Annotated in this window: 57 protein-coding genes and 1 tRNA gene (2 of these 58 only partly in view); 28 read left to right on the forward strand and 30 right to left on the reverse strand. The window is 65.3% G+C overall.

The window, feature by feature from the left end; translation table 11 throughout:
* The 3 genes from ABIB42_RS18850 to ABIB42_RS18860 all read right to left on the reverse strand — a co-directional run.
* A protein-coding gene (locus ABIB42_RS18850) for a response regulator (RefSeq protein ID WP_429248813.1) crosses the window boundary here: on the reverse strand, positions 1–2,219 show its 5' portion. The gene continues 658 nt to the left of window position 1, outside the view; 2,219 of the gene's 2,877 nt are visible here — the first part of the coding sequence; its start codon is at positions 2,217–2,219; the stop codon falls past the left edge of the window.
* A gap of 232 nt (positions 2,220–2,451) precedes the next feature.
* A complete protein-coding gene (locus ABIB42_RS18855; RefSeq protein ID WP_005671296.1) occupies positions 2,452–2,646 on the reverse strand; it encodes a YbdD/YjiX family protein in 195 nt (64 codons plus the stop codon).
* A complete protein-coding gene (locus tag ABIB42_RS18860; RefSeq protein WP_071363412.1) occupies positions 2,646–4,712 on the reverse strand; it encodes a carbon starvation CstA family protein in 2,067 nt (688 codons plus the stop codon). The genes ABIB42_RS18855 and ABIB42_RS18860 overlap by 1 nt, the downstream gene beginning before the upstream one ends.
* Before the next feature lie 204 nt (positions 4,713–4,916).
* Between ABIB42_RS18860 and ABIB42_RS18865 the strand changes: the two genes are divergently transcribed.
* The 5 genes from ABIB42_RS18865 to ABIB42_RS18885 all read left to right on the forward strand — a co-directional run bounded on the left by ABIB42_RS18865 (position 4,917) and on the right by ABIB42_RS18885 (position 10,404).
* A complete protein-coding gene (locus tag ABIB42_RS18865; RefSeq protein WP_005671301.1) occupies positions 4,917–6,290 on the forward strand; it encodes a cache domain-containing protein in 1,374 nt (457 codons plus the stop codon).
* Between the two features lie 22 nt (positions 6,291–6,312).
* The gene (locus tag ABIB42_RS18870; RefSeq protein WP_229409937.1) at positions 6,313–6,924 is read left to right on the forward strand and encodes a response regulator; all 612 of its coding nucleotides are present in this window, start codon (positions 6,313–6,315) and stop codon (positions 6,922–6,924) included.
* 104 nt (positions 6,925–7,028) lie between these two features.
* Entirely contained in the window at positions 7,029–8,204 is a 1,176-nt protein-coding gene (locus ABIB42_RS18875) for an HDOD domain-containing protein (protein WP_005671305.1), read from the forward strand.
* Positions 8,197–10,257, forward strand: a complete 2,061-nt coding sequence (locus ABIB42_RS18880) for a putative bifunctional diguanylate cyclase/phosphodiesterase (RefSeq protein ID WP_005671307.1) — start codon at positions 8,197–8,199, stop codon at positions 10,255–10,257. The genes ABIB42_RS18875 and ABIB42_RS18880 overlap by 8 nt, the downstream gene beginning before the upstream one ends.
* A gap of 57 nt (positions 10,258–10,314) precedes the next feature.
* A tRNA-Ser gene (locus ABIB42_RS18885) sits at positions 10,315–10,404 on the forward strand.
* 630 nt (positions 10,405–11,034) lie between these two features.
* Here ABIB42_RS18885 and ABIB42_RS18890 read toward each other — a convergent pair.
* Positions 11,035–11,244 carry a hypothetical protein gene (locus ABIB42_RS18890; protein WP_005671309.1) on the reverse strand — a complete coding sequence of 70 codons (210 nt, stop codon included), beginning with the start codon at positions 11,242–11,244 and terminating at the stop codon, positions 11,035–11,037.
* A 702-nt stretch (positions 11,245–11,946) separates the two neighbouring features.
* Between ABIB42_RS18890 and ABIB42_RS18895 the strand changes: the two genes are divergently transcribed.
* Entirely contained in the window at positions 11,947–12,882 is a 936-nt protein-coding gene (locus ABIB42_RS18895) for a M48 family metalloprotease (protein ID WP_005671417.1), read from the forward strand.
* Here the strand turns inward: ABIB42_RS18895 and ABIB42_RS18900 are convergent.
* The 3 genes from ABIB42_RS18900 to ABIB42_RS18910 form a co-directional block, all read right to left on the reverse strand.
* Positions 12,865–13,473, reverse strand: coding sequence for a TonB-dependent receptor plug domain-containing protein (locus ABIB42_RS18900; RefSeq protein ID WP_005671416.1), 609 nt, complete (start codon positions 13,471–13,473; stop codon positions 12,865–12,867). The two genes, ABIB42_RS18895 and ABIB42_RS18900, sit on opposite strands and share 18 nt — an antisense overlap.
* Before the next feature lie 147 nt (positions 13,474–13,620).
* Positions 13,621–14,847, reverse strand: a complete 1,227-nt coding sequence (locus ABIB42_RS18905; protein WP_005671414.1) for a glycosyltransferase — start codon at positions 14,845–14,847, stop codon at positions 13,621–13,623.
* Positions 14,844–16,088: a glycosyltransferase gene (locus tag ABIB42_RS18910; protein WP_081590022.1), complete on the reverse strand. Its 1,245-nt coding sequence runs from the start codon at positions 16,086–16,088 to the stop codon at positions 14,844–14,846. The genes ABIB42_RS18905 and ABIB42_RS18910 overlap by 4 nt, the downstream gene beginning before the upstream one ends.
* Before the next feature lie 443 nt (positions 16,089–16,531).
* Between ABIB42_RS18910 and tssA the strand changes: the two genes are divergently transcribed.
* Entirely contained in the window at positions 16,532–17,740 is a 1,209-nt protein-coding gene (gene tssA / locus ABIB42_RS18915) for a type VI secretion system protein TssA (RefSeq protein ID WP_429248814.1), read from the forward strand.
* A 39-nt stretch (positions 17,741–17,779) separates the two neighbouring features.
* Here the strand turns inward: tssA and ABIB42_RS18920 are convergent, their stop codons facing one another.
* Complete coding sequence (locus tag ABIB42_RS18920) at positions 17,780–18,271, reverse strand: META domain-containing protein (RefSeq protein WP_429248815.1); 492 nt, start codon at positions 18,269–18,271, stop codon at positions 17,780–17,782.
* Positions 18,272–18,378: 107 nt separating this feature from the next.
* Here ABIB42_RS18920 and ABIB42_RS18925 point away from each other — a divergent pair, with 107 nt between their 5' ends.
* The gene (locus ABIB42_RS18925) at positions 18,379–18,543 is read left to right on the forward strand and encodes a hypothetical protein (protein WP_429248816.1); all 165 of its coding nucleotides are present in this window, start codon (positions 18,379–18,381) and stop codon (positions 18,541–18,543) included.
* 33 nt (positions 18,544–18,576) lie between these two features.
* On the opposite strand, the gene ABIB42_RS18930 is transcribed toward ABIB42_RS18925, so the two are convergent.
* Positions 18,577–19,659 carry a sensor histidine kinase gene (locus ABIB42_RS18930; RefSeq protein WP_429248817.1) on the reverse strand — a complete coding sequence of 361 codons (1,083 nt, stop codon included), beginning with the start codon at positions 19,657–19,659 and terminating at the stop codon, positions 18,577–18,579.
* 409 nt (positions 19,660–20,068) lie between these two features.
* On the opposite strand from ABIB42_RS18930, the gene ABIB42_RS18935 reads away from it, so the two are divergent.
* Positions 20,069–20,317 carry a hypothetical protein gene (locus ABIB42_RS18935; protein ID WP_429248818.1) on the forward strand — a complete coding sequence of 83 codons (249 nt, stop codon included), beginning with the start codon at positions 20,069–20,071 and terminating at the stop codon, positions 20,315–20,317.
* Positions 20,318–20,345: 28 nt separating this feature from the next.
* On the opposite strand, the gene ABIB42_RS18940 is transcribed toward ABIB42_RS18935, so the two are convergent.
* The 5 genes from ABIB42_RS18940 to ABIB42_RS18960 form a co-directional block, all read right to left on the reverse strand.
* A complete protein-coding gene (locus ABIB42_RS18940) occupies positions 20,346–21,050 on the reverse strand; it encodes a potassium channel family protein (protein WP_005671401.1) in 705 nt (234 codons plus the stop codon).
* A complete protein-coding gene (locus ABIB42_RS18945; RefSeq protein WP_071363401.1) occupies positions 21,043–22,371 on the reverse strand; it encodes a TrkH family potassium uptake protein in 1,329 nt (442 codons plus the stop codon). Before ABIB42_RS18945 ends, ABIB42_RS18940 begins: the two co-directional genes overlap by 8 nt.
* A gap of 12 nt (positions 22,372–22,383) precedes the next feature.
* Positions 22,384–23,604, reverse strand: a complete 1,221-nt coding sequence (gene nhaA, locus ABIB42_RS18950; RefSeq protein ID WP_071363400.1) for a Na+/H+ antiporter NhaA — start codon at positions 23,602–23,604, stop codon at positions 22,384–22,386.
* Positions 23,605–23,901: 297 nt separating this feature from the next.
* A complete protein-coding gene (locus tag ABIB42_RS18955; protein WP_429248819.1) occupies positions 23,902–25,335 on the reverse strand; it encodes a carboxylesterase/lipase family protein in 1,434 nt (477 codons plus the stop codon).
* Positions 25,336–25,397: 62 nt separating this feature from the next.
* Entirely contained in the window at positions 25,398–26,288 is an 891-nt protein-coding gene (locus tag ABIB42_RS18960; RefSeq protein ID WP_429248825.1) for a LysR family transcriptional regulator, read from the reverse strand.
* A 296-nt stretch (positions 26,289–26,584) separates the two neighbouring features.
* Here ABIB42_RS18960 and ABIB42_RS18965 point away from each other — a divergent pair, with 296 nt between their 5' ends.
* The 4 genes from ABIB42_RS18965 to ABIB42_RS18980 all read left to right on the forward strand — a co-directional run bounded on the left by ABIB42_RS18965 (position 26,585) and on the right by ABIB42_RS18980 (position 30,852).
* Positions 26,585–28,366: a diguanylate cyclase domain-containing protein gene (locus ABIB42_RS18965; RefSeq protein ID WP_429248820.1), complete on the forward strand. Its 1,782-nt coding sequence runs from the start codon at positions 26,585–26,587 to the stop codon at positions 28,364–28,366.
* 20 nt (positions 28,367–28,386) lie between these two features.
* Complete coding sequence (locus tag ABIB42_RS18970; RefSeq protein WP_005671391.1) at positions 28,387–29,118, forward strand: helix-turn-helix domain-containing protein; 732 nt, start codon at positions 28,387–28,389, stop codon at positions 29,116–29,118.
* A gap of 234 nt (positions 29,119–29,352) precedes the next feature.
* A complete protein-coding gene (locus tag ABIB42_RS18975; RefSeq protein ID WP_005671389.1) occupies positions 29,353–30,330 on the forward strand; it encodes a porin in 978 nt (325 codons plus the stop codon).
* A gap of 87 nt (positions 30,331–30,417) precedes the next feature.
* Positions 30,418–30,852, forward strand: a complete 435-nt coding sequence (locus ABIB42_RS18980) for a hypothetical protein (RefSeq protein WP_005671387.1) — start codon at positions 30,418–30,420, stop codon at positions 30,850–30,852.
* Here ABIB42_RS18980 and ABIB42_RS18985 read toward each other — a convergent pair.
* From ABIB42_RS18985 to ABIB42_RS18995, 3 genes are all read right to left on the reverse strand, one after another.
* Entirely contained in the window at positions 30,814–31,833 is a 1,020-nt protein-coding gene (locus ABIB42_RS18985; protein ID WP_005671385.1) for an SDR family oxidoreductase, read from the reverse strand. The genes ABIB42_RS18980 and ABIB42_RS18985 overlap by 39 nt on opposite strands.
* Before the next feature lie 228 nt (positions 31,834–32,061).
* Positions 32,062–33,063 (reverse strand): sulfate ABC transporter substrate-binding protein, encoded by a 1,002-nt coding sequence (locus ABIB42_RS18990; protein ID WP_005671382.1) that lies wholly within the window; start codon positions 33,061–33,063, stop codon positions 32,062–32,064.
* A 112-nt stretch (positions 33,064–33,175) separates the two neighbouring features.
* Positions 33,176–33,388, reverse strand: coding sequence for a hypothetical protein (locus ABIB42_RS18995; protein WP_005671379.1), 213 nt, complete (start codon positions 33,386–33,388; stop codon positions 33,176–33,178).
* 139 nt (positions 33,389–33,527) lie between these two features.
* Between ABIB42_RS18995 and ABIB42_RS19000 the strand changes: the two genes are divergently transcribed.
* Both ABIB42_RS19000 and ABIB42_RS19005 read left to right on the forward strand, forming a co-directional pair.
* On the forward strand, positions 33,528–34,277 hold the full coding sequence (locus ABIB42_RS19000; protein ID WP_005671376.1) for a phosphatase PAP2 family protein: 750 nt from the start codon (positions 33,528–33,530) through the stop codon (positions 34,275–34,277).
* A gap of 25 nt (positions 34,278–34,302) precedes the next feature.
* Entirely contained in the window at positions 34,303–35,139 is an 837-nt protein-coding gene (locus tag ABIB42_RS19005) for a metallophosphoesterase family protein (RefSeq protein WP_005671374.1), read from the forward strand.
* 29 nt (positions 35,140–35,168) lie between these two features.
* Here ABIB42_RS19005 and cls read toward each other — a convergent pair whose 3' ends face one another.
* A complete protein-coding gene (gene cls / locus ABIB42_RS19010) occupies positions 35,169–36,557 on the reverse strand; it encodes a cardiolipin synthase (protein ID WP_071363390.1) in 1,389 nt (462 codons plus the stop codon).
* The gene (locus tag ABIB42_RS19015; RefSeq protein WP_005671370.1) at positions 36,554–38,716 is read right to left on the reverse strand and encodes a site-specific recombinase; all 2,163 of its coding nucleotides are present in this window, start codon (positions 38,714–38,716) and stop codon (positions 36,554–36,556) included. The genes cls and ABIB42_RS19015 overlap by 4 nt, the downstream gene beginning before the upstream one ends.
* 242 nt (positions 38,717–38,958) lie before the next feature.
* Between ABIB42_RS19015 and ABIB42_RS19020 the strand changes: the two genes are divergently transcribed.
* Together ABIB42_RS19020 and ABIB42_RS19025 are read left to right on the forward strand one after the other, a co-directional pair.
* On the forward strand, positions 38,959–40,032 hold the full coding sequence (locus tag ABIB42_RS19020; RefSeq protein ID WP_229409939.1) for a glycoside hydrolase family 19 protein: 1,074 nt from the start codon (positions 38,959–38,961) through the stop codon (positions 40,030–40,032).
* A gap of 97 nt (positions 40,033–40,129) precedes the next feature.
* Complete coding sequence (locus ABIB42_RS19025) at positions 40,130–40,966, forward strand: branched-chain amino acid aminotransferase (RefSeq protein WP_005671366.1); 837 nt, start codon at positions 40,130–40,132, stop codon at positions 40,964–40,966.
* Between the two features lie 64 nt (positions 40,967–41,030).
* On the opposite strand, the gene ABIB42_RS19030 is transcribed toward ABIB42_RS19025, so the two are convergent.
* From ABIB42_RS19030 to ABIB42_RS19045, 4 genes are all read right to left on the reverse strand, one after another.
* On the reverse strand, positions 41,031–41,699 hold the full coding sequence (locus tag ABIB42_RS19030; protein WP_005671364.1) for an OmpA family protein: 669 nt from the start codon (positions 41,697–41,699) through the stop codon (positions 41,031–41,033).
* Between the two features lie 105 nt (positions 41,700–41,804).
* Positions 41,805–41,951, reverse strand: coding sequence for a lmo0937 family membrane protein (locus tag ABIB42_RS19035; protein ID WP_005671362.1), 147 nt, complete (start codon positions 41,949–41,951; stop codon positions 41,805–41,807).
* A gap of 87 nt (positions 41,952–42,038) precedes the next feature.
* Complete coding sequence (locus ABIB42_RS19040) at positions 42,039–42,263, reverse strand: hypothetical protein (protein ID WP_005671360.1); 225 nt, start codon at positions 42,261–42,263, stop codon at positions 42,039–42,041.
* Positions 42,264–42,446: 183 nt separating this feature from the next.
* On the reverse strand, positions 42,447–43,187 hold the full coding sequence (locus tag ABIB42_RS19045; RefSeq protein ID WP_005671358.1) for a glycine zipper 2TM domain-containing protein: 741 nt from the start codon (positions 43,185–43,187) through the stop codon (positions 42,447–42,449).
* A gap of 199 nt (positions 43,188–43,386) precedes the next feature.
* Between ABIB42_RS19045 and ABIB42_RS19050 the strand changes: the two genes are divergently transcribed.
* Complete coding sequence (locus tag ABIB42_RS19050; RefSeq protein WP_005671357.1) at positions 43,387–44,151, forward strand: Crp/Fnr family transcriptional regulator; 765 nt, start codon at positions 43,387–43,389, stop codon at positions 44,149–44,151.
* A gap of 113 nt (positions 44,152–44,264) precedes the next feature.
* Here the strand turns inward: ABIB42_RS19050 and ABIB42_RS19055 are convergent, their stop codons facing one another.
* The 3 genes from ABIB42_RS19055 to ABIB42_RS19065 all read right to left on the reverse strand — a co-directional run bounded on the left by ABIB42_RS19055 (position 44,265) and on the right by ABIB42_RS19065 (position 45,285).
* Positions 44,265–44,486, reverse strand: coding sequence for a glycine zipper 2TM domain-containing protein (locus tag ABIB42_RS19055; protein ID WP_005671353.1), 222 nt, complete (start codon positions 44,484–44,486; stop codon positions 44,265–44,267).
* Positions 44,487–44,506: 20 nt separating this feature from the next.
* Entirely contained in the window at positions 44,507–44,833 is a 327-nt protein-coding gene (locus ABIB42_RS19060) for a BON domain-containing protein (protein WP_005671351.1), read from the reverse strand.
* 104 nt (positions 44,834–44,937) lie between these two features.
* Positions 44,938–45,285, reverse strand: a complete 348-nt coding sequence (locus ABIB42_RS19065; protein WP_429248821.1) for a hypothetical protein — start codon at positions 45,283–45,285, stop codon at positions 44,938–44,940.
* Here ABIB42_RS19065 and ABIB42_RS19070 point away from each other — a divergent pair.
* From ABIB42_RS19070 to ABIB42_RS19100, 7 genes are all read left to right on the forward strand, one after another.
* The gene (locus ABIB42_RS19070) at positions 45,274–45,660 is read left to right on the forward strand and encodes a DUF4398 domain-containing protein (protein ID WP_005671349.1); all 387 of its coding nucleotides are present in this window, start codon (positions 45,274–45,276) and stop codon (positions 45,658–45,660) included. The two genes, ABIB42_RS19065 and ABIB42_RS19070, sit on opposite strands and share 12 nt — an antisense overlap.
* Positions 45,661–45,738: 78 nt before the next feature.
* Positions 45,739–46,641, forward strand: coding sequence for an OmpA family protein (locus ABIB42_RS19075; protein WP_005671347.1), 903 nt, complete (start codon positions 45,739–45,741; stop codon positions 46,639–46,641).
* A 30-nt stretch (positions 46,642–46,671) separates the two neighbouring features.
* Positions 46,672–47,205, forward strand: a complete 534-nt coding sequence (locus tag ABIB42_RS19080) for a ferritin-like domain-containing protein (protein ID WP_005671345.1) — start codon at positions 46,672–46,674, stop codon at positions 47,203–47,205.
* A 107-nt stretch (positions 47,206–47,312) separates the two neighbouring features.
* Entirely contained in the window at positions 47,313–47,657 is a 345-nt protein-coding gene (locus ABIB42_RS19085; protein ID WP_005671343.1) for a DUF883 family protein, read from the forward strand.
* A 15-nt stretch (positions 47,658–47,672) separates the two neighbouring features.
* The gene (locus ABIB42_RS19090; protein WP_429248822.1) at positions 47,673–48,059 is read left to right on the forward strand and encodes a phage holin family protein; all 387 of its coding nucleotides are present in this window, start codon (positions 47,673–47,675) and stop codon (positions 48,057–48,059) included.
* Positions 48,060–48,134: 75 nt separating this feature from the next.
* Entirely contained in the window at positions 48,135–48,518 is a 384-nt protein-coding gene (locus ABIB42_RS19095) for a hypothetical protein (RefSeq protein WP_429248823.1), read from the forward strand.
* A gap of 403 nt (positions 48,519–48,921) precedes the next feature.
* Positions 48,922–50,064: a DUF3616 domain-containing protein gene (locus ABIB42_RS19100; protein ID WP_005671337.1), complete on the forward strand. Its 1,143-nt coding sequence runs from the start codon at positions 48,922–48,924 to the stop codon at positions 50,062–50,064.
* Between the two features lie 52 nt (positions 50,065–50,116).
* Here ABIB42_RS19100 and ABIB42_RS19105 read toward each other — a convergent pair whose 3' ends face one another.
* A complete protein-coding gene (locus tag ABIB42_RS19105; RefSeq protein ID WP_005671335.1) occupies positions 50,117–50,464 on the reverse strand; it encodes a hypothetical protein in 348 nt (115 codons plus the stop codon).
* A 91-nt stretch (positions 50,465–50,555) separates the two neighbouring features.
* Positions 50,556–51,020, reverse strand: a complete 465-nt coding sequence (locus ABIB42_RS19110) for a glycine zipper 2TM domain-containing protein (protein ID WP_005671333.1) — start codon at positions 51,018–51,020, stop codon at positions 50,556–50,558.
* Positions 51,021–51,304: 284 nt separating this feature from the next.
* Between ABIB42_RS19110 and ABIB42_RS19115 the strand changes: the two genes are divergently transcribed.
* The 3 genes from ABIB42_RS19115 to ABIB42_RS19125 all read left to right on the forward strand — a co-directional run bounded on the left by ABIB42_RS19115 (position 51,305) and on the right by ABIB42_RS19125 (position 53,535).
* Positions 51,305–51,850 carry a hypothetical protein gene (locus ABIB42_RS19115; protein WP_005671331.1) on the forward strand — a complete coding sequence of 182 codons (546 nt, stop codon included), beginning with the start codon at positions 51,305–51,307 and terminating at the stop codon, positions 51,848–51,850.
* Positions 51,851–51,934: 84 nt separating this feature from the next.
* Positions 51,935–52,249 carry a BON domain-containing protein gene (locus ABIB42_RS19120; protein ID WP_005671329.1) on the forward strand — a complete coding sequence of 105 codons (315 nt, stop codon included), beginning with the start codon at positions 51,935–51,937 and terminating at the stop codon, positions 52,247–52,249.
* 44 nt (positions 52,250–52,293) lie between these two features.
* Entirely contained in the window at positions 52,294–53,535 is a 1,242-nt protein-coding gene (locus ABIB42_RS19125) for an AI-2E family transporter (RefSeq protein WP_005671328.1), read from the forward strand.
* A gap of 52 nt (positions 53,536–53,587) precedes the next feature.
* Here the strand turns inward: ABIB42_RS19125 and ABIB42_RS19130 are convergent, their stop codons facing one another.
* Positions 53,588–54,502: a YihY/virulence factor BrkB family protein gene (locus ABIB42_RS19130; protein ID WP_005671326.1), complete on the reverse strand. Its 915-nt coding sequence runs from the start codon at positions 54,500–54,502 to the stop codon at positions 53,588–53,590.
* Between the two features lie 131 nt (positions 54,503–54,633).
* Positions 54,634–55,037, reverse strand: partial view of an OmpA family protein gene (locus ABIB42_RS19135; RefSeq protein WP_005671323.1) — the 3' portion only. 625 nt of this gene lie beyond the right edge of the window; 404 of the gene's 1,029 nt are visible here — the last part of the coding sequence; its start codon lies beyond the right edge, outside the window; it ends in the stop codon at positions 54,634–54,636.

Here is a 55,037-nt window from a genome sequence, read left to right on the forward strand (position 1 = left end):
TCCATCACCGGCATCTGGCAATCCATCAGCACCGCGTCCCAGCCGCCTTCGTGCACCGCATGCAGCGCTTCCTGGCCATTGGTGGCGCAGTGGGTTTCCAGGCCCAGGCTTTCCAGCATGGCCCTGGCCACTTCGACGTTGACCGGATTGTCCTCGGCCAGCAGCACGCGCCGCGCGCGCCGCGCCGGCTGCGCGCGCGCCATCGGCGCCGGCCGGGGAGCGTCGAACGGCGCCGCTGCCGCGGCTGCAGCGGCAGTGGCGGCCGGATGATGCAGCCGCGCCGCGCGCGCCGTCAGGCAGGCATACAGGTCGGCCGCGCGCGCCGGCTTGACCAGCTGGTAGGCCACGCCGGCCTCGCGCCGCTGGACCGGATCGGCGGCCAGCTTTTCGGGGCTGAGCAGAACGATGTGGGTCGAACGGGCCACCGGCTCGGCGCGCACCGAGGCCGCCAGCGCCAGGCCGCTGGTCTGGGTCAGCTCCATGTCGAGCACCGCCGCGTCATAGGGCCGGCCGGCGCGCGCCGCGCTCAACAGGTGCTCGAAGGCGGCTGCGGCGCTGCCCACGCCCTCGCAGGTCGCGCGCCAGGCTTCCAGCTGCTGCACCAGTTCATTGCGGCTGGCCTCCTGTTCGTCCACCACCAGCACCCGCAGGCTGTCCAGCGTGTGCTGGCGGTGGCCGGGCGCGTCGGGATCGACGCGGCGCTTGTCGAAGCCGAGCGTGAACCAGAAGATCGAGCCCTGCCGCGGCGCGTTCTCGACGCCGATCGTGCCCTTCATGAGTTCGACCAGCTGCTTCGAGATGGCCAGCCCCAGGCCGGTGCCGCCGTACTTGCGGGTGGTGGAATCGTCGGCCTGCGAGAAGGCGTTGAAGATGCGTGCGCGCGCCTCGCGCGAGATGCCGATGCCGGTGTCGTGCACCTCGAAGCGCAGCGCCACCCGCTGCGCGTCCTCGCCGGCCACCCGCACCCGCGCCATGATGCGGCCCTCGGTGGTGAACTTGATCGCATTGCCGATCAGGTTGGCCATGATCTGGCGCAGCCGGTTCGGGTCGCCGCAGATCGCCACCGGGATGTCGTTGGCGATGTCGAAGTCGCAGCCCAGGCCCTTGGCCGCCGCCTGCGGGGTGTAGACGTTGTGGATGTCGTCCAGCAGATCCCACAGGTTGAAGTTGATGTATTCGATGGTCAGCTTGCCGGCCTCGATCTTCGAGAAATCGAGGATGTCGTTGATGATCACCAGGAGGTGCTCGCCCGAGCGCTTGACCAGCTGCGTGTAGCTGCGCTGCGCCTCGGTCAGCTCGGTGGCCAGCAGCATCTCGGTCATGCCCAGCACCCCGTTCATCGGGGTGCGGATCTCGTGGCTCATGGTGGCCAGGAAACCGCTCTTGGCGCGGCTGGCCGCTTCGGCCGCGTTCTTGGCCTTTTCCAGCTGCTCGGTGCGCACGCCGACCTGGCGTTCCAGTTCGTCGCGGTGGTGCAGCAGGGCGGCGCCGCGGTCCTCGATCTGGGCCAGCATGGTGTTGAAGCTGTCGATCAGCACGCCCAGTTCGTCGTTGCGCTTGTGCTGCACGCGCAGTCCGTAGTTCTGGCTGGCCGAGACCTTTTGCGCGGCCTGGATCAGCTTGGCGATCGGCTCGGCGATGCTGCGCTTGAGCGGTCGCGCCAGTCCCAGCGAGACCAGCAGCGCGGCGCCCATCGCCAGCCCGATCACGACCAGGCTGGCCAGGATGTCGAGCCACATCGGCAGCAGGTCGGCCTCGATCATGATCGCGCCGACCGCCAGCTCGCCATGGCGCACCTCCTGCACCACGCGCATGTGGCGCGACAGCAGGAAGCGGCCGGCGCGGTTGGCGTCGTTCAGCGTGTCGAGCTCGAGGTCGTCGAGCGAGGGCAGTTCGGCGCCCAGGCGCGACGGCGCGCGGTACTCGGCCAGCGGGCGGCCGACACGGTCGTACAGCACCGCCGCCGAGATGTCCTGCTGCGCTTCCAGCGCCGCCAGGGTGGCGCCGGCCTGGCGCCGGTCGACCAGCATCAGGTCGCCGGAGGTGGCGGCGCCGATCACGCGCGCGAAGGCGGCCAGTTGCAGGCTCTCGGCCTGGCGGTGATTGATGATGGAAGTGACGGCGAAGGCGCAGAACACGAACAGCAGCGCGGTCGCCGTCGAGAGCAGCGAGAGGATGTTCAACTTCCGGTTCAGGCTCGAGCGCTCGAAATTCTGCATCGTGGTTCCCGCAAACGGCACAGCGCAGCGGATCCGGCAACGGTGCAGATCCTCCTAGCGAGCAAGAGCCCGCAGGAAAAAAATATACGGGTTAGGTGAGGGGGTAGTTTTGCGAATCCGCAAATGTGGCAAACGGAACAATTCCGTGTCGCAATTCAAATGCGCAAAATCGTCGGCGACAAAAAAAAAGGGACGCCGCGGCGTCCCTTCGTTCAAGCGCACGCGCCGCCCGTCAGCAGCACGACGCCCGGCTTCCCCCATACCGCGCATCCTGGCGCTCGCGGAAGAATTCCTCGTACGTCATCGGCGGCTGGTCCGGATGGGTACGCTCCATATGCGCCAGGTAGGTGTCGTATTCGGGCAGGCCGACCATCAACCGCAGGCTCTGCCCGAGGTAGTTGCCGGCCTGTTTCAGGGCGCCGAACATCACTGCACCTGCGCGGCCGGCATGGCGACGTACGCGGACTCCTTCGCGGTCGGCGCGTTCGATGCGCGCGCCGCCATCACGGTGCGCACGCCGTAGAACAGCACCGCCAGCACCACGAAGATGAAGAAGCCGGCCAGGCTGGCGTTGACGTAGTCGTTGAAGATGATGCGCTCCATGTCGAGGATCGACTTGGCCGGCGCCAGGATCTCGCCCGCGTCGTGCGCCGCCTGGTACTTGTTGGCGTGCGCGACGAAGCCGATGCGCGGATCGTCGTGGAAGATCTTCTGCCAGCCGGCGGTGAGGGTGCAGGCCAGCAGCCACAAGGTGGGCAGCGCGGTGACCCAGGCGTATTTGGCGCGCTTCATCTTGAACAGCACGCAGGTGCCCAGCATCAGCGCGATACCGGCCAGCATCTGGTTGGCGATGCCGAACAGCGGCCACAGGGTGTTGATCCCGCCCAGCGGATCGACCACGCCCTGGTACAGGAAGTAGCCCCAGGCGGCGACGCACAGGCCGGTGGCCAGCAGGTTGGCCGGGAGGGAATCGGTGCGCTTGAGCGACGGGGCGAAGGCGCCCAGCAGGTCTTGCAGCATGAAGCGGCCGGCGCGGGTGCCCGCGTCCACCGCGGTCAGGATGAACAGCGCCTCGAACAGGATCGCGAAGTGGTACCAGAAGGCCATCATGGCCGGGCCGCCCACGACGTTGGACAGGATGTGCGCCATGCCGACCGCCAGGGTCGGGGCGCCGCCGGCGCGCGAGATGATGGTGTGCTCGCCGACGTCTCGGGCCATCTGTTCGAGTTCGGCCGGCGTGATCACGAAGCCCATCTGCGACACGGCGTGCGCCGCCGATTGCGCGGTGGTGCCGAGCAGCGCGGCCGGGCTGTTCATGGCGAAGTAGATGCCCGGGTCGATGGTCGACGCGGCGATCAGCGCCATGATGGCGACGAAGGACTCCATCAGCATGCCGCCGTAACCGATGAAGCGGGCCTGGGTTTCGTTCTCGAGCATCTTGGGCGTGGTGCCCGACGAGATCAGCGCGTGGAAGCCCGAGACGGCGCCGCAGGCGATGGTGATGAACAGGAAGGGGAACACATTGCCCGACCACACCGGGCCGGTGCCGTCGATGAACTTGGTCACGGCCGGCATCTGCAGGTCGGGAGCGACCACGATGATGCCGATGGCCAGCGCCAGGATGGTGCCGATCTTGAGGAAGGTGGACAGGTAGTCGCGCGGCGCCAGCAGCAGCCACACGGGGATCACTGCCGCTACAAAGCCATACCCGATCAGCATCCAGGTCAGTTCGGTGCCGGTGAAGGTGAACATCGGGCCCCAGGTCGGCGAATCGTGCACCCACTGGCCGCCGATGATGGCCAGCATCAGCAGCACGAAGCCGATGGCCGAGATCTCGCCGATGCGGCCCACGCGCACGTAGCGCGAGTAGATCCCCATGAACAGCGCGATCGGGATCGTCGCCATCACGGTGAAGGTGCCCCACGGCGAACCGGTGAGGGCCTTCACGACGATCAGCGCCAGCACCGCCAGGATGATCACCATGATCATGAAGGTGCCCAGCAGCGCGATCATGCCGGGGATCTCGCCCATCTCGGACTTGATCAGGTCGCCGAGCGAGCGGCCGTCGCGGCGGGTGGACATGAACAGCACCATGAAATCCTGCACCGCGCCGGCGAACACGACGCCGGCCAGGATCCACATCATGCCGGGCAGGTAGCCCATCTGCGCCGCCAGCACGGGGCCGACCAGCGGGCCGGCGCCGGCGATCGCGGCGAAGTGGTGGCCGAACAGGACGTTCTTGTTGGTGGGGACGTAGTCGAGGCCGTCGTTGTATTTCCAGGCCGGGGTCTGGCGCGTGGGGTCGAGGCCCATCACCTTGGTGGCGATGTACAGCGAATAGAAGCGGTAGGCGATCAGGTAGACGCAGCCGGCGGCCGCGACGATCCAGATGGCGTTGATGGTTTCACCGCGCTTGAGCGCGATGTAGCCGAGCGCAAACGCGCCCACGATGGACAGGACGATCCATCCGAGCATGCTCGTGATACGTTTCATTGGGTGACTCCTCCGATGTGGATTGATGCTTGTGCGTCAGTACGTGCCGACGCCAATTATTTGCAGCATGCTAATGAGTATCTTGCACTATTGTCAGTACCGCAAGCGCAAGATTACGCAGTATCTACGTAATGCTACGTAGATCGACCCCAGCCGGCGGACGTAGAATGCAGGCCTTCGAATGAAACCATGCGGAACAAGCCTATGCGGCTAAGGCAAAAAGTGATCGTGCTGGCCGTCGTGCCACTGGTGGTGGCGCTGTGCGCGATCGCGCTCTACGTGCGCCAGCAGGGCGTGACCCTGGCGGCCGAGCAGCGCGCCACCATCCAGCACGCCTACCTGGCGAGCAAGGAGGCCGAGCTGCGCCACTACGTCGAGCTGGCGACGCGCTCGATCGCCCACCTCACACGCACCGGGGACAGCGGCCCGGCCACCCAGCGCGAAGCGATCCGCATCCTGTCGAGCCTGAGCTACGGCGAGGACGGCTACTTCTTCGTCTACGACACCCGGGGCAACAACCTGATGCACCCGCGCCAGCCGGAGCTGGTCGGCACCGATATGTGGGACTGGCGCGACTCGACCGGCGCGCCGACCATCCAGCGCCTGATCGCGCTGGCCGGCGAGGGCGGCGGCTTCCTGCGCTATACCTGGGCCAAGCCCTCGAGCAACCGGCCGGCGCCCAAGCTGGGCTACGTGGTGCCGGTCGCGCACTGGAACTGGGTGATGGGCACCGGGATCTATCTCGACGACGTCGAATCGGCGCTGGCGCTGGTCGACGCCCAGCAGTCGCGCAATATCGAAGAGACGCTGTTGTGGATGGCGGTGCTGGCCACGGTGGCGGCGGTGGGCGTGGCCGGCGGCGGTCTGGCCCTGAACATCAGCGAGGGGCGCGTGGCCGACGCCAAACTGAAGGCGCTGGCCCAGCGCGTGGTGGAATCGCAGGAAGAAGAACGGGCGCGCCTGTCGCGCGACCTGCACGACGGGATCAGCCAGGCCCTGGTCTCGGTCAAGCTGCAGCTGGAAGCCGGCATCATCCGCATCGACGGCGACGAGGCGCGCCGCGAGCAGGGGCGCGCGGGTCTCGAGCGCACCGTCGAGCAGGTAAAAACGCTGCTGGGCGAGGTGCGCCGCATCTCGCACGACCTGCGGCCGACCCTGCTGGACGATATGGGCCTGGCGCCGGCGCTGGACCACCTGGCGAGCGAATTCGGCGAGCACGCGGGCGCGCCGGTGCGCTTTCGCGCGGCCGGCGCGGTGGACGCGCTCCCCGAGATCGTGGGCACGGTGTTGTTCAGGATCGCCCAGGAAGCGCTGACCAACGTCGAGCGCCACGCCCAGGCGCGGCATATCGACATGGTGCTCGAACGCGTGGGCGACCTGGTGAGCCTGAGCATCGCCGACGATGGCGTGGGCTTCGATACCGACGGCGTGGCCGTGCATCCCAAGCGCGGCATCGGGCTAAGGAATATGATGGAGCGCATGGAGGCGATCGGCGGCCGGTTCGAGATCGTGTCGTCCTCCACCGGCACCCGGGTGGTGGCCAGCATCGATTTGAAGGAGCAAGGCAGTGACTGGTGAAGTAAACGATGAAGTAAATGAGGTGAAAATCCTGTTGGTCGACGATCACCCGCTGGTGCGCGACGGCCTGCGCGCGCGGCTCGAGTCGGCGCCGCGTCTGGCGGTGGTGGCCGAAGCCGGCTCGGGCGAGGAAGCCCTGGCGCGCGCCGGCGAATTCCACCCCGACCTGGTGCTGATGGACGTGAACATGCGCGGCGGGAGCGGCATCGAGGCGACCTACCAGCTCACCGCGCGCTATCCCGGCATCGCGGTGCTCATGTTGTCGATGCACGACAAACCCGAATACGTGAGCCAGGCCATGGCGGCGGGCGCGCGCGGCTACGTGCTGAAGGACGCGCCGGGCAAGGACATCGTGCTGGCCATCGAAACCGTGATGGGCGGCGGCATCTACTACAGCGCCGCGCTGGCGCGCCAGCTGGCCAATCCGGCCACGCCGGGCGACCAGCTGACGGCGCGCGAACAGGAAGTGCTCAAGCATATCGCGGCCGGCCAGTCGAACAAGCAGATCGCGCGCGACCTCGATCTGTCCGTGCGCACGGTGGAGACCCACCGCCTGAACATCAAGCGCAAACTCGGCATCGAAGGGCAGGCGGAACTGATCCGTTTTGCGGTCCAGCGCGCCGGCAGCAACTGATCGGGTAACCGAGAGTATTTTCTCGATATCCACCGGGAAACATTACGGTTGCTTTATAGTATTCGGTGCAATAAGATTGCCTGAATAATATTGAGAAATATCATATGGCCGAGCAGGGACATTTTCCGCTGGTAGCAATCGATCCGGTCGCCAATGCCCAGAACGAATGGGTGGCGCTGAGCTTGCGGCTGGCGCCTGGGGCCGACCTGCCGCAACGGCTGCAAGCGGTATTCGCCGGCGCCGACCTGCTCACGGCGATCGCGCCGCTCGACTGCCTGCTGCACCTGGATGGCCCGGAGGCCCTGACGGTGCCGGTGCTGACGCTGCTGCCGCCCAATCGCATCGGCCTGGTGATCAAGTCCGAAGCGCTGGCGTCCGGCGGCGCCGCGCGCCAGCTGGCCGAGCTGCACGCCGGTGGCTACCGCATCTGGCTCGACGGCGATGTCCCGGAAGGCGCCAAGGCGCCGGCGGCGCTGCGCTCCGCGGCGCGCGACTGCCGCGCGCATCACGATGCCGCGCTGGCGCCGGGCCGCCTGGTCTCGTTGTTCGGACCGCACCTGGCGCACGGCGTCGATGACGCGCGCCGCTTTTCCGACTGCGAGAACGCGGGCTTCGACTGGTTCAGCGGCGATTATTCCCTGGACCCGGATGCCGCGCCGGCGCCGGACGACGACGGCAGCTCGCGCCGCCGCATATTGACCTTGCTGGGCCTGTTGGCGCGGGACGCCGACTCGCGCGAGCTCGAAGACCAGATCCGGCAAGACCCGGCGCTCGCCTACCACTTGCTCAAGCTGGTGAACTCGGCCGCCTTCGCGGTGAGCACCCAGGTCACGAGCTTCGCCCAGGCGATCACGGTGCTCGGCCGGCGCCAGCTGCAGCGCTGGCTGCAACTGCTGCTGTACGCGCGCCAGCAGCCGGACGGCTTGCCGAACCTGCTGCTGCCGCTGGCGGCGCGCCGCGGCGCGCAACTGGAATCCTTGAGCCGCCAGGCGGGGGGCGAGCGCGACGCGCAAGACCTGGCCTTCATGACCGGCGTGTTCTCGCTGCTCGACCGCCTGCTGCACATGCCGATGGCGGCGATCGCGGACGAGCTGTACCTGCCGGAGCACGTCGCCGCCGCCCTGGTCGAACGGCGTGGCCGGCTGGGCGCGTGGCTGCGGCTGACCGAGGCGCATCCGACTGAAAGCGCGCTGGAGGCGGCGGGCGTGAGCCCCGCGGCCTGGTGGAACAGCCAGCTGCACGCCTATCACTGGGCGATCCAGGTGGGCCGGAATGTCTGACCTGCGCGAACTGGACTTCGACTTCGTCGGCGGCACGACCGCCGTCTGCGACGCCATCCTCCGCCTGCGCGGGGAGGCTCTGCACCTGGAGCTGGGACGCCTGGCGGCGCTGCTGACGGGCAGTCCGGAGGGGCGTTTCGTGCCGGGCGCCGGCCTGATCGACCCGAACGACGCGGGCGCGCGCATCCTGCGCCACGCGGTGGCGGCCGGCATCGAGCAGTTCGGCTGGTACGAAGTGAGCGGCGGCGAAGGTTATTGTCCCGAGACCGAGCGCAAGCTGGTGGCGCTGTCGCACCTGACGGCGAGCCTGATGCAGATGCACGCGCTGGCGCAGCGCTCCACCCACGCCTATGCGCAGATGGAAGCGCAGCTGGCGCACCAGTCGCAGATCCTCGACCAGATCCACGAATCGGTGCTGACGATGGACCAGATGGGCTACATCACCAGCTGGAACCGCGGCGCCGAGCAGCTGTTCGGCTACACCGCGCTGGAAGCGATCGGGCGCAACATCCTGTTCTTGTATGCCGACGAGGACGACGGCGGCGACGGCAACGACATGCAACCCGACCTGTTCGCGGAGCAGGGCGGACGCATGATGGAAGTGCGGCGCCGGAAAAAATCGGGCGAGGTGTTCTGGGCCAGCCTGTCGCTGTCGCCGCTGCGCGACCTGGCCGACCGGCCGACGGGCCTGATCGCCTATCTCACCGACATCACCGAGCGCAAGCAGGCCGAGGAACAGCTGCACCACCTGGCCTATTACGACGAGCTGACCGGCCTGCCCAACCGCACGCTGTTCGCGCGCCTGGTCGACCAGGCGCTGGCGGTGTCGCAGCGCAACGAGACGGCGGGCAGCGTGCTGTTCGTGGACCTGAACCGCTTCAAGCGCATCAACGACACGCTCGGGCGCCGCATCGGCGACGAGCTGCTGCGCCAGGTGGCGCAGCGCTTCAAGGACGCCCTGCGCGACGAAGACGTGGTGGCGCGCCTCTCGGGCGATGAATTCGCCGTGGGACTGTCGGACATCCGCCAGCACTTCGAGGCGACCACGGTAGCGCAAAAGCTGCAGGCTTCGCTCGATGCGCCTTTCTTCATCGCCGGGCACGACCTGCGCGTGGGCGCCAGCATCGGCATCAGCGTGTACCCGCAGGACGGCAACGATGCCGAGACCCTGCTCGGACTGGCCGATATCGCGATGGAGCGCGCGAAGAGGGCGGAAGCGAATCCGGACCGCAGCGTGGCGTTCTACAGCCAGGACATGAACAAGGGCATGCAGGAGCGCATGCGCATCGAATCGGGCCTGCGCCATGCGCTGGGCAACGGTGAATTGATCCTGTATTACCAGCCCAAGTTCGAAATCGCCAGCGGGCGCATCGTCGGCGCCGAGGCCCTGGTGCGCTGGGTGCATCCGCAGCGCGGCATCGTGCCGCCGTCGGAATTCATCCCGCTGGCCGAGACCACGGGCCTGATCGTGCAGGTGGGCGAGTGGGTGCTGGAGCAGGCCTGCGCGCAGGCGGCGATCTGGCAGCGCTCGGGGATCGCGCCGTTCAGGCTGGCGGTGAACGTGTCGGCGCGGGAGTTCACGCCGTCGCTGCCATCGCGGGTGGCCGATACCTTGCGGCGCTACCAGCTCGATGCGTCGTGGCTGGAGCTGGAGATCACCGAGAGCACGCTGATGCACGACTTCGAGCGCGTGACGGCCATCATGGACCGGATCACGGCGCTGGGGGTGTCGTTGTCGCTGGATGATTTCGGGACCGGGTATTCGAGCTTGTCGTATCTGAAGCGCTTCCCGATCCAGACCCTCAAGATCGACCGCTCGTTCACGACCGGGATTCCGCGGGATGCGAGCGATTGCGCGATCGCGGGGACGATTGTCAGCATGGCGCGGCAGCTCTGCCTGCGCGTGATCGCGGAAGGGGTGGAGACGCTGGATCAGCTGGAATTCCTGCGCGAGGCGGGGTGCGATGAGGTGCAGGGGTATCTGTATGCGGCGCCGTTGCCGGCTTACGACTTTGAGAGGTGTTTGCGGGATAACTGGTTGTTGATCGCGTGAACCTTGGTGAACAGCCTCACCGCCTCTGATGATTTATGTATAATGCCGGTTCCCTAGGGAAGCGTGGCCGAGTGGTTGAAGGCAGCAGTCTTGAAAACTGCCGACGGGTGAAACCGTTCGTGAGTTCGAATCTCACCGCTTCCGCCAATTTTCATGATCAAGCCGTTGATTTTCGACGGCTTTTTTGTTTTCAGACTAATCATTTCCTCGCTGTGGATTTAATGATCTGGAGCCATCATTTTACAAGTTGCGGAGACGATCTCCGCAACTCCCGCCTTACCTCGTCGGCCTGACGACCTCGCCGACCCGCCTGTAGACCTTCTGTATGGTCTGTTTGTCCGTGCGGCCGAGCAGCTTGCTAGCATCGTCCAGGCTTGCAATTTCGCTGGTGGCTTTCGGCCGGATATCGCGGAACTGGGAGGCTTTGGTCCGGCGCGCCAAGTCTTTGTTGCGCTCTTTCTCCGGCAGGGCTGCAGTCGCAGCACGCGCGGCGTCGCGCCCCCGGCTGGGTGGGCGCGCGGTCGACGTGCAGCCAAATCCGCAACGCATGGCGCGTCTTGTTCTGGAGCACGTGGAGCTCGTCGTTCTTGATGTCGACCTGGCGCATCTTCAGGACGTCCGCCGGTGGCTGGCCGGAACGGTAGGCCAGGTCCATCGTGTCGCGCAGCGGCTGGCTGCCGGCGCCTGCACGGCATCCCAGACGTCGGCCTCGGCGTCGCGCGGCGCCTTGTTGTTCTTCCGCACGCCGCGGCACGGATTGTCTTTTTGGGTAAAGCCCTACTCGCGCGCCATGTTAAAGACGTGGGAGAGACGGGCGATCTCGCGGTTCGCGCGCACCGGCGCCGACCGCGCGTCGCGGTAGCGCGCGATGTGCTGCGGCAGGATTGCATCGATCGGCGCGGTGTCGAACACCGGCCGCAGCTTCGACAGGCAGAGCATGTTCTCGCGCGGCGTCGACGGCTTCTTTTTCGGCAGGATATCCCGCACGTATTAGTCGAACACGTACTTCATCAGCGACGCATCGGACGGCGTCTCTACGCACTCGAGCTCAGCCCATTTGCGTTTTGCGGCCACCGGGTCGGTGCCCAGCGGGATCTCGATCTGCTTTCCATCCGGCCCCGGCCGTATAGGTAATAGCCCGTCCAGATCTTGCCGGACTTAAGCGTCTTCTTGCGCGCGAGCATGCGCAGCTGCAACTTATTGCCGCTCGTTTTCGGTCTCATCGCCTAACCATAAACAAGACCGAGGCGGGCTATGCTGCCACGCTCGACGCCCGGCGTCACGCCGGCGTGGCTGACCGCAGTCAGACTAGAACGGTGGGGGCTTGCCCGTCACCCCCGAGCTTCGCGCCACCGCAAACCTGTTAGAGTCGCAGACCTAGCGCGTCCGGCACTTGCGCGAAGTGTCGGAATAAGCAGAGCCTTGGGCAGCGTCATAGAGACATGATCAGGTGCGACAGTCGAACAGACATCCAGTCAAAGCATGCGGGCATTTCAATAACCTTTGCTTTCCAATAAATAGAATTTATTTTGGTTTGTTATGCTGACAATTCTCTTTTTGGTTGCCTTATGGCAAAATTCAGGGAATTGCGAGAATTCGAGCAGGGCTTATCTGGCTCGTAGGGCAGCCAACGGATTATCCACTGCAGCGGCTGTGACCCGCATCGTTGACATCAAGGACTGATTTCTAATGCTGAGCATTAATCTATATGCTAAATTTGCGAGATGCAGCCTCATTACCTTATGGGCTGCCTTCATAATGGCATTGATTATCTCCATAATCTGCCACTATATGGGCATTGCGGGCACGTTGAAATCCTCTGCAAATGTAGTGTGTTTTGTGCTTGGTCTGCCTTTGCTAGTCACCATTCAGTATGTTCATGATGCTGTCGATAAGGTTGCCGGGCAACTCCAAGTCACGCTCGACGATGGGGTCAGACGGCGAATCGCCCCGATTGCGTCACAACTGGGCAGTGAAACACAGATCGGGTACTACCCCAGCGCAGAAATAAACGCATTCGCCATCTCGTCCGTGTTTGGCAAGAAAGCGCTGATCGCGTTTTCTACCGGACTGTTACAAGTCGCGAATGATCGCCAGCTGGTAGCCATTGCCGCTCACGAGATTGCGCATATCAATAACGGGGATTCGAGGAATAAGGCGTTCATCCTGGCTTTCAGCCATGCTGTTCGTATGTATCCTTGTATGTTATCGGAGCTATCCAAGGGAGTGCTGAGGAAATTTGCTTACGTGTTCAGCATTATGGGAGCTATTGTTGCGGCGTTAGCGTTTATTTTTCCGGAAGCAAGAGATAACTTCGCGGGGTTGCTTCCAGTGTTGTGGACCTTTGTTCGTATTCTGGCCTGGCCGGCTGGGATGATTGCCGTATACTTTGTCTTGAACCGCCTGTTAGAGCAGGCGTATTCCGCTTATAGCCGGGAGCGCGAGTTCGCTGCTGACGAGGGTGGCGCGGCGATGACTTCAACGCAGGAGCTGATTTCGGCCCTTTCCCTGCTGAGCGATGGCGAAAGCCAAATCGTCAGCGTTTTTGACACCCATCCACCGCTCGCGGCGCGTAAAAAGCGGCTCGGCGACCGAATACGCGAAAATTCACTCGAAATCCAGTAAGAAGCCGGTGGATGTAAGATCGAACGCGCTTGTTGAGAATGCGAATGTGTAATCCGTGGCGCTGCAGTTGCCGGGCCTGCGCATGTGGCTTTCGTCGGTCGGCTCGAAGTCCGTATGGTTGGCGCCGTAGCTCACCGGGGCCGAACCGCCCGCGCGCGCCTTCTTGAGCACGATGTTGATGACGCCGGCCACCGCATCGCTGCCGTACTGGGCGCCGGCGCCGTCGCGCAGGATCTCGATGTGGTCGATGGCGCCCGGCGGGATGGTGTTGACGTCGACCGGGACGATGCCGGCGAAGCTACTCTCGGTGTCGAGCACCGCAATCGCGTGGCAGCGCTTGCCGTTGACCAGCACCAGCACGTGGTCGGGCGCCAGGCCGCGCACCGAGTCGGCGGCGCCGCTTGACTCGATGCGCGGGAAGTTGATCGACGGCGCCAGTTGCTGCAGGGCCGCGCCCAGGTCGCCGCGGGTCAGCGCGTTCTCCACCTCGCGGGCGCCGAAGCGGTCGATCGGCACGGCGCTGTCGAACACGGTGCGGTTGCGCGCGCGCGAGCCGACGACGGTCACCTGGTCGATGGCCGCGAGGTTCACGGTGGGCGCATCGGCAGCGGCGGTAAGGTGGCGTCTGGATTCCTTGCGTGGTCTTGGCTGAACCACGATCTTACTAAAAAGGAATTTCTGTACCAGCAATCAATTGTCTATTTGCTTATGAGCGTAGTCGCACATGCAGTTGCGCGTTCACCGCGCGGACCCTCTGGCGGCCTCTGCCTTCGCTATCGCCTGGAAGTGTCCGGAGAGTCCTTCGGCCACCTTGTTCCAGGTATGCTCCAGCGCATACTTCCGTAACCGTGCAGGGCTCCAGGTTCGCGTCAAGGCCAGGTCAATCGCGTCGGCAAACGCCGCAGGTTCCCTGGTCTCGACCAGGACGCCCAGGTCGACCCCCGTGATAATTTCTGGTACGCCCCAGGTCCGGTGAGCAACCACCGGCGTCGAGCACGCCATGGCCTCGAGAATGACATTCGGCCAGCCTTCCTTCTCGCTGGCGAGGCAGAATACATCGGCGGCCGAGTACCAGGCATGCAACTCTGTGTTCGCCACCGGACCGGCCCAGATGACCCGGTCGGCGATCCCGAGGTCACTGGCCAGGGCGCGAAGCCCGGCTTCGCAGTCGCCTTCTTCGCCCCCTTTGCCGACGACGATCAAACTCAGGTCGCTGCGGCCCGCCGCCACCAGCATGGCATGGGCGCGCAGCAGGACGTCGACGCCCTTGCGCGGCACCAGGTGGGAAACCGACAGCAGATAGCGTTTGGCGCAGTCCAATCCGAGCATCCTGCGGGCGTCGTCCTTCGCGGTGGGATGAAAGCGCTCCGTGTCCACGCCGTTCGCCGAGGCGTATCCCTTGTCCGCGGGCGCGCCCAGGCGCACGGCGCCGTCCACCAGGGCCTTGGCGACGCCGACATAGCGCGCGCAGTGGCGCAGGGCAAACAGCACCTGGCGACGGCGTACCGGGAAGCGGTGCAGTTCATTGATATCGTGGCCGCGCAAGGTAACGACATAGGGCTTGCCAAGGACGCGGGACAACAGGGCGCCCGCAAACCCTTCCGGAAACGCCAGATGGCAATCGAGCACATCGAATTTCCCTTTCAGCCCATGCGATGCGATGAAGCGCCAGACCGCGAAGGCGAGAAACACGCCATCGAGCGGCTTGAGCATTGCCGGGATGGAGAAAAACTTCGGAAAATACGTGGGATACGCGTTCTCGTCAAATTGTGATGGAACCCGGCTCCGGTTGGCATAACGCGCGACATATGCTTCGCCAGGAAACCAGGGTATCGGCGACACCACGATCAGGTCGACGTGCCTGGACAGTGCGTCCAGCCGCTGCTTGACGAACTGCGCATGCACCGGCATGCGCGGATTCGGGAACATGGTGGAAATACAGAGGATGCGCACGCGGTCGGTCACAGGCCCTCCATGATGTCGGACAGGAAGCGATTGGCCTTTGCTTCCCAGCTCTCGCGTTGCAGGAAGGTCCTGAGGCCGGTGCATGGATGAATGGGTTTCGACGCGCTCGATGCGATCGCGGCCAGGGCCGATGCCACTGCTTGCGGAAATTCTTCCGGCCCTGCCAGCGTAAGATACTCGGCGAGTCGGATTGCTTCGGGCAGGGGGGATACGATGACCGGCTTGCCAGTGGCCAGGTATTCCTTGAGCTTGAGAGGATTGATGCTGTGCGTCGATTCACCGATCACATAGGGCAGGATGCACAGGTCGAAGTGGCCGACATGTCCGGGCAAGTCCGAATAAGGCACGGCGCCCATGAAGCGGATATTGGGCACATCGCGGAATTCGGCCGGATCCCGGTCCACGACCGGGCCGAGGATAACGAAGGTCGCGCGCGGTGACAAGCGTGCGGCGTTCTTCAGGGCCTGGCCATCGACACGGCGGTCGAAGACCCCGAACATTCCCACGAGCGGATGGGGCAAGGCCGCCAAAGGGCTGGATGGGTCGCATGTGACGTGGGAGAAGTGCGCCAGATCCACACCATGAGTCAGCAGGGTGGCGGTGTTCACGAACGATGAACGAGACGCGAGAATCGCGGCGGAGGACGCGATCATCAGGTCGCATGCATCCAGCGTTTCCTGCTCCAGGCGATGCACGGCGCGGCCATCGATGCCGTGCCAATGCGTGAAGTCGTCCACGCAATAATAGACTTTCCGCCTGAAGGCATGATCGCGGAAAAGACCAGGTACCGTGGGCGACGTACTCACCAGGATTGGTTGCTTGCCGGGGGCCACATGCCGCAGCGCCTTGTGCACTGCACGCGAGAGCAGGCGATGATTGAGCGCGGAAGATCTGGGGCCCCGAAAAGAAGGCCACATGACCGGGCTGAGGATATGGGGGGCGACGGCATCTTTGCCGGGGGGGACGCAAGCGCCATCTGCGGTGCGGTCGACTGCGCCCTTACGGGATACTCCTCCGATCCTCGCACCGGGGCAAACCCAGGTGCGCATGACCTGCATGGCCCTCTTGAAATCGTGCAGGTTGACGCGAGGCGTGCGCAATCCAATCGTGTTGACCCAAATGACTTGGGCTTGCGGAATAATCCTTCGGAATAAATGCTGGCAACTTGACGGGTGGCGGCCCCAGTCATCCGCGAACACGACAAATACGTACCTGGAAAGCTGATTGTTGGAAGCTGACATCCCGAAAGTTTTCTTGTTAATAATACAATCGGTATTGAACCTAGTTTTTTTCTTTTATACAAGAAAAATCTTTGTTTCTCGTTCGATGCGCTGTTGCGGCAAGGTTCATGGCGCGAGTCGGATGCCGGGCGCGGGTTTCCAGACATGCCGCCGTCGGCCATCATGCTCATGAAGAGTGAATCGCCGCGCATGATGTTCGAGCGGATATAGCCCATGTCCCTCGCGATTCGGCTGTCCAGCGAGCCAGGTGAGCACATGGCGCGCGTCAGCGCCACATTGCAGAGCGAGATCCTCACAAGTCGGGGCTTTTTTTCGTCATTCACGGCGAATAGCCGGCACGCTGCGCCATCCGCGCAAATGGAAGATTTCAAACGACAAAAAACACAAGGACCGATCCCGTCACGGGCGCAATAATCGTGTCGGACCATCCATCATTTTTCCACATGACCGACATGAACGTTACCCAGCCAAGCCCACCGCTTAGCGCCGAACACCGCAGCGAACTGGAGTCGCTCCTCCACCCGATCAGGGAGGACCTGCCCACCGGACCGCCAATCCGCTTCGATCCTATCTTTGACAGATTACGCGAGGCGCGCCGGGAAGACGATCCGAGTCTGCCGATGGGCGTGTGGGAGCAGCCTCTGAAGCGTGCCGATTGGGCCCAAACCGAGGCGCTCTGCAAGATGACGTTGAGCGGGTACGCCAAGGATCTGCAGATCGCCGCCTGGCTCACCGAAGCCTGGACGCGCCAGCATGGGTTCGAAGGGCTCTTGCGCGGGCTGCTGCTGGTAGAGGGGCTGCTCGTGCGCTTCTGGGAGACCGTGCATCCGCAGGTGGACGAGGATGGCGATCCCAGATTGCGCGTGGCGCCGCTGGAGTGGATGAACAGCTCGTTGGCGACGACGATCAGGATTCACGTTCCGGTGCTGGGCCAATCCGGCGAGCAGCTCGGGCGATTCAGCCTGGCGGACTGGGAACGTATGTCGAGCGACGCTTCGTCGCCGGCCGCGCAACAGCGGGCGCGAAGGGCGGCGGACGAAAGCGGCCAGCCGCTGCAGACGCGTGCCGACGTCATCGACCATGTCAAATCCCATCGGGGCGCGGACGCGGAGCGCAGCCTTCAGCAGGTCCGCCATTGCATGGTGGCCGTGCTGTCGATCGCCAGCGTGACCCAAGCGCGCCTGGGTGAGGATGCGCCGGACATGTCGAGGCTGAGCGATACGCTGCGTGCGGTCGAGCGGGTATTGCTGCAACTTGGTGCCACCGGCGAACCCGGCATCGTCGCTCAGGATGCGACGCAGGCGCAGCTCGGCGCGGTCGCAGGCAAGACCCTGCATGAGGAAGCGATGCCCGGCGATGCTGCCCAGACGAGCGACACGTCGACAGGCGAGGCTTCGCCGCCGGATGCGGCAGAACTGCTCGGCCGGCGTATCGACGCCATCTGCAAGGCGGCGGGAATCCATGCTCCAGGCAACGCCGAGCGCCTGATGGCGATGCAGATCGGACTGCTGCACGATCAAAATACGATCCTGCAAGGCGCCACGAAGAGCGCGGCGGGACAGGGGCGCAGCCAGGCCGGCGCGGATGCCGTTTGCGATGACTTTACCGCGCTCGTAGGCGCCGTGCTGTCCGGTGCTGTGCCGACGAGGTAGACCGGCGCCGTTCGATTCGATGCGAGCAATCTGAAACGTTCACTGCGTGGGCTGTATGGCGGTCTCCGGTTTCCAGACATAGATGCCGCCATCGGCCATCAAGCTCAAGGACAGCGTGTCTCCCTGCATCATGTATGAGCGAACATAGCCCATATCCCGGGCGATGCGGCTGTCGAGCGACCCCGGTGGACACATCGCCCGCGTCATCGCCACGTTGCCAAAAGTGATTGCGCCCCGGCCCGGTTCACTGGGCCCAACGGTGTATGACGTCGAGCCCCGGTTGCAATCCAGCTGGAACGCGGCGCGGCCGTCCGGCGTCAGCCGCATGGTATAGACCCGGTCGGGATGCGGGCGGGTCGTGCCCTGGGCGTCGTCCATCGACTGGATGTCGTGCAGGCGCCAGGTCGTGCCGGTCAAGCCGATGGCCTGGGTGTCCCGCGCGACGGGATCGGTCGACGGCGCCGTGCCGGTGCTGCAGGCGGCGCACAAGATGGTCGCGAGCGCGACCGTGATGCTCGATGGTTTCAACATGGTTGGATCCTTACGCATGTCCGGAAGTGTTCCGGTTTATTTTTCGGGTGGTTTTTGTCATCATCCCATCCTGTCGTCGAGAGCAGGTGCACTGTTGGCTCCAACCGATGAGCGAGGGCGCTACGCTTGCAGCGCATTACTCGGCGCCGCCGAGCACGGTCAACGGCGTGCCGGTCGCGCCCTCGCTCAGCGGCGACTGCGTCAAGGTATATCAGATGCGTAATGCCGCCCGCAAGGGAGCGGAGGCGCGCTACGAGCTCAGGGTCCGGTGACGCGCGGCCGGGGCCGTCGGCATGGCCGCTATCCTATTGCCCGACATAGGGACGGGCATCGATCGGCAGACTCACGGTGAACGCCGTCCCGCGTCGCTCGGCGCTGTCGACGATGACCGAGCCGCCATGGCTTTCGGCGACGTGCCGGACATAGGGCAAGCCCAGGCCCCATCCCGTGACGTTCACGTCTTCGATACGGTGGAACGCCTGGAACAGCCGTTCCAGCTCTGGTTCGGGAATGGGCTTGCCCTCGTTATGCACCGCCAGCAATACCTGGGACTCGTTGCGGGCGACACGCACCGTGATCGGGCGCGACGCGTCGCCGTATTTCCTTGCGTTCGACACCAGGTTCTCGAGGACGCGCCTGAGCGACACGCGGCACCAGTAGCCCTCGATCCGTTCGCCGTCGACCTTCACCTGCTGGCCGGACAGGGGAAGATCTGCGCAGACCTCTTCGACCATGCTCATGATGTCGAAGCGCGCGATGTCGAGCTTCAGTTTCGCCTTGCCCTTCAACACGGCCGCGTCGAGCAGCGTCTGGATCATGGCGTCGGTCTCCGCGATCTTGGCGCAGATGCGTTGCGCCAGGCCCGTGATGCCGGGGTCGCTGGTCTTGAGCTGGATCAGCTGGGCGGAAGCGTTCGCGACGTGCAGCGGATTGCGCAGGTCGTGGGACAGCGTCGCGATGAACGTTTCACTGACCTCGCGGTTGAATGCGTTGTACCCGCTGATCGACTCGCGTGCCGCTTCCTCGATCGAGTGTCCGATCACCTCCGCATCGTGTTTGCTCAGCGGCAGCCGCCGTGCCGCCGCGACGCCGAACAACACCTCGCGAAAGATCTGCAGTTCGTGGATGAGCTCGTGCGGGCCGTAATCGGTCATGTTGGCCCGTTCCCGTCCATGGGCGATGGCGAGATTCGTGCCTGCCGTGGCGAACGGGCGCGGCGCGCCCGCCACCAGGGATTGTGCGATGTTGTCGTAGAGCGAGGGCAGGGTGTTGACCAGGATCGGTTCGCCCAGACGGGTCGCCGAGGGGATTTCCGCCGTGACCCGCGCGCTCCATTGTTCCAGGACGACGTCGCGCAGTTCGAGGAAAGTGGATGCCAGTTCGGACATCGGGATATCCGCGTTGCCTGGGTCGCTAGTCGTCATATCCGCTGTATCGTGTGGTCTGCTGCTGGAAGGCGCCGCCGAACTGCAGGGCGATGCAATGGAGTTTCACCGTATTTCCGAGGACACGACAACGGGCCGGTCCAGTGCGCCGCGACTGGCCCAGGCTGTCGGATTTCCTTGAACGTATTGTTACATGGGCATCCATACGGGGTCGCACGCGAACCCGCCTTCCCGCCTGGACGGCAAGACATGGGCGTGTGCTCCTACATCAACCGGTTCAGCGCCTATGCAGTGAACCGCTGATTTCGGAACTTCAACGGAATTGATGTGCGGATAAGGCCGATGCCGCCTAGAATGCGCCGTCGCTTTTGCGTTGCCGGGCCGCGGCAACCGGGCTTTTCAAGGGAGGCAGATGTCGGTCGTTCTGGTCGTCGAGCCACAGCTGTTCAGTACTCAAGCGCTGTCGAAGCAATTCGGTCACGCCCGCATCGTTCTTCATAGCGCCACGCCGGCGCGCGCGGTCGCCATCCTGCAGGCGGTGATGGTCGACACGGTCGTCATTCCCGACTGCAAGATAGAGGAAGCCGACTATGCGATGCTGCTGTCGGTCATGCGGCTGATCGCACCCGCATCGACCTTGATCTGCCTGCCTTGCGGCTAGACCGTTCTCCGGCGATCGCGGTCGGGCCCTAGGCCGACTTGCGCTTCTTGCCTCCCGCCGCGAACATCTCGATCTTCTTGGTCGGCCCCGACACGATCAACAGGTCGGCCGAGCGGATCGTCGTATCCGCCAGCGCATGCTGGAAATCCTCGTTGGCGCGCTTGACGCCCACCACGGTCACGCCGAAGCGGCTGCGCACATGGGCTTCGGCCAGCGTCCGGTTATGCGTCTCCGCTGGCGCATGGATCTTCGCGATCGCAAAGCCGTCCTCGAACTCGATGAAGTCCATCATGCGCCCCGTGATCAGGTGCGCCACGCGCGCGCCCATGTCGGCCTCGGGGTAGATCACGTGGTGGGCGCCGATGCGCTGGGCGATCTGGCCGTGCTCCGGCGTCATCGCCTTGACCCAGATGTCCTTGATCCCCAGTTCGGTCAACACCATCAGGGTCATCAGGCTGGCCGCCAGGTCCGAGCCGATGCCGACGATCGCGTGCGAAAAATCGGCCACGCCCAGCTGCAGCATCACGTTCTCGTTGGTCGAGTCGGCCTGCACGGCGTGGGTCAGGCGGTCGCCCCAGATCTGCACCAGGTCTTCGCGCGTGTCGATGCCCATCACGTCGTGGCCCAGGCGCATCAGCGACTGCGCCACCGCGCCCCCGAAGCGCCCCAAGCCGATGACGACTACGCTGTCGCCGGCGGAAAACGCGAACTGCTCTGTGAAAATTCTACCCAACAATTGGATGCTCCTCAGGATAACGGTAAGGCATGCGCCGCTCGCCCAGCACCAGCGAGGTCGCGAAGGTGATCGTGCCCACCCGGCCCACGAACATCAGCAGGGCCAGCACCAGCTGGCCGGTGACGGGCAGGTCGGCGGTGATGCCGGTCGACAGGCCGGCGCTGCCGAAGGCCGCGATGACCTCGAAAATGACCTGGTCGGTCGGGAAGTGCGAGATGCGCAGCAGGGCCACCGTGCCGAAGGCAACGATGACGCTGCCCAGCACCAGCACCGTGATCGCCTGGCGCTGGGCGGACGTGCCGACGCGGCGCCCGAACGCCTCGGTGTCGGTGTGGCCCTTCGCCTCGGCGATCACCAGCAGCACCAGCACCGCCACGGTGCCCACCTTGACCCCGCCCGCGGTGCCCGCGCTGCCGCCGCCGATGAACATCAAAAAATAATGCAGGGCCCAGGTTTCGCGGGTCAGCGCCGCCACGTCGACGGTGTTGAAGCCCGAGGTGCGCGCCGCCGCCGACATGAACATGCCGTTCATGAGCTTGTCGAACAGGCCGAAGGCGCCCAGCGTCTGCGGATTCTTCCATTCGAACAGCAGGATGGCGACGTAGCCCAGCAACAGCAGGATCAGGGTGCCGGACAGGGTCAGCTTGGTGTGCAGCGACCAGTGGCGCGGATCGCGGAAGCGGTGGCGCAGGTCGTGCAGCACCGGAAAGCCCACGCCGCCGATGATGGCGGCGAGCATCACCGGCAGCAGGATGCCGGCGTCGCCCGCGTAGCGCACCATGCTGTCGGGGTGGATCGAGAAGCCGGCGTTGTTGAAGGCCGACACCGCGTGGAACAGGCCTACCCAGCCGGCGTCGTTCCAGGCCAGGCCGTAGTCGGCGCGCAGCCTGAGCGTCAGGATCGCCGCGATCGCCAGCTGGAACAGCACCGACACCACCAGCACCACCCGCGCAACGCTCGAGATGTCGCCCATGCCGATCGAGCGCGTTTCGGTCTGGGTCATCAGGCGCGTGCGCAGCTTGGGCGAGCGGTTCACCATCAGGCCGAGCAGCGTGGCGGCGGTCATCATGCCCAGGCCGCCCAGCAGGAACAGCACCATGATGGTCGCCTGGCCGAAGCCGGACCAGTAGGTGCCGGTGTCGACCAGCACCAGCCCGGTCACGCACACCGCCGACACCGCCGTGAAGAAGGCGACCATCAGCGGCGCGGCGCTGCCGTCGGGGCGCGCCAGCGGCAGCATCAGCATGGCGGTGCCCGCGAGGATCGCCAGCAGGAAGCCCAGCGCGACGGCGCGCGCGGGATGGATGACCTTGTTCATCGGCAGTGTCGTTTATTGCGTTTGCGCGGGCGGATCCTGGTCGAAGTCCATGGTGTCGAGGTCGGGGTCGGACGCCAGCGGCGCGCCCATGAACTTGAGCCAGATGAAGCCGATCGTGCCGGCGATCACCGACGCGGCCAGGATCGACATCTTCGAGGCGTTGATGATATCCGCATGTCCCACGAAGGCGAGGTTCGTGATGAAGATCGACATCGTGAAGCCGATGCCGCCCAGCATGCCGGCGCCCAGCACGTGGCGCCAGGCCAGGTCGAGCGGCAGGCGGCACACGCCGATCGCGACCGCCGCGAAGCTGAACAGCAGGATGCCGACCGGCTTGCCCAGCACCAGGCCGACCAGGATGCCGAGGCTGTTGAGGGAGCTCAGTTCGCCGGCCCAGTCGGCGCCGATGACGATGCCGGTATTGGCCAGCGCAAAGATCGGCAGGATCAGGAAGGCCACCGGTTTGTGCAGCACGTGTTCCAGTTGGTGCGACGGCGAAGCGGCGTCGTCCTCCTGCGCGGAATAGGGGATGGTGAAGGCCAGCAGCACTCCGGCGATGGTGGCGTGCACGCCCGACTTGAGCATCAGGAACCACATCAGCGCGCCGCCCAGCAGATAGGGCCACAGCGCCAGGACGCGCAGGCGCTTGTTCATCAGGCGCAGCGCCACGAACACCGCGAGCGCGCCCACCAGGTAGGCGACCGACAGCTGGGCGGTGTAGAACACGGCGATGACGATAATCGCGCCCAGGTCGTCCATCACGGCCAGCGCGGTCAGGAACACCTTGAGCGAGGCCGGCACCCGCTTGCCCAGCAGGGCCAGCACGCCGAGCGCGAAGGCGATGTCGGTGGCCATCGGGATGCCGACGCCGGCTTGCGTCGGCGTGCCGCCGTTGAGGGCGAAGTGGATTCCGGCCGGCACCGCGATGCCGCCGGCCGCCGCCAGGATCGGCAGCATGGCGTTGCGCAGGTCGGACAGTTCGCCGTTATACAGCTCGCGCTTGAGTTCCAGGCCGACCAGCAGGAAGAAGATCGCCATCAGGGCGTCGTTGATCCACAGTTCGACCGTCAGGCCGCCGAGCGGAATGTGCCAGAAGCCCAGGTAGGAAGCGCCCCAGGTTGAATTGGCGATGGCCAGGGACACGAGGGTGCACAGGATCAGGATGGCGCCGCCGGCCTTGCCCGATGCAATGAATTCTTGGAATGTATTGGAGAGTCGTCGTTCGATGCGCATAAATGTTTTCCAGCCGCGACGGCGTGCATGCCGTCCGGTATGTCTCATGAATTGGCGGCCCACGGGCCGGCATGGCCTGCGGTCAGTGAAGGTGGAAAGCGATGCGGCCACGATATGGCCGAAATGGTGAGAGGATGCGTGAGAGGTGACATGATGACGTGCGTAACCGAGCCGCGTGGCGGCCCGACCAGCGCAAATCCTGTCATACCTGAGCGGTATGATCACCCAGGCAATATTATAGACGATGGCGCCGCCGGTGCGGCGCCCTGGAGACTCCTGTATCCGCCCGGCGCAGGTTCAACGACGGGTCGCGGCCGCCGCGTCGATCTCGGCGCCCCATGGATCCTCGAGCGCCACCGGCTTGCCTTGGGCCGAGAAGTCCATGATTCGATCGCTCGAACGCGCGTAGCGCGGCCATGCCGGCAAGCCCGCGCCATTCGGATCGCCGCGCCTGGCGAAGTTCACCATATACGTGCTCATCGCCTTGCCGACGGCGATGTCCTTGCCGGTCGCCTGCGCGCCGTACTTGACCGCCACCGTATCGAAGAAGAAGGGGATGTCGGTCGCATGGCCGGCGCCGGCGCCGGGCTTGGCGATCGAGTCGGCCACGTAGGAGAAGCGGTAGGCGTACACCGGCACGCCGTGGTCGGCCAGGGTCGCCGCCAGGCTGCGCGCGCCGGCGACCATATAGCCGGTCTTGCCGCCGATGTCGGCGCTGGTGGCGCCGATCATCACCGGCACCTGGTGCATGCGGCCGGCGCGGAAGGCGGCGCCGGAGTCGATCGCCAGCCTGCCGTCGGCAAACGGGCCATGATAGGTCGGCATGCCCTGCATCCTGAAGTTGGCCAGGTTCATCCCGTCGACGACGCTGTCGGCCGGCAGCGCGCGCAGTTTCTCGAGCGCCTTCGGATCGTCGGCGGCGATGCCCTTACCGGCGGCGAAATTCACGCCCGTCTTTTCGGCGCCCGCCAGCGGCGTCCGCGCGGTGCCGCCGTCGCCGCCCGACATCACCACCGCCTTGGCGAACAGCCCCCGGCTCTGTGGCGACGTGAGCAGGAAATTGACCGACATGCCGCCGGCCGATTCGCCGCTGATGGTGACGTTGTCGGGATCGCCGCCAAAGGCCGCCACGTTGCGCTTGACCCACTGCAGCGCCGCGATCTGGTCCATGAAGCCGTAGTTGCCGAGTGCGGCCGTCTGACCGGCTTCCTGCGTCAGTTGCGGATGGGCGAAGAAGCCGAAGCGGCCGATGCGGTAATTGAAGCTGACCACCACCACGCCCTGTTTCGCCAGCTCCGCGCCGGAATAGGTCGGCGGCGACGAGCCGCCGTTGACGAAGCCGCCGCCATAGATCCAGACCAGCACCGGCAATTTTCTCTCGCTGTTACCCTTGTCCTCGGCCGGTTTCCAGACGTTCAGGTACAGGCAGTCTTCATCGGGCTTGGTGCCGAGCGGCGCGGCGTCGCTGGGGAAGGGCAGTTGCATGCAGTCAGCCGCGTAGCTGCTTGCCTGGCGCACTCCGGTCCAGGGCTGCACCGGCTGCGGCGCGCGCCAGCGCAGCTTGCCCACCGGCGGGGCGGCGAAGGGGATGCCTTTCCAGCTGGCGATGCCGGCGTCGACCTTGCCTTCCACCTTGCCGCTGTCGATCGTCGCCACTGGACCCGCGAGCGATAGTGGCGCAATCACGGCCAGTGCGGCGGCAAGCAAGGGGTAGAAGGCGGAACGCGGCATCGGGGTCTCCTGTGAAATAGTGTAATCGTGTTTCATGGTAACCGATCAGTCAGCCGGATCAATCAGCCGAAGCCGGCGAACGCTTCCTTGAGGAAGTCGACGAATACCCGCACCCGTGGCGACAGCTGGCGGCTCTGCGGATACAGCACATACACGGGCAGGGCCGGCGGCGCGAGCGCGGGCAGCAGCACTTCCAGTTCGCCCCTGGTCAGTTCGTGCTCGACGCGGTAGCGCGGCACCTGCACGATGCCGAGGCCGGCGAGTGCGCCGGCCGTGTACATATCGGCGCCGGTGACCGACACCGGGGCGGGCAGGGTCAGTTGCCGCAGCGCGCCGTCAACCAGGAATTCGAGCGGATAGGGCCGGCCGGTGGCGGACGAGATGAAGTTGACGGCCTGGTGCCGGTCCAGCTCATCGAGCGTGGCGGGCCGGCCATGGCGCGCCAGGTAGGACGGGCTGGCGCAGGTCACCTGCGCGATCTGCGTGATTTGCCGGGCGACCATCGATGAATCCTGCAGATTGCCGACGCGCAGCACGCAATCGATGCCTTCGCGCACCAGGTCGACCAGCCGGTCGCCTTCGCCGATCTGCAGCTCGATGCCCGGATAGCGCGCCAGGAAGGCCGGCAGGCGCGGCGCCACGACCCGGCGCGCCAGCGTGGCTTGCAGGTTTACACGCAGCAAGCCAGTCGGGGTGGCGCGGGTGAAAACGCTTTCCATTTCGCCGAGGTCGGCCAGCAGGCGCACGCAGCGCTCGTAATACGCCGCGCCGTCGAGCGTCGGCGCGACCACGCGCGTGGTGCGTTCGAGCAGGCGGGTGGCGAGCCGCGCTTCCAGGCGCTTGATCGCATTCGTCACGGTGGCGCGCGGCAGCGACAGTTCCTCGGCCGCCAGCGTAAAGCTGCGCCGCTCCACGATGCGCGTGAAGATCTGCATCTCCTGGAAGCGGTCCATATGCGTGGTCATTGCTATCGTCCTTGTGCCAGTCGGTAAAACCGGATAGTGACATGGGAGAATGTCTTATTCCCATATTCGATTTTTCCGAAAATGCTTGTACTAAAATGGCGAAAAATGAATACAATTTTTTGCTAAAAGAAACGCTACAGCGATGCCAGCTTGCGTTAAAGTGTTGCGTTCTGTCCAAAATCTCCGGCGACCAATAAATTTCCCTTCTGCATTGTTTCCAGTGATGAACTCACTGGTAGTTTCAGCGCTATCATGACGGGTTATTACGTTTCCGCAAATCTCTTATGCAAGGCCTGCTCTGCAAATTCCGCCTGTCCACCCTGATGACCTTGGCGGTGTGCGTCACCGTGGCGCTGACCGTGGCGTTGCAACTGACGGTGGTGAACCATTTTGCCGTACGCCAGGCGAATGCCGATGCCGAGCTGCGCCTGCAACAACTGTCGTGGCAGATGCGCGATGCGCTCAATCGTGTCGTGGAGCAGGCCGCCGGCGATGCGCGCCTGCTGGCCGCCTTGCCGTCGGTGCGCCAGGCGCGCAATCCCGCGGCGGCGCGCATCGCCCTCGAGAGCCTGCAGCAGACCTTTCCCGACTACGCCTGGATCGGCATGGCCGATACCGAGGGCAGGGTGGTCGCCTCGACCATGGGGCTGCTGGAGGGGAACGACGTCAGCATGCGTCCCTGGTTCCAGGTCGGTCGCGACGGCGTGCGCGTCACCGACTACCATCCGGCGCTGCTGCTGGAAAAACTGATGCCGCAACGCCCCGACCCCTGGCGTTTCGTCGACGTGTCGACGCCCGTGTTCAGCCAGGACGGCGAGCTGTTCGCCGTGCTGGGCCTGCACCTGAGCTGGGAATGGGCGCGCAGCCAGGCGCGCATGCTGCTGACGCCAGCGCTGCGCGAGTATGGCGCCGAGATCCTGGTCGTGCGCGCCGACGGCGCCGTCATGCTCGGGCCACAGGAGTTGCTCGAGCAAAAGATCGACACCGCCAGCCTGCGTCGCGCCAGGCTGGGCGACACCGGCGCGCTGCGCGAAGCGTGGCCGGACGGGCGCACCTATCTCACCGGTTTCAGCCAGACCGGCCACGCCGCCAACCCGGCGACGCTGCAATGGTCGGTGCTGGTGCGGCAGGATGAAGAAAAAGCCCTCCAGGGCGCCAGCGAGCTGAAGCGCCGCATGCTGGCCTGGAGCACCTTGCTGGGCCTGTTGCTGGCGCTCGCGGCCGCGTTGCTGGCGCGCCGCCTGGCGCAGCCGATGGCCCAGCTGGGCCAGGCGATCGAACGGGTGACCGAGGCCACTGCCAGCGGAAAAGACTTGCCGGCGATTCCACAGATCAGCGGCTTTCATGAAGCAAATATGTTGTCGGGTACGATGCGCGACCTGGTCAGCAGCGAAGCGCAGGTTCGGCGCGCGCTGCAGCAGATGAACGAGCATCTCGAATCGAAGGTGGCCGAGCGCACCGCCGAACTCAATGCGTTGCTGCTGCGCGACGTGCTGACCGGCTTGCCGAACCGGCGCGCGCTGATGGAGAGCCTGCCCGAGGCCATGGCGCGGGCCTCGCGCAGCGCGATGCCGGCGGCGCTGCTGTTCATCGACATGGATGGATTCAAGGCGGTCAACGACACCCACGGCCACGAGGAGGGCGACGAGCTGCTGCGCCAGTTCGGCGCGCGCCTGGCCGCCGGCGCGCGCCTGGCCGCCGGCGCGCGCCTGGCCGCCGGCGCGCGCCTGGCCGCCGGCGTGCGCATGACCGACCTCGTGGCGCGTCTGGCCGGCGACGAGTTCGTGGTGGTGCTCGAGATGCTGGCCAGCCCTGGCGACGCCGAGGATACCGCGCACAAGTTGCTTGCCTGCATTCGCGCGCCCTACACCTTGCGCACCACGGTCGTCACGGTGGGCGCCAGCATCGGCGTGGCGCTGTTCGCGCCCGACGACAAGCCCGACCTGGACGCCTGGCTGGCGCGCGCCGACCATGCCATGTACGCCGCCAAGCGTGGCGGCAAGAACGCCGTCAGGCTGGCCGCGGCGCCGGTCTGGCATGCCGCGGTGAGCGGCGCCGTTTCCTGATCGTTCCCCGAGTTCCCATCATGACCCAAATCAGCCAGATCATCGCCACCATCAAGCGCCAGCTGAAGCTGCAAGGCTTGACCTACCGCGACGTCGCCGTCGCGCTCGACCTGTCCGAGCCGAGCATCAAGCGCCTGTTCGCCAGCGAGCAGTTTACGCTCGAGCGCATCGTGGAAATCTGCAGCCTGCTCGGCTTCACCCTGGCCGAGATCGCGCAGGAAGCCCAGAACGGCCAGCGCCGCCTGCGCACACTGAGCGCCGAGCAGGAAAGCGAGCTGGTGCAGGACGACAAGCTGTTGCTGGTGGCGGTGTGCGCGCTGAACCACTGGCGCATGCTCGACATGCTCAATGTCTACCGGCTGAGCGAGGCCGAATGCCTGCAATACCTGCTGCGCCTGGACCGCCTGCAACTGATCACGCTGCTGCCCGGCAACCGCATCCGGGTCAACGTGGCGCGCGACTTCGACTGGCTGGCCGACGGCCCGATCCGGCGCTATTTCAATGGCCAGGGCATGCCCGAGTTCGTGGCGGGCGGTTTCGACGGCAGCGGCGAGACGCTCGACTTCGCGCACGGCATGCTCACCGACAGCGCGCGCGCCAAGCTGCAGCACGAGCTGCGCCTGATGCGCGCCCGCTTCGCCCAGCTGCACGAGGAAAGCCTGGCCGCGCCGTTGGCGCAGCGGCGCGGCAGCGGCCTGCTGCTGGCGCTGCGCGAATGGGAACCGGCGGCCTTCGCCGCCCTGCGCCGTTGACGGCGATACTTCCGGAATCGTCGTAAAGGTTGCTCCGGTTCACGGTTCGGTGTACGGTAGACAGCAATGCATGACCGTGCGCCGGATCAACAACGGCCATCGGGCCACGCGCTGGGTTATAAGCGAATCAAACGCGAACCGAAACGCGCTCCGAAACTCTCGGTTATGTGAGGTATTAGACAGATCAGGTTGCCATAACAGGCGGATAGTAGGTGTCAGGGAGAGATTGACGCCATGAGAATGTCCATCGTCGCATTGGCCGTGCTCGGAGGGAGCGCGGCGTGTGCTTCGGCGCAGAACGAACCGGTCCGTCCGTACGCGGAGGGCGCCGGCGCCGGGGCGATCCAGGAAGCCGTCTGCGGGCCAGACTGCCTGGGTGAGCTGCAACTGGCCGCGCGCGCCGAGACGGTGCCGGCCGAGTCATCCATCTTCATGCTGGAGACCGAATCCGCCATTGCGCGTTCGTCCGAGCGCGAGTGGCGCAGCAATGTGACCGCCGGGCGCCAGTACAACGTCGACTACACCGCCCTGAACGAAGTCGGCGATCCCTTCCAGGGCGGCCTGGCCGCGCAGTCGGCCCCGCGCGGAATGCGCGCCGACGACAGCGAGGGCTTCGAGGGCCGCTTCGCCGGCGTCAGCGCCGGCGCCAAGTGGCGCAAGGGCGACGTCGACGGCTCGCCGTCGGGACGCGCCTGGGGCATGACGGTCGGCGTCAACCTGGGGCCGCTGAACATCCGCGCCGCCCACCAGAACCGCAACGTGGCCAAGGTCACCCGCTACAACGAGGTCGACATCACGATGGCGGCCCGCAATTCCATCGTCGCCGCCAATATGCGCTTCGACTGGGGCACGGCCTATACCGCCTACAGCGCCAACCGCGGCTGGGGCAATTCGCCGCTGTTCAACCCCGACAATCCCTATGGGGCCAGCGTCGCCGCCACGCGCTCGACCGACAGCCGCGACGTGCTGATGGGCGTGGCGGTGCCGGTATCGCGCCAGACCACGCTGCTGGCGTCCTTCGTGCGCCGCAACGACCGCGATCCGGCCAACAACGATGCGCGCCAGCTCGCCGTCGGCGCCACCTATGCGATGTCGCGCCGCATGGATTTCTATGCCGCCTACTCGCACATCCAGCACCTCGCTGGCGTGCACCTGGGCGTCAAGCCCGGCAACGGGTCCTCGCTCAACGTGGGCATGCGGCGCGCGTTCTGAGCGCGGGCGTGCGGCCCTGCGCTGCGACACCGTACGGCGAAATTCAGTACGCTGTCTCCATGGTTCATCAACACATATGGAGGCAATATGACTGGCACCAGCACACTCGACCCGGACAACTTCCCGGAACGCCCTGACCGCAACCTGGGCAAGGGCCATGGCATCGACGCGCTCGGCCCGAGCGACATCTCGGACACCGGCAGCGACGTCGTCGGCGGCCCCGGTTTCGCCGGCAATCTCGATCCCGACCAGGTGCTCGATTTCGACGAAGGCACGACTTCCGACCTCGAAGCCAGCCACGCCGGCGACACCGCCGGACCCGACGTCGGCGACGCCGATTTCTCGGGCGACAGCGACATGGGCGGCACCGGCGAACGCGCCGCGGCCGGCCGCGATGCGGTGGCCAAGGACGGCGCCGACATCGATACCGACCGCATCGAGTCCATCCCCGACCTGCCGCTGACCGAGGAAGACACCGAGTTCTTAACGAGCCGTCCGCCGACTCAGGGCGAAGGCCGCTAACAGGGCGCCGCCGCCCAGCAGGGCGGTGGTGATCTGCTTCGAGCGCAGCTGGGCCGCGGTGTACGGGCTGCGCTCATGGGTTTGATAGATGCCCTGGCGTTCGCGCAGCTCGCGCGTGTGATCGGGCTTGTGCAGGGCGTCGCGGCGGCCCGGATCGGTCGGCGCCTCCGATTTCTGGTTCCGGAACATGGTCGCCGTCACGTACTTGTCGAAGGCGCGCGGCAGGAAGCGGGCGCCCGACGAATTCATCTTGGCCGCGCCGCCGACGAACACGTCGCGCTTCGGATGCTGGGCCGCATACAGGATGGCGTCGGCCACCAGTTCCGGCGCGTACACCGGCGACGGCAGCTTCGGTTCCTTTTCCATATAGTTCTTGGCATGCACCGCGAACATGGTGTCGATGCCCGATGGCTTGACCAGGGTGATCGACATCGGCGCGCCTTCCTTTTCGAGTTCCATGCGCAGCGAGTCGGTGAAGCCTTTCACCGCATGCTTGGACGCCGCGTACATGCCCTGCAGCGGAATGCCGTGGTCGGACAGTTCGCTGCCCAGGTTGATCAGGGCGCCGCCGCCGCGCTGCTTCATGCGCTTGACCGCTTCCAGCGAGCCGTTCACGACGCCCCAGAAATTGGTCTGGAACAGGCGGTGATGGTCTTCGGGCGAGATGTCCTCGATGCGGCCGAAGATCGAAATGCCGGCATTGTTGACCCAGGTGTCGATGCGGCCGAATTCGCGGATGGCGGCCTCGCCGATGCGCTCGACGTCCTCGATCTTGCCGACGTCGGCGGTGACCGCGATGACGTCGGTGCCGCGCGCGCGCAGTTCGTGGACGAGTTCGTCCAGCGCGTCGTCGGCGCGCGCCGCCAGTACCAGGCGGGCGCCGCGCTCGGCGGCCATGCGCGCGGTCGACAGGCCGATGCCGCTGGTGGCGCCGGTGATGACCATGACTTGCTCGTTGATCTTGCGGAGTTTGAATGACATTGCGTGATCCTTTCCGTGTTCGTGGTGTGCGGGGAAGGACCGCCGCGTTCGCGATCGCGATGCGCGGCAGCCACGAGTTAGTGAATTGTTCACTTCGTGACCGAGTTTGCTATTTCAAGGGATTTTTTGGCGCGCGGGTGAGATCCGCGCACGCCGGCGAGGCGCCGGACAAAAAAACGCCGCCCCACCAGCGGCGGGAACGGCGCAGGGGATGGTGCGCGGTAAGGCTTACTTCTTGGTGTAGATCTGGTCGAAGATGCCGCCGTCGGCGAAGTGGGTTTTCTGGGCCACGGTCCAGCCGCCCAGCTCGCTGATCTGGAACAGCTTGATCTGCGGGAACTGCGAGGCGTACTTCCTGGCGAACTTGTCGACTGCCGGGCGATAGTAGTTCTTGGCGATGATGTCCTGGCCTTCGTCGCTGTACAGGTATTCCAGGTAGGCCTGGGCCACCTTGCGGGTGCCTTTCTTGTCGACGTTCTTGTCGACCACGGCGACCGGCGGCTCGGCCAGGATGCTCAGCGACGGCGCGACGATCTCGAATTTATCGGGACCGAGTTCGCGCAGCGCGAGCAGCGCCTCGTTTTCCCAGGCCAGCAGCACGTCGCCGATGCCGCGCTCGACGAAGGTGGTGGTCGAACCGCGCGCGCCCGAATCGAGCACCGGCACGTTCTTGTACAGGGCGCCCAGGAACTCGGCCGCCTTTTGCGGATTGCCGCCCGGCTGGCGCAGCGCGTAGCCATAGGCCGCGAGGTGGTTCCAGCGCGCGCCGCCCGACGTCTTCGGATTCGGCGTGATCACCGAGACGCCCGGCTTGACCAGGTCGTTCCAGTCCTTGATCTTCTTCGGATTGCCCTTGCGCACCAGGAACACGATGGTCGAAGTGTAGGGTGAGCTGCGGTATTGCAGCTTCTGTTCCCAGCCCGGATTGATCAGGCCCCTGTCGCGGATGGCGTCGATGTCGTAGGCCAGGGCCAGGGTGACGACGTCGGCCTGCAGGCCGTCGATCACCGAACGCGCCTGCTTGCCCGAACCGCCGTGCGATTGCTTCACGTTGACGTTGTCGCCCGTCCTGGTCTTCCAGTGCTTGGCGAAGGCCGCGTCGAACTCATGGTACAGCTCGCGGGTTGGGTCGTACGACACGTTGAGCAGGTTGACGTCGGCGGCAAAGGCCGAGGTCTGCACCAGCAGGGTCAGTGCTGCCAGCGAACGGATGAAGGTTTTGCGAAGCATTTATTATCTTTCTGGAGGGTGGGAAACCGTAGCGTACGGTCTCGACCCACAGAAAGAAAACGAATAAATTCACGCAACCATATGCATTTTTCGGACGTAGATCCAGAGTGGATCAGTGTGCCTTGGAAAGAATGAGCAGCCAGCGGCGGAACAACAGGATCTCGACGTGGCCGGCCTCGACGCCGGTATCGCACTCGATGACCGGATTGACCGCATAGAAGCGCTTGCGGAAATCGCGGGTGACGAGGATTTCGCGGCGGCCGATGCGCGCCAGGAAAGGGACGGGTGCGTGTTCCAGGCCGAAGGAGCTGTTCAGAGTGGTCATGTTCGTTTCCTTTAATCGAAGTGGTTGTGCAGTAAGGAAAGAATAACACAACTACTGTACAAATCCACAGCTACTGTTCAGATATACAGTAATTTTTCGCGTGTGTGGTTTTTTCGCCAAGTCGGTCATAATCAATGTCATGAGCAATGTCCTGCCCCGTCTTCACCGTTTCGCCGCCGCCCGCTTCTCGCCGGAAGGTGAATATGGCCTCCATCTCACCGTCGGCATCGTGTTCCTGCTGCTGGCGATGGCGGGCTTCGCCCACCTCGCGGGCGCCGTGGTCGCCGGCGCCCCGATCACCCGACTCGACCTGGTGGTGGCCGACTGGCTGCACGCCCATGCGAGCCAGGGCGGCCTGCTGCGCGATGCACTGCTGGTGCTGACCCACCTCCACAGCACGCCCGGCGTGCTCGCGATCGCCTTCGGCGTCGGCGTCTGGTTCTACCGGCGCGGGCATCGCTACTGGATCGTGGCGCTGGTCTCGAGCGTGCCGGGCGGGATGCTGCTCAATGTGGCGCTCAAGCATACCTTCGAGCGCGCGCGTCCCCATTTCGCGGAACCCATCCTCACCCTCACCACCTATAGTTTCCCGAGCGGGCACACGATGGCCGCCACCGTGCTGTACGGCCTGCTGGCCTGCTACTTCGCGCGCCATGCACGGTCATGGATCGGGCGGGTGCTGCCCTTCGTGCTGGCAGGGCTGATGATCGGCCTGGTCGCGTTCTCGCGCATGTACCTCGGCGCGCACTACCTGACCGACATCCTGGCCGCGCTGGCCGAGGGCTGCGGCTGGCTGGCGATCTGCATCGGCGGCGCCGCCACCCTCAACCGGCGCCGGGCCGCGCGCGAGCGGCGCGCGTCCGGTGGGGCGCCGCGCCAAGAGATATAAGCGTCGTAAAAAAGGAGATTCCCGCATGCGCACCCTCGTTCACCTGTCCGACCTGCATTTCGGCCGCGTCGACCAGGCGCTGCTCGGCCCCTTGCGCGAACTGGTCGAGCGCATCGCGGCCGACGTGGTCGTGATCTCGGGCGACCTGACCCAGCGCGCCAAGGTCGAGGAATTCGAAGAGGCGCGCGCCTTCCTCGATTCGCTGCCCGGCCCGCAGATCATCGTGCCCGGCAACCACGACATCTCGCTGTACAACGTGCTGCGCCGCTTCATGCGGCCGCTGGCGCGCTACAAGCGCTACATCACCGACGAGCTCGAGCCCGTGTTCATCGACGACGAGATCGCCGTGGTGGGCGTCAACACCGCGCGCTCGCTGACCATCAAGGATGGCCGCATCAGCCACGAGCAGGTGGCGGGGCTGCGCGCGCGCCTGGCGGGCCTGCCGCCGCAGGTCACGCGCATCGTCGTTACCCATCACCCCTTCGATCTGCCGGAACACTTCGAGAAGCGCGACCTCGTGGTGCGCGCGCCGATGGCGATGGAGGTGTTCGCCGAGACCAACGTCGACATCCTGATGGCCGGCCACATGCATGCCAGCCACGCCGGCAGCACGGCGGCGCGCTACCAGATCGCGGAGTACGCGGCGCTCGTGGTCCAGGCCGGCACCGCCACCTCCACCCGCGGGCGCGGCGAGGTCAATTCGTTCAACGTGGTGCGGGTCGAGCCGCAGCGGGTCGAGATCGACCGCTATGGCTGGGACTTGGTGGGGGGACGGTTCGCGCTGGTCACGACCGAGAAGTTCGTGCGCGCCGGGAGCATCTGGTCGCCGCATAGTGACGGGATGCTGGCGGCCGGTCTGTGAACCGGCCGCTGTAGTGCGTATCCCGTGTTTCAGATCCAGTATTCGGTCAGGCGCGACATCATCTCGCGCAGCCGATCACCCCAGGGCCGCCGCTTCCAGTCTTCGAGCTTGATCTCCTTCGAGTGGCGCAGGTCTTCCCTGAACGCCGCTTCCATGTCGCGTCCGAAGTGCGGATCGAGCACCACCACATTGACCTCGTAGTTGTGGATGAAGCTGCGGCGGTCGATATTGGCCGAGCCGATCGACGACCACATGCCGTCGATGACCGTGGTCTTGGCGTGCAATACCGCCACCTGCAGCTGGAAGATGCGCACGCCGCCCTCCAGCAGCTCGTGGTAGAACGACTCGCCCGCATACTTGATGAAGTCATGGTCCGACACGCCCGGCAGCACCAGCTGCACGTCGACCCCGCGCTTGGCCGCCGCGATCAGGCCGTCGACGATCTGCCGGTCCGGCACGAAATAGGCGGCCGTCAGGTGGATCGATTTCTTCGCTTCGCCGATCGCCAGCACCAGCGACTTGTAGATTTCCGAATCGCGGTCGGGCGAGGTCGCCAGCACCCGCACCACTTTCTCGCCCACCGGGGCGAGCTTGGGGAAGTACTCGACCTGCGGCAGCTCGCCCGCGTCCTGGTGCACCCAGTTGTCGATGAAGGCCCACTGCAGGGCGCCGACCGCCGGTCCCTCGATCTTGATGTGGGTGTCGCGCCAGCCGACGTCTTCCTCGTTGACCTTGCTGGCGCGCTTGTTCGAGCGGAACAGCGAGCTGTTGGCATAGGTGCTGCTGATGTTGATGCCGCCGGTGAAGGCGACCTTGCCGTCGACGATCATGATCTTGCGGTGGTCGCGGTTGTTCAGCGCCCATTTGCCGGGCCGCTTGGTAGGATTCACCGGATTGAACACCAGCACATTGATGCCGGCCTGTTGCAGGCGCTCGAAGAATTCCTTCGGCGTGGCCAGCGTGCCGACGCCGTCGACGATGATGTTGACGGTCACGCCCTCGGCGCGCTTCTGCATCAGGATTTCGGCGAACTGGGCGCCGATCTCGTCATGGTCGAAGATATAGGTCTCGAGGTTGATCGAACTCTTCGCGTTCCTGGCCGCCTCCATCATGGCGCGCATGGTGGCCGGGCCGTCGAACAGCAGCGAGACCTGGTTGCCGGCGATGAGCGGCACCCCGGTGGCCTGCTCTTCGAGCACCGCCAGCTGCTTGAGGTCGGGCGAGGCGCGCGCCCAGCGCCGCTTGAGCAGCGCCGCTGCCTGCCCGTCCTTCAGTTCGCCGCGTTGCGTGGCGACGGTGGGCACGGCCTTGTCGGGCGCTCCGGCGATGGTGCTGCGGTCGGGCAGGGCCTTGCATGAGGCGACCACGCAGACGAAAGCAATGAAGCCGAACCAGGCGGCGAAGCGCTTCTTGTTCATTTTGTTCCCCTCGAGGACTCGGTATCGGGCGGCGGCAACTGGCGATGCCGCGGGCCCAGGAAGAATTCGACCGGCGAATAGGCGAAGCGCCGGCCCAGCGCCTGTACCAGCAGGATCCAGCGCTTGAAGACGATCTTGCGTGCGCGCAGCGCCACCCACAGCGCCAGCCCGAAGCTCACCAGCAGGTTGACGGTGCCGATCAGCAGCACGCCGGCGGTGGCGTTGGCGATCTGGGCCCAGCTCATGCCGTAGTCCAGGGCCACCAGGGCGGTCGCGAAATTGGCGGCCGAGAAGGTGATGTGGCGGATGTCGATCGGCAGGCCGAGCAGGAAGCCGATGGTGCCGGTGGTGCCGAGCAGGATGCCGAAGAAGAAGTTACCCATCAGGCCGCCGAGATTGTCCTCGACATAGCGGCCCAGGCGCGCCACGCGCTCGGCGCCCAGCAGGCGGCGCAGGCCGCGGATCTGCTGCACGCGCTGGCCCATGCGCGTGTACAGCGCCTTGTTGTCGTAGTAGCCCGAGATCAGGCCGGCCACGAACAGCCAGACGCCGGCGACGGCGGCGTAGAACAGGGCCGGGCTGTGCAGCGGGTCGATGTCGTTCAGCAGGTGCAGCGCCTTGATCGGGTCGACCAAGTGGTGGCCGGTGTGCCAGCGCACGAACTCGGCGATGCCCAGGGCCACCGGAAAGGCCACCAGCACGTTGCCGAGCACCGCCACCATCTGGGTGCGGAACACTTTGTTGACCAGTTCGGCCAGCTTGTCGACGTCGATGCCGCGCCCGCTGGCGGAGCGGTGCAGCGAGGCCGCGATGCGCTGCGCCGTCATGGCCGGCTGCTTGGTGGCCACCGTGAAGTGCAGCATGTGGATCAGCACGAAGCCGAGCGAGTAGTTCATGCTGAACAGGAAAGCCTCGACCAGCGGCGGCGTCCTCAGGTACCCCAGCAGGATCTTGAACAGCGCCATGAAGCCGACGATGAAGCCGGCGCCGGACGAGGACCACAGCATCTTGCGCAAGTCCTTGCGGTCTTCGGCGATGTAGTGCTCGCCGGTGCGGCTGGCGTTCTCGGTGACATTGCGCGCCAACAGGTGCACGTTGTCGCGCACCAGGCCGCTGACCTGGTACTTGGTGTTGTGGGCCTCGATCAACTCCTCGGCCAGCGAGATCGCGGCGCGCTGGCGCGGGCTGAGCAGCGCCGCGTCGGGGACCGCCAGCTGGCCCGGCTTGTCAGGTTGCGGCGCCACCGGCAGCAGCACCTCGCCGTCGACCACCAGTTCGTCCATCACTTCCAGCACCGGCGCCGGTGTCGAACCCTTCTCGTCGACGTCGACCAGGAACAGCAGCTTTTGCAGGCGGTCGATGCTCTGCTGCACCGCCACCAGCAGGTAGGTGAGGGCGATGCTGGTGCCGTTCGACAGCGCCAGGCGCCGGATCTTGAGCACCACGTCCTCGCACTGGTCGAGCATCACCAGCAGGTGGCGCGCGTCGTCTGGATGCTCGCGCTCGCCGGCCAGATAGCGCGCGTATTCGTCGAGGTAGCGGTTGGCCTCGATGTTCTGCATCAGGAAGGGCGAATCGAAATTCTCGATCTGGCTGTAGCTGTGCACCAGGCGCGGCTCGAGGCCGAGCGCGCAGATGCGGCAGGACAGGGTGCGGATCGCGTCCAGCAGGCCCTTGAGCGTGACCAGGCGCGCGCGGCCGGGCGCGCTGTCGTCCGGCGGCGGGGCATTGGCGATCACGTCGAACAGCTGCATCCAGTCGCTGTCGGGCACCGCACGGATCCATTCGAAGTCGTCCTCGCGGTACAGCACCTGGTCGAGCGCGTCCGATAAATACAGGTTGTCGAGCGCGGGCGGCAGGAAGCGGTAGGTGATGCGGCTCTTGAGTTCGGTGACGAAGCCGTCGTTCGACAGGATCCCGATATCGCTGTAAAGACTGGTGTGCCGCCGCTTCTCGAGCAGGGTCGTGAGGTAGCGGCGCAGCGCCCAGGCCTGGGCCGGATTGCCCTTCAGGAGTTGGGTCAGCGTGCGCACCGCCTGGGCCGGATCGTCGCCGTCCTGCCACACCCAGCGCTGGCGCGGGCGCAGGTGGCAGACCAACTCGACCAGCAGGTCGATGTCGTCGCTGTAAGGATCGATCCGTTCGAGAGTAGCAAGCATGAAAACAATTTTTACCGGAAAGCCATAGTGTACGCGACGAGGCCGGTAAATATGGTGTGGCAGCGAACAGTAGGTCGGTGGGTGAGCCATCCTCGAGGCGGTCCTGCAATAAAAGTCTTGCTCTTTCAGGAAGTTCCCTGGAGTATCTATCGTCACGCCACGCGTACTCCGGCGCCTGGCGGGGTATTGACGGGGCGGTAACGTCAATATGGAGATAGGACGGTATGACTGGACAGTTTGAGATGGCAGATGTCAGCTTCGTTGCCCGTATCGTGGTGGGCAACGATGACCCGCGGAATATGCGTACCGAAGAAGAAATTCGGCAGCAGATGGAACAGGTCAATCGATGCCTGACCGGAACACCACGCGGCCATATTATTGGCATGGAAAGGGGCGGCGTCTCACATATGCTCGGTGAGCAGCAGGTGGTGTTGCAGTATTCGGTGTATCACATAGGTTTTGCGCGCAAACCGTTGTTCATGGACGAGCAGGCGCACTCGGCGCATGCCGAAACGGCATCGACGGCGCATGTCCCCGTTGCTCAGCCTGCGGGTGTGTCTGCACCTACCGTCGAGCCGACCAGACCACCTGAGCCAGTCAGGCAGCCCCCGACGGCGAACGAAGCAGCCGTGCAGCAACCACATGACACGAGCGCAGAGGTATCGGGCAATGGCATTACGCTTGACCAGTTGAAGGCAATCCTGACTGGCAGCGACGGCGATGCACTTGCAAAAATATGGCTGGAACCGTTGAATGCGGCGATGCAGGCCTGCGACATCAACACCCCTGTGCGCCGGTCGGCCTTTCTTGCCCAGGTGCTGGCCGAGTCGGATGAGTTGCAACACGTCGAAGAGCCGTTGAACTATCGCCCCGAGCGCCTGCTTCAAGTCTGGCCACAACGTTTTCCCGACGTACAGACAGCCGCCGCATATGGTCACAACCCCCAGGCGATCGCGAATAGACTTTACGCCGATCGCATGGGTAACGGCGACGAAGCCAGTGGAGACGGCTGGCGCTACAGGGGCCGTGGCCTGATCGCGATAACCGGACGCCAGAATTATGCCGCGTTCGCTCAGAGGGCAGGTCTGGACGCTCTGGCGCAGCCGGACCTGTTGTTGGCGCCCGAAGGCGCCGCCCTGTCGGCGGCATGGTTCTGGCGTGATTGCAGGCTCAACGAGCTTGCCGATCACACTGCCAGGCCCGACGGGAGCGCGCGGTTCGATGAGATATCCCGGCGTATTAGTGGGGGAGCCAGTGGATTGGATCGACGCAGGAGCTACTGGCAGCGTACACGTGGCGCGCTCGGCGTGGGGTGAATCATCGAGATCCTTTCGGTTTGCCGGTCCATACAGCCTACTGGACGCAGGCACACCAGTGCCGATACACTGGAGTGCTCTGCACTGGAAGGAAGCCATGTACCTCACTTATTACAACGGCCAATGGGCTGAAGGTAACACCCCCCTGTATGGCGCGATGGACCACAGCCTGTGGCTCGGTTCGTCCGTGTTCGACGGCGCGCGCGCGATCCGCGGCAAGCTGCCCGACCTGCGTCCGCACCTGGAGCGCGTCATCGCGTCCGCCGAAAAACTGGGCCTGCGCTGCCCGCTGACGGTCGAAGAAATGGAAGCCCTGGTGCGCGAAGGCGTGGCCAAATTCCCGCATGATGCCGAACTCTATATTCGTCCGCTGGTGTTCGGCTCCGAGGGCTTCCTGATCCCGGTCGCCGAAAAAAGCCAGTTCGCGCTGACCCTGTTCGATGCGCCGCTGCCGCCGTTCACCGGTTTCTCGGCCTGCCTGTCGACCCTGCGCCGTCCGCAGCCGAACATGGCGCCGACCGACGCCAAGGCCTCGGCCCTGTACGCCAATTCGACCCGCGCCATGCGCGAAGCGAAAGAGCGCGGCTTCGACCAGGCCATCATGCTCGACGCCGAAGGCCACGTGGCCGAATTCGCGGCGTCGAACCTGTTCCTGGTGACGGAGGATGGCAAGGTGGTGACGCCGGCGTTGAACGGCACCTTCCTGGCGGGGATCACCCGTGCGCGCGTGATGGCGCTGCTGGCCGAGGCCGGCGTGCAGGTCGAAGAGCGCAGCGTCAAGGCCACCGAACTGAATACCGCGCGCGAGATCTTCAGCACCGGTAACTACGGCAAGGTCACGCCGTGCACCCGTTATGAGGAGCGCACGCTCGAAGCCGGCCCGGTCGCGCGCCAGGCGCGCGAGCTGTACCTGGCGTTCACCGAAGCGGCGTGATATCGCCGCGTCGGGAATGAAAAAGGCCGGCATCGCCGGCCTTTGTCGTTGATGGGGGGGGCGATCAGCCGCGCGCCGGTTCGGCGACGTAGATCTCGACGCGGCGGTTGCGCGCCTTGCCCGCGTTGTCGTTGTTCGAGGCGATCGGTTCGCGCGAGCCGCGGCCTTCGATGGTGATGCGGTTCGGGTTCACGCCGCGGCCGGCCAGGTAGTCGCGGGTGCGCGAGGCGCGGTCGACCGACAGCGGCTGGTTGATCGAATCGCTGCCGGTGCTGTCGGTGTGGCCGATGATGACGACGTTGGTGTTCGGGTTCTCCTGCAGGGTCTGCGCGAAGCGCTGCAGGATCGGCTGGAAGTTGCCCTTGATGTCGGAGCGGCCCGTGTCGAACGAGATGTCGCTCGGGATTTCCAGTTTCAGGCGGTTGTCCTGGGTCTGGGTCACTTGCACGCCGGTGCCTTGCGTGGCTTGTTCCATCTGCTGCTTCTGCGCTTCCATGCGCTTGGACCAGATGTTGCCGATCACGGCGCCCGCGGCCGCGCCGATGGCGGCGCCGCCGGCAACGCGGCCGCCGCCGCCGCCGCTGGTGGTGCCGCCGATCAGGCCGCCCAGGCCGGCGCCGATGCCGGCGCCGGTCGCGGTGCCGCGCTGGGTGGCGCTCATGTCGGCGCAACCGGTGGCGGTCAGGGCCACCATGGCGATGGCGGCGGTGGTTTTGATGAAGTTTTTCTGCATCGTGGAACTCCTTAAGTAAAAAATCCGTTTCGTCGTCACGCCCGAATCAGGCGCGACCGCGAAACGGATTGGGTCTTGCGACAAGCGTCACTTGTCATTTTACTGCTATATGCCGCGTCCGCTGATCAGGCGAACCAGGATCATGATGACGGCGACGACGAGCAGGATGTGGATGAAGCCGCCGATGGTGTACGAGGTCACCAGGCCGAGCAGCCACAGGATAACGAGAACGACAGCGATGGTATATAACATGGTGGATTCTCCTCTACTGTTTGCGCTGGTTGCGCTGTGATTCCAGTATGTACTTGCCCACCGTTGCGTACCGTTCGATGGCGTACATTATGCGCAACTTTTTCGCTTTCGCAAGCCGGGAATCCAGCCCATCATGCCCACCAGGCCGGTGCAGCCGATCAGGCAGGTGAGCAGGCCGCCCGCGATCAGGAACACGATGTCCTGCGGCTGCAGGTGCCCGTTGCCATCGGGCGCTGGTCCGGCCGACAACAGGCCGAACAGAGTGAGTACGATTCCCCAGACGATGATGCCGATCCATGCCATGCTGTTCATGCGCTTCTCCCACGATTGATGGTGTCCCGCTTTTCATTGCAGCGTGATTCGATTGTCGGGTCAGCTCATCCATAATTCCGTGCGTTGGCGCACATTGCATTCAGGAAAAAGTTTGGCCGGGACGCTTGCGCAATCCCGGCCATGTGCTAGCCATGCAGCCTGCCTGAGATCAGGCCATCCCGCTTATGCCACCGAGCGCAGCCGTCCTTTGACGATGCGCACGCGGTCGCCGCTGCGCCATTGCGGCTGGCTGTTCTGGCGGAAGGTGCGCAGGGTGCCGTCGTCCAGGCGCACCCGGATCTCGTAGCTGGTGGTGGCCTTCATATTGCCTTCGACCTGGTTGCCGACCACGGCGCCGCCGATCGCGCCGGCCGCGGTGGCCAGGGTGCGGCCAGTGCCGCCGCCGACCTGGTTGCCCAGCAGGCCGCCGATGACGGCGCCGCCGGCCGCGCCCAGGCCGCTGCCTTCGGCGCGCTGGGTGATGGTGCGGACCGATTCCACGTTGCCGCAGTTCGAGCACCAGTCGCGCTCATTGGCGGCGACCTGGGTCGGCTTGCTTTCCTTGACCGGCGTTGCCGCGACCGGGGCGGCGGCCGGCGCAAGCTGCTGCACCGGGGCCGCGGGGACGGCCTGGGCCGGCGCCGGCGCATAGGCCTGCTGCTGCGCCTGCTGTGCCGGCGCGAGCGGCGCGCCCGGATAGGCGGCATAGCCCGGCTGCTCGGGGACATCCTGCGGCAGGGTGGACGCCAGGGCCTGGCGGTCGGCTTCGGTCAGCTGGCGGTTGGCGGTGCCGCCAACCGACGAGGGCAGCCAGCCCATGATGGCGGCGGTGCCGACCAGGCAGAACAGCACGACCGCAGCCGCCGCCAGCAGCAGCAAGGGATGGGTACGGTTCTTGACGGGATTGTGTGGGGGCGTATTCATCTTTATTCCTTTCGTATGGCGTTGACGCCTCGGTACGATGATTGTCTTCAGGAACAACCCAAGGTTCCGTGCGTCACCGTACATACTCGCTCATGGGGCGGCGGTTACGCTGACTGAAATTGTTTGCAAATGTATCTGGAACGGGGCGTATCCGGCTTGCGCTGCGTACTGATCCTTACAATTTTTTCCTGAGGAAAGAATGAACTCTGCCGTCCACCCGCCCGTCGCGGAGTGCCACAGCAATCTGCTGCTGGCGGCTTTGCCGTCGCAAGAAATCGCGCGCATGTTGCCGATGCTGGACCAGGTCAGGGTGGAGGCGGGGCAGGTGCTGTGCGAAGCCGGCGATCCGATCGAGCACATTTATTTTCCGCACGATTGCCTGGTGTCCCTGCTGGGCGTGGCCGAAGGACGCATGACGCTCGAGGTCGGCCAGGTGGGGCGCGAAGGCATGCTGGGCGTGACCAGCGCGCTGGGCCACGACACGACCCAGGTGCGCGCCGTGGTCCAGCGCGCCGGCAACGCCAGCCGCATGGAGGGCGCGCGTTTTCGCAGCGAGGTTGAGCGCAATCCGGCGCTGCAGAAGGTGCTGTACCGGTATACCGACGCGCTGCTGGCGCAGGCGATCCAGATCGCCGTCTGCAGCCGCTTCCACGTGCTCGAGGCGCGCCTGGCGCGCTCGCTGCTGGTCACGCGTGACCGCCTGCAATCCAACAAATTCCACCTGACCCATGAATTCCTTGCGCATTCGCTCGGCGTGCGCCGCGTCGGCGTCACCAAGGCCGCCAGCGCGCTGCAGCAGCAAGGCCTGATCGACTACAGCCGCGGCAATATCGAGATCCTCGATCCCGAAGGCCTAGCGGCGGCGGCCTGCAGCTGCTATGCGATCGTCAGGGAAGCCGGCGCCATGCCGGTGGCGGACGTGCCGGTCCCGGACGTGCCGGTACCGGACGGTCATGCCGGTTGAGCCGGCGGGGATGCTGCGTTCCTGTAATCAACCCTGCCCGGTTCTCCCTCGAGGACACGTTAAAACACAAACGCCCGGCAAGCCGGGCGTTTGGTGTCGGACGAGGACGTCGATCAGTTGGTGGTCTTGACCTGGTTGCCGATCACGCCGCCGACGGCCGCGCCGCCCACGGTGCCGAGCGCGCTACCGCCAGTCACGGCGCCACCCAGCACGGCGCCGGCGCCGGCGCCGATGGCGGTGTTACGGTCTTGCTTCGACATGTTCGAGCAGCCGACCATGCCGAAGGCGGCGGTTGCCAGGGTTGCGGTCACTACCAGCGATTTGATGTTTTTCATGATGATCTCCTTTGATGGGGTTACTTCAGGCGCAAGTCATTTCTGACCGATTTGACGCCCTTGACGGTTCGCGCGACCGAGGCCGCCGCTGCTACGCTGTCGGCCGAGCTCACGAAGCCGCTAAGCCGGACAATGCCTTGATACGTGTCGACATCGAGATCGGAAACCGTCAGTTCAGGATCGAGCTTGATGGCGCTGCGCACGCCGGCACTGATGGCATCGTCATCGACGGTCTCGACGCTGCCGAAACCGGGAATGCCTGAGGCACAACCTGCCAGCGGTCCGCAAGCCAGGAAGGCCAGCAGGACTGGAATGCTTGCATAACGCTTGATGCTCGATTCGTTCATTCGGGTATATCGTTTCTCGGTGACTTGGTCCAAGACTAGAGTCCGTTGCCAATTTGATCTGTTCGGCAACACACAATCGGCATGCCGTGTTGTTACAGGGTGTTTCAGCGGCGCGTGTCGCCGCCTTCATGGATGCGCTGTTCGGCCGCCGTGACATGTGGGCGCTGTCGAAGATGCCGGGCGCCGCGCTCGGTTGAACCTCCCCAGTTATTGCGGAAGGCGTCGGTGGTATCCATCGATGTTTCATACGTGTTCGCCGCCGCTTTCAGCGCCCGCGCCGTGCCAGTCACGATACTGCTCAGACCATCGGCACACTCGGCAGTTCGGGCAACTCCACGCGAAACGATGACAGCGCCGGCATCAATGTGCGTCAACGAACTGAGTGCCGGGCATAACAGGTTTATAACGTTCTCTACAACACTTCCCCAGGAGAATATGCGATGAATAAACATCAAACGATGACCGGGCTTCGCCTCAGCTGCGCCGCTGTTGTGCTGACACTGACCGCGTGCGCGAGCCCCGACCAGGCCCCGGCGACGGCCGACGTGGCGGTCTCGCGCCACGCGGTCGAGAACGCCGTGTCGGCGGGCGCCGCCGAACTGGCGCCGGCCGAGATCAGCGCCGCGCGCGACAAGATGGGCCGCGCCAACCAGGCCCTGGCCGCGCGCGACTACAAGCTGGCGCGCGAGCTGGCGATCCAGGCCCAGGCCGACGCCAAGCTGGCCCAGAGCAAGGCCGTGTCGGCCAAGGCGACCGCCGCCTCGACCCAGCTGAACGAAGACCTGCGCGTGCTGCGCGAGGAAGTCGATCGCGCCAACAGCCAGTGAGATGAACCCTTGAGGTCCGCATTGAACGCATGAGTCCGCGCCGTCGAACGGCGCTTCAACAAGAAGAGGAACAAGAACATGAAAAACCGTAAATCCGCCGTTTCGATCCTGGCCGCCGCCGTGCTGGCCGCCGCCTGCGCCAGCGCCCCGATGACCACCGCGACCCTGGACCAGGCACGCGCCGACTTCGTCAGCGCCAACAACAATCCGCAAGTGTCGACCTATGCGCCGATGGAGTTCAAGCAGGCCAGCGAAGCGCTCGACCAGGCCAACCAGGCCGCGCATCGCCGCGAAAGCCTGGAAGACATCGACCGCCTGGCCTACGTCGCCAAGCAGCGCATCGCCACCGCGCAGGAAGTCGCCAAGGCCAAGGCCGCCGAAGCCGACATCGCCGACGCCGCGCGCCAGCGCGACCAGGTGCGCCTCGAAGCGCGCACCGCCGAAGCCGAACGCGCCAAGCGCGAGGCCGAAGCCGCCACCGCCGCGGCCCAGCAGGCGCAGGCCCAGGCCCAGGCCGCCCAGCAGCAGAACGCCGCCCTGTCCGAGCGCGCCGCCCACCTGGAAGCCTTGCTGAACGACATCCAGGCCGTCAAGACCGAGCGCGGCTATGTGGTGACGATCGGCGACGTGCTGTTCGCCACCAACCAGGCGACCCTGAATCCGAACGGAATGTCGACCCTGCGCAAGCTGGCCGACGTGATGCGCGAGAACCCGGACCGTACGGTGCTGGTCGAAGGGTTTACGGATAGTACCGGCAGCGCGAGCTACAACCAGGACCTGTCGCAGCGCCGCGCCAACGCGGTCGCCAGCGCCCTGGGCGAGATGGGCGTGCCGCGCGACCGCATTTCGATGAAGGCTTACGGCCAGGCATTCCCGGTGGCGTCGAACGACAACGCATCCGGCCGCCAGCAGAACCGCCGCGTCGAGATCGTGCTGTCCAACGATGGCGCGCAGATTCCGCCACGCGCCGCAATGCGTTGAACCACGCCGAACACTGATTGAGGGAACACCATGGAACAGACGAACAACCTGGCACACGGCTTCGACATCGCGGCGATCCGCCGCGCGGCGGCCAACCTCGATGACGGCGCCGTCACCGAGGGTTACCAGGCCGACCGCGAAGCGGTCATCGCGATGCTCAACGACGCCCTGGCCACCGAACTGCTGTGCGTGATGCGCTACAAGCGCCATTACTACACGGTGGCCGGCCCCAACACGGGTCATATCAAGGCCGAGTTCCTCGAGCACGCCCAGCAAGAGCAGGACCACGCCGACCGTATCGCCGAACGCATCGTGCAGCTCAACGGCTCGCCGAACTTCAACCCGGCCACGTTCACCGCGCGCAGCCACGCCGAGTACGACGAGTCCGACGACGTGCAGGCGATGGTGCGGGCCGACCTGATCGCCGAGCGGGTGGCGATCGAGTCCTACCGCCAGATGATCGCGGCGATCGGCGACAAGGATCCGACCACGCGCAATATGCTCATCGACATCATGGCGGTCGAAGAAGAGCATGCCGACGATCTGCGCGACTTGCTGGCCTGAGGCGTCAGGCTGGTGCGGACCCCGGCCAGGCCCGGGCCATGGCCCGGGCCCGTGCCGGGTTGTTCGCATCCGGTTTTTTCAATGATTTTCAGTGACAGGAGTAGAACATGCTAGAAACTTCCCGCAATACCAACGGCAGCATGCACCCGATCAGCGGCAGCACCTACGCCACCCAGTCCGACATGAAGGCGCTGGTGCGCGATGCCCAGTCGATGCTGACCGCGGCCGCTTCGCTGACCGGCGAAAAGGCCGAGGAGCTGCGCGCACGCGGCATGGAGCTGCTCGACCGCGCCCTGGGTGGCGCCAGCCTGCTGCCGACCCAGGCCGTGGAGAAGGGCAAGGAACTGGCCCACACGGCCGATGTCTACGTTAAGGACAATCCATGGCGCACGATGGCGATCGCGGCCGGCGTCGGTGTGCTGCTCGGCGTCCTGCTGAGCCGCAAGCAATAAGGCCGGGGGACTGACGTGGATAAACAAGACGCGATCGTACATAACCCTGGTGTCATCAGCGGTATCTCCAGCCTGTTCAAGAGCCTGTTCGGGCTGGCGGTCTCGCGCGTCGAACTGGCGGCGCTCGAGCTGTCCGAGATCCGCAACCACGTGATCGAGCTGCTGGCCATCTTCGCGGCGGCGGTGCTGGCGGTCTGGTTCGCCATCGCCTTCGGCGCCATGACGGTGGTGGCGCTGGCGTGGGACTCGATGGGCTGGACCATCCTGCTGATCATGTTCGCGGTCTTCGCCCTGATCACGGCGGTGCTGGTGGCGAAGGGACTGGCGCTGCTCAAGCAGAACAAGCTGGCCTTCCCGGCGACGATGAAAGAACTCAAGAACGACCGCGAAATGCTGTTGTAAACGGCTTTGACGGGCGCCTGCCTCGACGGGCGATCGCAAGCGGCGAATACAAGCGGTGTCACCAAGGGAGAAAGTATGCAGAATCAAAACGGAACGACAGGATTGGCCGGTCACCAGCACAGCCTCGATCCGGCGGTGCGCAAGGCGGAGCTATTGCGTGAAGGCGAGTTCTTCCGTGCAGGCGTGGCGCATGCCAAGGCCAGCATCCAGTACGGCATCAAGCCCGAAGTCATGCTGCACTCGGCGATGGATCATGCGACCTGGGCCTTGCGTGCCCGGGCCGACGCCATGCTGAAGCCAACCGGAACCAATGTGTCGGTGCTGTTGCCCTATGCGCTGGGCGTGGTCAATTTCGTGCGTCAGCGCCGGCTGGGCAAGCAAGCGGCGGGCGCCGCCCTGGTGCTGGGCGCACTGGGCTGGTACGTCAATCGCAAACGGGCGCAGCAAATACCAGAATAAGGGTAAGCTGTCTTCGAAGCGTTGCCGCGAGGAGTTTTGCGGCAACCACCAGCCGGAACGCCGGTTGAAACGAGCAGTTGAGGCATGAGCGATCGCGCCGCCATCAAGAACGACAGGGCGGATCGTGTTGTACAGAATATGGTGGGGCTTGAGCGGCGTCGCAATCGGGGATTGGACGCCGTCTTTTTTGTCCTTTGCAGATCATTTCCCGCTTGTCGCACTGGGCATCGCACTGGGCATATAACGCACGCCACGGCCGGCGGTTGACGTATGGCGTGCCTCTTCTTCGACATCTTTCCCTGCGCAGGGACCTGTTCGAGGGCTGCACGACTTGCGCTCGGCGGACGCTCAGAAGCAGGCTCATACGGTATGCTGGGGTCAACACCGATCCCCGAGGCGCAGCATGCATCCGTCCAATATCGTCCTGCTCGAATTCCATCCTGAACGCGATGACCTCAGCCCCGGCAAGGAGCTGCGCAACGGCCTGTCGGTGGCCCTGCGCATGGGCGACACCTTATGGGTGGCCAACGACGAGTCGCTCACCATCGAGCGCCTGACCCTGGCGGCCGAGGACAGCCGCGGCAAGACCAGTTTTGCGCGCGCGCACCACCAGTTCGCGCTGCACGACTTCCTGCAGCTGCCCTTGCCACCGCATGACGAGGAAGGCAAGCGCATCAACGAAGCCGATATCGAGGGCCTGGCCAGCGACGGTGACTATCTGTGGCTGACCGGCTCGCACAGCCTGCGTCGCAAGCAGCCGGACGCGGGCGATGGCGTGCGGCGCACGCACAAGCGCCTGGCCAGCGTCAGCGCCGACGGCAACCGCTACCTGCTGGCGCGCATTCCCCTCGTCAGGCAGGACGGCGGCTTCACGCTGCAGAAGGAAGCCGCGCACAAGGGCAGGCGGCGCACCGCGGCGCTGCTGCGCGGCGACGAGCACGGCAACGAATTGACGGGGCTGCTGCGCCAGGACGAGCACTTCGGTCCCTTCCTGGCCATTCCCGGCAAGGACAACGGTTTCGATATCGAGGGCATCGCCCTGGCCGGCAGGAACGTGCTGCTGGGCTTGCGTGGCCCGGTGCTGCGCGGCTGGGCCGCGATCGTCGAGGTGGCGCCGGTCGACGATGGTGAAGAAGGCTGGCTGCGGCTGGCGCCGCTCGACGACGAGGGCGCCCTGTACCGCAAGCATTTCCTCGACCTGAACGGCCTGGGCATCCGCGACCTGTGTGTGCAAGGCAAGGATCTCCTGATCCTGGCCGGACCGACGATGGACCTCGACGGGCCCGTGGCGCTGCTGCGCTGGCCGGGCGGGGCGCGGCCGGACAAGGCCTCGGTGGTGGGGCGGGACATGCTGGAACACGTGCTGGCGCTGCCGTTCGGGCAGGGTGCCGACCACCCCGAAGGCATCTCGCTGTTTTCGAGCCAGGACGGGCGCGAACAGGGACTGCTGGTGGTGCACGACTCGGCGTCGCCCAGCCGCCAGATCGGCGACAGCACCCTGGTGGCGGACGTATATCCGCTGCCGCCGCGGCGCAAGAAGAAGTAGGCGAAAAAAAACGGCCACCGGGATGGCCGCTTCGTCGATGCGTTGATTGCCCCTATTGCCGTGGCATCGGCTTGCCGAGCTGGGCGGTTTCGCGCTGCCAGGTGGCGCGCGCCTCGTCCATGCACGACTTGCGTTCGGCCGCCGGCGCCTTGCGGCAGGCGTTCTGCGCCTCCTGCAGCGCCGCGCCGAGTTCCTTGCGCAGCGTCTGCTGCTGGGGATCGTTGCGATACCAGCGCGGCGGGTCGCCTTGCGCGATCTCCCGCGCCTGCTGGCGGGCGACGGTCGGGTTGACGGTCGCGTCGGTGCCGGCCTGCAAGGTATCCTGGGCCGACGCCGCGAAGGCGACGCCGGCCAGGGCGCAGGCGCAGGCGCCACGCGCGATGCGGGTGAGAATGGTCATGGTTGCCTCCAGCTGTTCGATGGCCGGTGCGCCGGCCGGATGTGCGCGAGGAGGGCGGTAGGCATGCTCCCGTCCGCCTCGCGCCGGTGGATCAGTAGCGGTAGACGCGGCCGTCGACGATGCGCACGCGGTTGCCCACGCGCAGATCGTAGGCGCTGTCCTGGGTCACGGCGCGGTATTCGCCGTTATCCATGCGCATATTGATCTGGTACATCTCCGGACCCGCGGCATTGCGGTTCTTCTCGACGTTGTTGCCGACGACGGCGCCAGCCAGGCCGCCGGCCACCGTCGCTGCGGTACGGCCGCTGCCGCTGCCGATCTGGCTGCCGGCCAGTGCGCCGACCACGCCGCCCAGCACGCCACCGGCGCCGCTGGTGCGGTTCTCGCCCTGGACCACCTGGATCGATTCGATCACGCCGTAGCCGGCGGAGGCGGTGCTGCTGCCCGAGCCGTATCCATTGTTGTAGCCATAAGGCTGGGAGCTGTTGCTGGCGCAGCCAGTGAGAAGCGCGCCGGTCGCGAGCAGGGCGACGATAAATTTGCGGTTAGCATTCATGTTGTTCTCCTGACAAAAGTGTGAATCCAGAATAGTCAGGTGACCAGGGAGGGTCTGTGCGTTGCCGCACCCACCTTGTTCCGAGGGTAGAGCCTGCCGCTATCACTATGCTGGAGGTGGCCGAGTCGGCTGGCGCAATCCCGCTTCCAGCGTTTGGCTTGTTCTATGTCTACCCATCTATAGGCGTGCGCCAAGAGTCTGTTAGTTGTGTTCGGCATCGAACAGAAACCCGCTGCACGGCATGTAAAGATGTCTCCAATGTTGACAAGTGGAGAACAAAAACAATGAAGACGTCGCATGCGCTCCTTCTGATCGGTGCAGCTCTCGGCTGGGCTGGCCAGGCTGCCGCCCAGCAGCCGGAAGCGAAGATCGTCTACCAACAGGCGATGGACGCCGCCGAAGCCGCTTACGACGCTGCCAAGGCGCGCTGCGACGTGATGGCCGGCGTCCCGCACGAGATCTGCGTCGCCGACGCCCGCGCCGCCCGCGTGCGCGTCGAGGAAGAAGCGGGCGCCGCCTACAAGAACACGCTGGCGGCCTATACCCAGGCGCGCATGCGCATCGCCTCGGCCTATTACGAGCGCGACAAGACGCGCTGCGGCGCCGCGGTCGGCAACGACCGCGACGTGTGCCAGCGCCAGGCCAAGGCGACCCTGGTGGCCAGCCAGGCCGACGCCCGGGCCGACCGCAAGGCGATCGAGGCGCGCCTCGAAGCGCAGGGCGCCAAGATCGACGCCGAATACCGCGTCGCACTGCAGAAGTGCGACGCCTTCGCCGGTGACGTCAAGGAAGGGTGCATCAGCACCACCCGGACGGCCTACGGCAAATGAAAGAACCTGCGGGCCGGATTGCCGGCGCCGCCCAACCCGCCCGCAAGGGTATTGCACCACCATGACTATCAATAAGGAGCCATCATGAAAATCGCCAAGAACCTCATCTCCGCCGCATTCGTCGCCACCGTCGCCATCACCGCCGTCGGCTGCTCGTCGACCAACCAGCAAGCCAGCACCGGCGAGTACATCGACGACGCCGTGATCACCACCAAGGTCAAGGCCGCCCTGGTCAATGACCCGAACGTGAAGGCACGCGAAGTCAACGTCGAAACCTTCAAGGGCGACGTCCAGCTGTCGGGCTTCGTGGCCGATCCACGCGACGCGCAGCGCGCGGTCGAGATCGCCCGTGGCGTCAAAGGCGTGACTTCGGTCAAGAACGACATCCGTGTGAAATAATATGCGGATAACCGGGGCGGCCCGGCATCTCGTTCAGGCATACCATGCAGCTAGCACCAACCGATCCGGCCACGCCGGCAGCATCCAACCCTTCGCCTGAACCAGCCGCCCCCGACGCCGCGCGCGCGGACACGCGCGCGGCCGGCGACGACATCGCCTTGCACATCGGCGGCATGCGCGTGCCGCTGCACGTCAATGCGCGCGGATTGTCGCTCGGCATCCTCGCCACCATCGCCTTCGTGTTCGCGCTCCAGTGGGCGCAGAAATTCTTCGTGCCGCTGCTGCTCGGCATCCTGATCGCCTATACCCTGAATCCCGTCGTGCGCTGGCTCGAGCGCTGGCACGTCAAGCGCATCATCGGCGCCACCCTGGTCACGGCCGTGATCGTGGGCGCGATGGCGGGCACCCTGTACCGGCTGCAGGGCGAATTCTTCAACATCCTCGATGAATTGCCGACGCTGACCCACAAGGTCACGCGCATCCTCACCAATACCAGCGGCCAGCGCTCGACCCTGCAGCAGATGCAGGCGGCGGCGGCCGAGATCGAGCGCGCCGCGAGCAACGTCGGCGCCGACGCCAAGCGCCTGGCGCAGCAGCGGCGCCAGTATCCGCCGCCGGCCGCCGCGGCCAGTTCGCCGATCCGCGTGATGGACTGGGTGCTGGCCGGCTCGATGAGCCTGGCCGCCTTCATGTCGCAGGCGACCATGGTGGTGTTCCTGGTGTTCTTCCTGCTGCTGGCGGGCGACACCTTCAAGCGCAAGCTGGTCAAGCTCACCGGCCCCTCGCTCACACGCAAGAAAGTCACGGTCCATATCCTGGACGACATCAATACCTCGATCCAGAGCTATATGTTCATGCTCCTGGTGACCAATATCCTGCTCGCCCTCTTGATGTGGGGCGCGCTGCGCCTGATCGGCCTCGAGAACGCCGGCGCCTGGGCCGCCTTCGCCGGCGTGGCCCACCTGATGCCGTATTTCGGCCCGCTCGTCATCACGGTCGCGACCGGGCTGGCGGCTTTCCTGCAGTTCGAGACCCTGAGCATGGTGATGCTGGTGGGCGGCGCCTCGATGGCGATCGCGACCCTGGTCGGCATGGTCGTCGCCACCTGGATGACCGGCAAGATCGCGCGCATGAACCCGGCGGCGGTCTTCGTCAGCCTGCTGTTCTGGGGCTGGTTGTGGGGCGTCTGGGGTTTGCTGCTCGGTGTGCCGGTGGTGATGGTGCTGAAGGTGGTGGCCGAGCGGGTCGAGGGGATGGAAGTGGTGTCGGAGCTGCTGGGCGAATAAGCGCCGCAGCCGCCGCGCGGGCATGCCGGGCCGGCCGGCCCGGCATGGTTTTTTACGCGGTATTGGCTTTCGGTTCCACGCCCGTCACTTCCTTCGGCTTGTTGTGCAAGCTGCCCATCTGCAGGGCGTACTGGCGCGCGAACTCGGCGCCCAGGAAGAAGATCTGCGCCGAGTAATACACCCACAGCAGCAGCGCGATCAGCGAACCGGCGGCGCCGAAGCTGTCGGTGGTGCCGCTGTTGCCGATGTACAGCCCGATCCCGAACTTACCCAGCGTGAACATCGCCGCCGTGCCGAGCGCGCCGATGGTGACGTCCTTCCACGACAGCCGCACGCGCGGCAGCAGCTTGTAGATCACGCCGAACAGGGTGGCGATGACCAGGAAGCCGATGCCCGAGGCGATCCAGCCCATGATGATGGCGGCTTCCTGCCACACACCGGTGATGAACTTCTCTGCCACCGTGGTGGCGGCGCTGACGACCAGGGACACCATCAGCAGGAAACCCAGCACCAGGACCATGCCGAACGACAGCAGGCGGGTGCGGATCGTGTTCCAGATGCCGGCGTCGGCCGGCGCCGGGAGGCCCCAGATCTCGTCCAGGCTGTCCTTCAGCTCGGAAAACACGGTGGTGGCGCCGACGATCAGCAGCACGGTGGCGACGATCGTGGCGAAGCGGCCCGTCTCCTTGTTCTGGGCGCCGGCCAGGATGGCCTGGATCGTGTCCGCCCCCTGCGCCCCCAGCAGCCCGCGCAGCTCGGCCAGCAACTGGCCTTGCGCGGCTTCCTCGCCATAGAAGAAGCCGGCGACGGCGATCACCAGCACCAGGATCGGCGCCAGCGAAAACAGGGTGTAGAAGGCCAAGGCTGCGCCCTTGCTGGAGGCACGGTGGTCCAGCCATTCCGTTACCGCGCAACGCAGGACTTTCAGAATCTGGTGCGTGTAAGGGAACCATTTCTTAACTGCCATATCCCATCCTCCAAATGAAAAGGGGGCCGAAGCCCCCTGATTCAGCGTCGCCGCGACCACCCGCTTTCCCGGCCGCCGTACGGGACGGCGGGCGGGAAGGCGAGTGCGTCGGGGCGGTGTCGCCTACGGTATTACTGCTGCACTGGCACTTCGACCGTGATCTGGTCGACTTCAACGCGGCGGTTTGGCTCCAGGCAAGCGATCAGCTGAGCGCGGTTCTTCTGGTTGCACTCGACCAGCGGGTTGGCTTCGCCCTTGCCGATGGCGCGCAGGCGGTTGCCGTCGATGCCCTTGCCGACCAGGTATTCACGCACGGCGTTGGCGCGGCGCTCCGACAGCTTCTGGTTGTACGATTCCGAACCCAGGCGGTCGGTGTAGCCGGTGATTTCGACGTTGGTGACCGAGGTGTCGGCTTGCAGGGCAGCGGCGATCTCGTCCAGCTTCGGCGCCGGGGTGATCACTTCAGCCTTGTCGAAGGCGAACAGCTTGGTGGCTTCCAGGGTCACTTTCTGGAAGCGCGGTGCTGGTGGTGGTG

The organism is Massilia sp. UYP32 (assembly GCF_050434365.1).
In the GTDB taxonomy this organism is placed as follows: Bacteria; Pseudomonadota; Gammaproteobacteria; order Burkholderiales; family Burkholderiaceae_D; genus Telluria; species Telluria timonae.

Bases quoted from the DNA above. Each gene is read 5' to 3' on its own strand.
- ABIB42_RS18855 (WP_005671296.1), bottom strand. From the start codon at position 2,646: ATGTTCGGCGCCCTGAAACAGGCCGGCAACTACCTCGGGCAGAGCCTG.
- ABIB42_RS18860 (WP_071363412.1), bottom strand. From the start codon at position 4,712: ATGAAACGTATCACGAGCATGCTCGGATGGATCGTCCTGTCCATCGTG.
- ABIB42_RS18865 (WP_005671301.1), top strand. From the start codon at position 4,917: ATGCGGCTAAGGCAAAAAGTGATCGTGCTGGCCGTCGTGCCACTGGTG.
- ABIB42_RS18875 (WP_005671305.1), top strand. From the start codon at position 7,029: ATGGCCGAGCAGGGACATTTTCCGCTGGTAGCAATCGATCCGGTCGCC.
- ABIB42_RS18880 (WP_005671307.1), top strand. From the start codon at position 8,197: ATGTCTGACCTGCGCGAACTGGACTTCGACTTCGTCGGCGGCACGACC.
- ABIB42_RS18895 (WP_005671417.1), top strand. From the start codon at position 11,947: ATGCTGAGCATTAATCTATATGCTAAATTTGCGAGATGCAGCCTCATT.
- ABIB42_RS18910 (WP_081590022.1), bottom strand. From the start codon at position 16,088: ATGTCAGCTTCCAACAATCAGCTTTCCAGGTACGTATTTGTCGTGTTC.
- tssA (WP_429248814.1), top strand. From the start codon at position 16,532: ATGACCGACATGAACGTTACCCAGCCAAGCCCACCGCTTAGCGCCGAA.
- ABIB42_RS18920 (WP_429248815.1), bottom strand. From the start codon at position 18,271: ATGTTGAAACCATCGAGCATCACGGTCGCGCTCGCGACCATCTTGTGC.
- ABIB42_RS18925 (WP_429248816.1), top strand. From the start codon at position 18,379: ATGAGCGAGGGCGCTACGCTTGCAGCGCATTACTCGGCGCCGCCGAGC.
- ABIB42_RS18930 (WP_429248817.1), bottom strand. From the start codon at position 19,659: ATGTCCGAACTGGCATCCACTTTCCTCGAACTGCGCGACGTCGTCCTG.
- ABIB42_RS18935 (WP_429248818.1), top strand. From the start codon at position 20,069: ATGTCGGTCGTTCTGGTCGTCGAGCCACAGCTGTTCAGTACTCAAGCG.
- ABIB42_RS18945 (WP_071363401.1), bottom strand. From the start codon at position 22,371: ATGAACAAGGTCATCCATCCCGCGCGCGCCGTCGCGCTGGGCTTCCTG.
- nhaA (WP_071363400.1), bottom strand. From the start codon at position 23,604: ATGCGCATCGAACGACGACTCTCCAATACATTCCAAGAATTCATTGCA.
- ABIB42_RS18955 (WP_429248819.1), bottom strand. From the start codon at position 25,335: ATGCCGCGTTCCGCCTTCTACCCCTTGCTTGCCGCCGCACTGGCCGTG.
- ABIB42_RS18960 (WP_429248825.1), bottom strand. From the start codon at position 26,288: ATGGACCGCTTCCAGGAGATGCAGATCTTCACGCGCATCGTGGAGCGG.
- ABIB42_RS18965 (WP_429248820.1), top strand. From the start codon at position 26,585: ATGCAAGGCCTGCTCTGCAAATTCCGCCTGTCCACCCTGATGACCTTG.
- ABIB42_RS18970 (WP_005671391.1), top strand. From the start codon at position 28,387: ATGACCCAAATCAGCCAGATCATCGCCACCATCAAGCGCCAGCTGAAG.
- ABIB42_RS18975 (WP_005671389.1), top strand. From the start codon at position 29,353: ATGAGAATGTCCATCGTCGCATTGGCCGTGCTCGGAGGGAGCGCGGCG.
- ABIB42_RS18980 (WP_005671387.1), top strand. From the start codon at position 30,418: ATGACTGGCACCAGCACACTCGACCCGGACAACTTCCCGGAACGCCCT.
- ABIB42_RS18985 (WP_005671385.1), bottom strand. From the start codon at position 31,833: ATGTCATTCAAACTCCGCAAGATCAACGAGCAAGTCATGGTCATCACC.
- ABIB42_RS18990 (WP_005671382.1), bottom strand. From the start codon at position 33,063: ATGCTTCGCAAAACCTTCATCCGTTCGCTGGCAGCACTGACCCTGCTG.
- ABIB42_RS18995 (WP_005671379.1), bottom strand. From the start codon at position 33,388: ATGACCACTCTGAACAGCTCCTTCGGCCTGGAACACGCACCCGTCCCT.
- ABIB42_RS19000 (WP_005671376.1), top strand. From the start codon at position 33,528: ATGAGCAATGTCCTGCCCCGTCTTCACCGTTTCGCCGCCGCCCGCTTC.
- ABIB42_RS19005 (WP_005671374.1), top strand. From the start codon at position 34,303: ATGCGCACCCTCGTTCACCTGTCCGACCTGCATTTCGGCCGCGTCGAC.
- cls (WP_071363390.1), bottom strand. From the start codon at position 36,557: ATGAACAAGAAGCGCTTCGCCGCCTGGTTCGGCTTCATTGCTTTCGTC.
- ABIB42_RS19015 (WP_005671370.1), bottom strand. From the start codon at position 38,716: ATGCTTGCTACTCTCGAACGGATCGATCCTTACAGCGACGACATCGAC.
- ABIB42_RS19020 (WP_229409939.1), top strand. From the start codon at position 38,959: ATGGCAGATGTCAGCTTCGTTGCCCGTATCGTGGTGGGCAACGATGAC.
- ABIB42_RS19025 (WP_005671366.1), top strand. From the start codon at position 40,130: ATGTACCTCACTTATTACAACGGCCAATGGGCTGAAGGTAACACCCCC.
- ABIB42_RS19030 (WP_005671364.1), bottom strand. From the start codon at position 41,699: ATGCAGAAAAACTTCATCAAAACCACCGCCGCCATCGCCATGGTGGCC.
- ABIB42_RS19035 (WP_005671362.1), bottom strand. From the start codon at position 41,951: ATGTTATATACCATCGCTGTCGTTCTCGTTATCCTGTGGCTGCTCGGC.
- ABIB42_RS19040 (WP_005671360.1), bottom strand. From the start codon at position 42,263: ATGAACAGCATGGCATGGATCGGCATCATCGTCTGGGGAATCGTACTC.
- ABIB42_RS19045 (WP_005671358.1), bottom strand. From the start codon at position 43,187: ATGAATACGCCCCCACACAATCCCGTCAAGAACCGTACCCATCCCTTG.
- ABIB42_RS19050 (WP_005671357.1), top strand. From the start codon at position 43,387: ATGAACTCTGCCGTCCACCCGCCCGTCGCGGAGTGCCACAGCAATCTG.
- ABIB42_RS19055 (WP_005671353.1), bottom strand. From the start codon at position 44,486: ATGAAAAACATCAAATCGCTGGTAGTGACCGCAACCCTGGCAACCGCC.
- ABIB42_RS19060 (WP_005671351.1), bottom strand. From the start codon at position 44,833: ATGAACGAATCGAGCATCAAGCGTTATGCAAGCATTCCAGTCCTGCTG.
- ABIB42_RS19070 (WP_005671349.1), top strand. From the start codon at position 45,274: ATGAATAAACATCAAACGATGACCGGGCTTCGCCTCAGCTGCGCCGCT.
- ABIB42_RS19065 (WP_429248821.1), bottom strand. From the start codon at position 45,285: ATGTTTATTCATCGCATATTCTCCTGGGGAAGTGTTGTAGAGAACGTT.
- ABIB42_RS19075 (WP_005671347.1), top strand. From the start codon at position 45,739: ATGAAAAACCGTAAATCCGCCGTTTCGATCCTGGCCGCCGCCGTGCTG.
- ABIB42_RS19080 (WP_005671345.1), top strand. From the start codon at position 46,672: ATGGAACAGACGAACAACCTGGCACACGGCTTCGACATCGCGGCGATC.
- ABIB42_RS19085 (WP_005671343.1), top strand. From the start codon at position 47,313: ATGCTAGAAACTTCCCGCAATACCAACGGCAGCATGCACCCGATCAGC.
- ABIB42_RS19095 (WP_429248823.1), top strand. From the start codon at position 48,135: ATGCAGAATCAAAACGGAACGACAGGATTGGCCGGTCACCAGCACAGC.
- ABIB42_RS19100 (WP_005671337.1), top strand. From the start codon at position 48,922: ATGCATCCGTCCAATATCGTCCTGCTCGAATTCCATCCTGAACGCGAT.
- ABIB42_RS19105 (WP_005671335.1), bottom strand. From the start codon at position 50,464: ATGACCATTCTCACCCGCATCGCGCGTGGCGCCTGCGCCTGCGCCCTG.
- ABIB42_RS19110 (WP_005671333.1), bottom strand. From the start codon at position 51,020: ATGAATGCTAACCGCAAATTTATCGTCGCCCTGCTCGCGACCGGCGCG.
- ABIB42_RS19115 (WP_005671331.1), top strand. From the start codon at position 51,305: ATGAAGACGTCGCATGCGCTCCTTCTGATCGGTGCAGCTCTCGGCTGG.
- ABIB42_RS19120 (WP_005671329.1), top strand. From the start codon at position 51,935: ATGAAAATCGCCAAGAACCTCATCTCCGCCGCATTCGTCGCCACCGTC.
- ABIB42_RS19125 (WP_005671328.1), top strand. From the start codon at position 52,294: ATGCAGCTAGCACCAACCGATCCGGCCACGCCGGCAGCATCCAACCCT.
- ABIB42_RS19130 (WP_005671326.1), bottom strand. From the start codon at position 54,502: ATGGCAGTTAAGAAATGGTTCCCTTACACGCACCAGATTCTGAAAGTC.